This is a genomic window from Nocardia sp. NPDC058058 (genome assembly GCF_042885355.1).
GTDB lineage: Bacteria > Actinomycetota > Actinomycetes > Mycobacteriales > Mycobacteriaceae > Nocardia.
On sequence record NZ_JBHVSA010000003.1, the window covers coordinates 967905 to 1023776 of the forward strand.

At 63.7% G+C, this 55872-nt stretch carries 59 protein-coding genes and 1 pseudogene (2 of these 60 running past the window's edge); 35 read left to right on the plus strand and 25 right to left on the minus strand.

Going from position 1 to position 55872, the window contains the following annotated elements:
• Both ACFVUS_RS28090 and ACFVUS_RS28095 read left to right on the plus strand, forming a co-directional pair.
• Positions 1–158, plus strand: partial view of a siderophore-interacting protein gene (locus tag ACFVUS_RS28090; protein ID WP_387772742.1) — the end only. The gene continues 610 nt to the left of window position 1, outside the view; 158 of the gene's 768 nt are visible here — the last part of the coding sequence; its start codon lies beyond the left edge, outside the window; its stop codon occupies positions 156–158.
• Between the two features lie 113 nt (positions 159–271).
• Positions 272–757 carry a hypothetical protein gene (locus tag ACFVUS_RS28095; protein WP_387772745.1) on the plus strand — a complete coding sequence of 162 codons (486 nt, stop codon included), beginning with the start codon at positions 272–274 and terminating at the stop codon, positions 755–757.
• Between the two features lie 25 nt (positions 758–782).
• Here the strand turns inward: ACFVUS_RS28095 and ACFVUS_RS28100 are convergent, their stop codons facing one another.
• On the minus strand, positions 783–2936 hold the full coding sequence (locus tag ACFVUS_RS28100) for an ATP-binding protein (protein ID WP_387772748.1): 2154 nt from the start codon (positions 2934–2936) through the stop codon (positions 783–785).
• 113 nt (positions 2937–3049) lie between these two features.
• Here ACFVUS_RS28100 and ACFVUS_RS28105 point away from each other — a divergent pair, with 113 nt between their 5' ends.
• The 3 genes from ACFVUS_RS28105 (at position 3050) to ACFVUS_RS28115 (ending at position 5262) form a co-directional block, all read left to right on the plus strand.
• On the plus strand, positions 3050–3823 hold the full coding sequence (locus tag ACFVUS_RS28105) for a MerR family transcriptional regulator (protein WP_387772751.1): 774 nt from the start codon (positions 3050–3052) through the stop codon (positions 3821–3823).
• Between the two features lie 42 nt (positions 3824–3865).
• Entirely contained in the window at positions 3866–4093 is a 228-nt protein-coding gene (locus ACFVUS_RS28110; RefSeq protein ID WP_387772754.1) for a hypothetical protein, read from the plus strand.
• 263 nt (positions 4094–4356) lie between these two features.
• Entirely contained in the window at positions 4357–5262 is a 906-nt protein-coding gene (locus tag ACFVUS_RS28115; RefSeq protein ID WP_387772757.1) for a DUF2971 domain-containing protein, read from the plus strand.
• A 402-nt stretch (positions 5263–5664) separates the two neighbouring features.
• On the opposite strand, the gene ACFVUS_RS28120 is transcribed toward ACFVUS_RS28115, so the two are convergent.
• Both ACFVUS_RS28120 and ACFVUS_RS28125 read right to left on the minus strand, forming a co-directional pair.
• Entirely contained in the window at positions 5665–6288 is a 624-nt protein-coding gene (locus tag ACFVUS_RS28120; RefSeq protein ID WP_387772760.1) for a carbonic anhydrase, read from the minus strand.
• 167 nt (positions 6289–6455) lie between these two features.
• The gene (locus tag ACFVUS_RS28125; RefSeq protein ID WP_387772763.1) at positions 6456–7073 is read right to left on the minus strand and encodes a TetR/AcrR family transcriptional regulator; all 618 of its coding nucleotides are present in this window, start codon (positions 7071–7073) and stop codon (positions 6456–6458) included.
• 80 nt (positions 7074–7153) lie between these two features.
• Between ACFVUS_RS28125 and ACFVUS_RS28130 the strand changes: the two genes are divergently transcribed.
• Positions 7154–8731 (plus strand): FAD-dependent monooxygenase, encoded by a 1578-nt coding sequence (locus ACFVUS_RS28130; RefSeq protein ID WP_387772766.1) that lies wholly within the window; start codon positions 7154–7156, stop codon positions 8729–8731.
• 136 nt (positions 8732–8867) lie between these two features.
• Positions 8868–9563 (plus strand): IMP cyclohydrolase, encoded by a 696-nt coding sequence (locus ACFVUS_RS28135; protein WP_387772769.1) that lies wholly within the window; start codon positions 8868–8870, stop codon positions 9561–9563.
• A 148-nt stretch (positions 9564–9711) separates the two neighbouring features.
• On the opposite strand, the gene ACFVUS_RS28140 is transcribed toward ACFVUS_RS28135, so the two are convergent.
• Positions 9712–10389, minus strand: coding sequence for a GntR family transcriptional regulator (locus tag ACFVUS_RS28140; protein ID WP_387772772.1), 678 nt, complete (start codon positions 10387–10389; stop codon positions 9712–9714).
• An 88-nt stretch (positions 10390–10477) separates the two neighbouring features.
• Here ACFVUS_RS28140 and ACFVUS_RS28145 point away from each other — a divergent pair, with 88 nt between their 5' ends.
• The 9 genes from ACFVUS_RS28145 to ACFVUS_RS28185 all read left to right on the plus strand — a co-directional run bounded on the left by ACFVUS_RS28145 (position 10478) and on the right by ACFVUS_RS28185 (position 17890).
• Entirely contained in the window at positions 10478–11011 is a 534-nt protein-coding gene (locus ACFVUS_RS28145) for a YbhB/YbcL family Raf kinase inhibitor-like protein (protein ID WP_387772775.1), read from the plus strand.
• A gap of 44 nt (positions 11012–11055) precedes the next feature.
• Positions 11056–11265, plus strand: coding sequence for a hypothetical protein (locus ACFVUS_RS28150; protein ID WP_387772778.1), 210 nt, complete (start codon positions 11056–11058; stop codon positions 11263–11265).
• Between the two features lie 17 nt (positions 11266–11282).
• Entirely contained in the window at positions 11283–12128 is an 846-nt protein-coding gene (locus tag ACFVUS_RS28155) for an SDR family NAD(P)-dependent oxidoreductase (RefSeq protein WP_387772781.1), read from the plus strand.
• A 60-nt stretch (positions 12129–12188) separates the two neighbouring features.
• The gene (locus tag ACFVUS_RS28160; RefSeq protein WP_387772784.1) at positions 12189–12623 is read left to right on the plus strand and encodes a hypothetical protein; all 435 of its coding nucleotides are present in this window, start codon (positions 12189–12191) and stop codon (positions 12621–12623) included.
• Between the two features lie 146 nt (positions 12624–12769).
• Complete coding sequence (locus tag ACFVUS_RS28165) at positions 12770–13375, plus strand: dihydrofolate reductase family protein (protein ID WP_387772787.1); 606 nt, start codon at positions 12770–12772, stop codon at positions 13373–13375.
• A gap of 351 nt (positions 13376–13726) precedes the next feature.
• Complete coding sequence (locus tag ACFVUS_RS28170) at positions 13727–15364, plus strand: flavin-containing monooxygenase (RefSeq protein ID WP_387772790.1); 1638 nt, start codon at positions 13727–13729, stop codon at positions 15362–15364.
• 39 nt (positions 15365–15403) lie between these two features.
• Positions 15404–16312: an SDR family NAD(P)-dependent oxidoreductase gene (locus ACFVUS_RS28175; protein WP_387772793.1), complete on the plus strand. Its 909-nt coding sequence runs from the start codon at positions 15404–15406 to the stop codon at positions 16310–16312.
• Between the two features lie 24 nt (positions 16313–16336).
• Positions 16337–17128 (plus strand): hypothetical protein, encoded by a 792-nt coding sequence (locus tag ACFVUS_RS28180; protein ID WP_387772796.1) that lies wholly within the window; start codon positions 16337–16339, stop codon positions 17126–17128.
• 75 nt (positions 17129–17203) lie between these two features.
• Entirely contained in the window at positions 17204–17890 is a 687-nt protein-coding gene (locus tag ACFVUS_RS28185; protein WP_387772799.1) for a hypothetical protein, read from the plus strand.
• Here ACFVUS_RS28185 and ACFVUS_RS28190 read toward each other — a convergent pair.
• Positions 17881–18705 carry an alpha/beta fold hydrolase gene (locus tag ACFVUS_RS28190; RefSeq protein WP_387772802.1) on the minus strand — a complete coding sequence of 275 codons (825 nt, stop codon included), beginning with the start codon at positions 18703–18705 and terminating at the stop codon, positions 17881–17883. The two genes, ACFVUS_RS28185 and ACFVUS_RS28190, sit on opposite strands and share 10 nt — an antisense overlap.
• Positions 18706–18992: 287 nt before the next feature.
• Positions 18993–19625 (minus strand): TetR/AcrR family transcriptional regulator, encoded by a 633-nt coding sequence (locus tag ACFVUS_RS28195; RefSeq protein ID WP_387772805.1) that lies wholly within the window; start codon positions 19623–19625, stop codon positions 18993–18995.
• A gap of 80 nt (positions 19626–19705) precedes the next feature.
• Here ACFVUS_RS28195 and ACFVUS_RS28200 point away from each other — a divergent pair, with 80 nt between their 5' ends.
• Together ACFVUS_RS28200 and ACFVUS_RS28205 are read left to right on the plus strand one after the other, a co-directional pair.
• Positions 19706–20722 (plus strand): GlxA family transcriptional regulator, encoded by a 1017-nt coding sequence (locus ACFVUS_RS28200; protein WP_387772808.1) that lies wholly within the window; start codon positions 19706–19708, stop codon positions 20720–20722.
• Between the two features lie 94 nt (positions 20723–20816).
• Positions 20817–21239 carry a hypothetical protein gene (locus tag ACFVUS_RS28205; protein ID WP_387772811.1) on the plus strand — a complete coding sequence of 141 codons (423 nt, stop codon included), beginning with the start codon at positions 20817–20819 and terminating at the stop codon, positions 21237–21239.
• 52 nt (positions 21240–21291) lie between these two features.
• Here the strand turns inward: ACFVUS_RS28205 and ACFVUS_RS28210 are convergent, their stop codons facing one another.
• The gene (locus ACFVUS_RS28210) at positions 21292–22269 is read right to left on the minus strand and encodes an MEDS domain-containing protein (RefSeq protein WP_387772814.1); all 978 of its coding nucleotides are present in this window, start codon (positions 22267–22269) and stop codon (positions 21292–21294) included.
• A gap of 186 nt (positions 22270–22455) precedes the next feature.
• On the opposite strand from ACFVUS_RS28210, the gene ACFVUS_RS28215 reads away from it, so the two are divergent.
• From ACFVUS_RS28215 to ACFVUS_RS28225, 3 genes are all read left to right on the plus strand, one after another.
• Positions 22456–22920, plus strand: a complete 465-nt coding sequence (locus ACFVUS_RS28215; RefSeq protein WP_387772817.1) for a polyketide cyclase — start codon at positions 22456–22458, stop codon at positions 22918–22920.
• A 103-nt stretch (positions 22921–23023) separates the two neighbouring features.
• Positions 23024–26803: a SpoIIE family protein phosphatase gene (locus ACFVUS_RS28220; RefSeq protein WP_387772820.1), complete on the plus strand. Its 3780-nt coding sequence runs from the start codon at positions 23024–23026 to the stop codon at positions 26801–26803.
• Positions 26804–27020: 217 nt separating this feature from the next.
• Positions 27021–27365, plus strand: coding sequence for an STAS domain-containing protein (locus ACFVUS_RS28225; RefSeq protein ID WP_387772823.1), 345 nt, complete (start codon positions 27021–27023; stop codon positions 27363–27365).
• A 70-nt stretch (positions 27366–27435) separates the two neighbouring features.
• On the opposite strand, the gene ACFVUS_RS28230 is transcribed toward ACFVUS_RS28225, so the two are convergent.
• From ACFVUS_RS28230 to ACFVUS_RS28240, 3 genes are all read right to left on the minus strand, one after another.
• Positions 27436–28359 (minus strand): hypothetical protein, encoded by a 924-nt coding sequence (locus ACFVUS_RS28230; protein WP_387772826.1) that lies wholly within the window; start codon positions 28357–28359, stop codon positions 27436–27438.
• 412 nt (positions 28360–28771) lie between these two features.
• Positions 28772–29695: a hypothetical protein gene (locus ACFVUS_RS28235; protein ID WP_387772828.1), complete on the minus strand. Its 924-nt coding sequence runs from the start codon at positions 29693–29695 to the stop codon at positions 28772–28774.
• Positions 29696–29818: 123 nt separating this feature from the next.
• Complete coding sequence (locus ACFVUS_RS28240; protein ID WP_387772831.1) at positions 29819–30862, minus strand: AraC family transcriptional regulator; 1044 nt, start codon at positions 30860–30862, stop codon at positions 29819–29821.
• A gap of 263 nt (positions 30863–31125) precedes the next feature.
• On the opposite strand from ACFVUS_RS28240, the gene ACFVUS_RS28245 reads away from it, so the two are divergent.
• Positions 31126–32169 carry a hypothetical protein gene (locus ACFVUS_RS28245; RefSeq protein WP_387772834.1) on the plus strand — a complete coding sequence of 348 codons (1044 nt, stop codon included), beginning with the start codon at positions 31126–31128 and terminating at the stop codon, positions 32167–32169.
• On the opposite strand, the gene ACFVUS_RS28250 is transcribed toward ACFVUS_RS28245, so the two are convergent.
• Entirely contained in the window at positions 32164–33678 is a 1515-nt protein-coding gene (locus ACFVUS_RS28250; protein ID WP_387772837.1) for an MFS transporter, read from the minus strand. The genes ACFVUS_RS28245 and ACFVUS_RS28250 overlap by 6 nt on opposite strands.
• A 182-nt stretch (positions 33679–33860) precedes the next feature.
• On the opposite strand from ACFVUS_RS28250, the gene ACFVUS_RS28255 reads away from it, so the two are divergent.
• The 3 genes from ACFVUS_RS28255 (at position 33861) to ACFVUS_RS28265 (ending at position 36417) form a co-directional block, all read left to right on the plus strand.
• On the plus strand, positions 33861–34946 hold the full coding sequence (locus ACFVUS_RS28255; RefSeq protein WP_387772840.1) for an AraC family transcriptional regulator ligand-binding domain-containing protein: 1086 nt from the start codon (positions 33861–33863) through the stop codon (positions 34944–34946).
• 338 nt (positions 34947–35284) lie between these two features.
• Positions 35285–35497 (plus strand): hypothetical protein, encoded by a 213-nt coding sequence (locus tag ACFVUS_RS28260; protein WP_387772843.1) that lies wholly within the window; start codon positions 35285–35287, stop codon positions 35495–35497.
• A gap of 239 nt (positions 35498–35736) precedes the next feature.
• On the plus strand, positions 35737–36417 hold the full coding sequence (locus tag ACFVUS_RS28265) for a hypothetical protein (protein WP_387772846.1): 681 nt from the start codon (positions 35737–35739) through the stop codon (positions 36415–36417).
• A 168-nt stretch (positions 36418–36585) separates the two neighbouring features.
• On the opposite strand, the gene ACFVUS_RS28270 is transcribed toward ACFVUS_RS28265, so the two are convergent.
• Positions 36586–36882: a hypothetical protein gene (locus ACFVUS_RS28270; protein ID WP_387772849.1), complete on the minus strand. Its 297-nt coding sequence runs from the start codon at positions 36880–36882 to the stop codon at positions 36586–36588.
• A 210-nt stretch (positions 36883–37092) separates the two neighbouring features.
• Between ACFVUS_RS28270 and ACFVUS_RS28275 the strand changes: the two are divergent.
• The 3 genes and pseudogenes from ACFVUS_RS28275 (at position 37093) to ACFVUS_RS28285 (ending at position 38785) form a co-directional block, all read left to right on the plus strand.
• Positions 37093–37538: pseudogene (locus ACFVUS_RS28275) on the plus strand (DinB family protein).
• 249 nt (positions 37539–37787) lie between these two features.
• Positions 37788–38114 (plus strand): helix-turn-helix domain-containing protein, encoded by a 327-nt coding sequence (locus tag ACFVUS_RS28280; RefSeq protein WP_387772852.1) that lies wholly within the window; start codon positions 37788–37790, stop codon positions 38112–38114.
• A complete protein-coding gene (locus ACFVUS_RS28285; protein WP_387772855.1) occupies positions 38111–38785 on the plus strand; it encodes an ATP-dependent Clp protease proteolytic subunit in 675 nt (224 codons plus the stop codon). Before ACFVUS_RS28280 ends, ACFVUS_RS28285 begins: the two co-directional genes overlap by 4 nt.
• Positions 38786–38955: 170 nt before the next feature.
• Here ACFVUS_RS28285 and ACFVUS_RS28290 read toward each other — a convergent pair whose 3' ends face one another.
• On the minus strand, positions 38956–39870 hold the full coding sequence (locus ACFVUS_RS28290) for a LysR substrate-binding domain-containing protein (protein ID WP_387772858.1): 915 nt from the start codon (positions 39868–39870) through the stop codon (positions 38956–38958).
• A 129-nt stretch (positions 39871–39999) separates the two neighbouring features.
• On the opposite strand from ACFVUS_RS28290, the gene ACFVUS_RS28295 reads away from it, so the two are divergent.
• Entirely contained in the window at positions 40000–40770 is a 771-nt protein-coding gene (locus ACFVUS_RS28295; protein ID WP_387772861.1) for an SDR family oxidoreductase, read from the plus strand.
• 37 nt (positions 40771–40807) lie between these two features.
• A complete protein-coding gene (locus ACFVUS_RS28300) occupies positions 40808–41995 on the plus strand; it encodes an MFS transporter (RefSeq protein WP_387772864.1) in 1188 nt (395 codons plus the stop codon).
• Between the two features lie 353 nt (positions 41996–42348).
• Here the strand turns inward: ACFVUS_RS28300 and ACFVUS_RS28305 are convergent, their stop codons facing one another.
• Complete coding sequence (locus ACFVUS_RS28305; protein ID WP_387772867.1) at positions 42349–43257, minus strand: hypothetical protein; 909 nt, start codon at positions 43255–43257, stop codon at positions 42349–42351.
• 1379 nt (positions 43258–44636) lie between these two features.
• On the opposite strand from ACFVUS_RS28305, the gene ACFVUS_RS28310 reads away from it, so the two are divergent.
• The gene (locus ACFVUS_RS28310; RefSeq protein ID WP_387772870.1) at positions 44637–45122 is read left to right on the plus strand and encodes a hypothetical protein; all 486 of its coding nucleotides are present in this window, start codon (positions 44637–44639) and stop codon (positions 45120–45122) included.
• A gap of 343 nt (positions 45123–45465) precedes the next feature.
• On the opposite strand, the gene ACFVUS_RS28315 is transcribed toward ACFVUS_RS28310, so the two are convergent.
• The 3 genes from ACFVUS_RS28315 to ACFVUS_RS28325 form a co-directional block, all read right to left on the minus strand.
• A complete protein-coding gene (locus tag ACFVUS_RS28315) occupies positions 45466–45603 on the minus strand; it encodes an SEC-C metal-binding domain-containing protein (protein ID WP_387772873.1) in 138 nt (45 codons plus the stop codon).
• Positions 45604–45973: 370 nt separating this feature from the next.
• Complete coding sequence (locus ACFVUS_RS28320; protein ID WP_387772876.1) at positions 45974–46279, minus strand: immunity 53 family protein; 306 nt, start codon at positions 46277–46279, stop codon at positions 45974–45976.
• Positions 46280–46442: 163 nt separating this feature from the next.
• Complete coding sequence (locus tag ACFVUS_RS28325) at positions 46443–47003, minus strand: TetR family transcriptional regulator (RefSeq protein ID WP_387772879.1); 561 nt, start codon at positions 47001–47003, stop codon at positions 46443–46445.
• Between the two features lie 38 nt (positions 47004–47041).
• Between ACFVUS_RS28325 and ACFVUS_RS28330 the strand changes: the two genes are divergently transcribed.
• Entirely contained in the window at positions 47042–48139 is a 1098-nt protein-coding gene (locus ACFVUS_RS28330; protein ID WP_387772882.1) for an epoxide hydrolase, read from the plus strand.
• Positions 48140–48183: 44 nt separating this feature from the next.
• Here the strand turns inward: ACFVUS_RS28330 and ACFVUS_RS28335 are convergent, their stop codons facing one another.
• Complete coding sequence (locus ACFVUS_RS28335) at positions 48184–49119, minus strand: SDR family NAD(P)-dependent oxidoreductase (protein ID WP_387772885.1); 936 nt, start codon at positions 49117–49119, stop codon at positions 48184–48186.
• Between the two features lie 153 nt (positions 49120–49272).
• Between ACFVUS_RS28335 and ACFVUS_RS28340 the strand changes: the two genes are divergently transcribed.
• Positions 49273–50118 carry a helix-turn-helix transcriptional regulator gene (locus ACFVUS_RS28340; RefSeq protein ID WP_387772888.1) on the plus strand — a complete coding sequence of 282 codons (846 nt, stop codon included), beginning with the start codon at positions 49273–49275 and terminating at the stop codon, positions 50116–50118.
• A gap of 37 nt (positions 50119–50155) precedes the next feature.
• Here ACFVUS_RS28340 and ACFVUS_RS28345 read toward each other — a convergent pair whose 3' ends face one another.
• The 5 genes from ACFVUS_RS28345 to ACFVUS_RS28365 all read right to left on the minus strand — a co-directional run bounded on the left by ACFVUS_RS28345 (position 50156) and on the right by ACFVUS_RS28365 (position 53724).
• Positions 50156–50392, minus strand: a complete 237-nt coding sequence (locus tag ACFVUS_RS28345; protein WP_387772891.1) for a hypothetical protein — start codon at positions 50390–50392, stop codon at positions 50156–50158.
• 264 nt (positions 50393–50656) lie between these two features.
• A complete protein-coding gene (locus tag ACFVUS_RS28350) occupies positions 50657–51361 on the minus strand; it encodes an enoyl-CoA hydratase-related protein (protein ID WP_387772894.1) in 705 nt (234 codons plus the stop codon).
• 288 nt (positions 51362–51649) lie between these two features.
• Complete coding sequence (locus ACFVUS_RS28355) at positions 51650–51904, minus strand: LppP/LprE family lipoprotein (RefSeq protein WP_387772897.1); 255 nt, start codon at positions 51902–51904, stop codon at positions 51650–51652.
• Between the two features lie 221 nt (positions 51905–52125).
• Positions 52126–52893, minus strand: coding sequence for an alpha/beta fold hydrolase (locus tag ACFVUS_RS28360; RefSeq protein WP_387772900.1), 768 nt, complete (start codon positions 52891–52893; stop codon positions 52126–52128).
• Positions 52894–53406: 513 nt separating this feature from the next.
• Entirely contained in the window at positions 53407–53724 is a 318-nt protein-coding gene (locus ACFVUS_RS28365) for a winged helix-turn-helix transcriptional regulator (protein WP_387772903.1), read from the minus strand.
• Positions 53725–53885: 161 nt separating this feature from the next.
• On the opposite strand from ACFVUS_RS28365, the gene ACFVUS_RS28370 reads away from it, so the two are divergent.
• Positions 53886–54281 carry a PPOX class F420-dependent oxidoreductase gene (locus tag ACFVUS_RS28370; RefSeq protein ID WP_387772906.1) on the plus strand — a complete coding sequence of 132 codons (396 nt, stop codon included), beginning with the start codon at positions 53886–53888 and terminating at the stop codon, positions 54279–54281.
• A gap of 284 nt (positions 54282–54565) precedes the next feature.
• On the plus strand, positions 54566–54949 hold the full coding sequence (locus ACFVUS_RS28375) for a hypothetical protein (RefSeq protein WP_387772909.1): 384 nt from the start codon (positions 54566–54568) through the stop codon (positions 54947–54949).
• A 168-nt stretch (positions 54950–55117) separates the two neighbouring features.
• Here the strand turns inward: ACFVUS_RS28375 and ACFVUS_RS28380 are convergent, their stop codons facing one another.
• Positions 55118–55561 carry a hypothetical protein gene (locus ACFVUS_RS28380; RefSeq protein ID WP_387772912.1) on the minus strand — a complete coding sequence of 148 codons (444 nt, stop codon included), beginning with the start codon at positions 55559–55561 and terminating at the stop codon, positions 55118–55120.
• A gap of 238 nt (positions 55562–55799) precedes the next feature.
• Positions 55800–55872, minus strand: partial view of a hypothetical protein gene (locus ACFVUS_RS28385; protein ID WP_387772915.1) — the 3' end only. 164 nt of this gene lie beyond the right edge of the window; the window shows 73 of its 237 coding nt (coding positions 165–237); its start codon lies beyond the right edge, outside the window; the stop codon is at positions 55800–55802.

Genomic DNA, 55872 nt, shown 5'->3' on the forward strand with positions numbered 1-55872 from the left:
ATCTCCCGCTCCCCGACCGACAGGGCATCGCATACCTGGCCGGTGAAGCCCGCACCATCCAAACCCTCAAGCGTGTTCTGATCGATGTTCACGGCTGGGACCGACGCAACATTCGCACCAAGCCCTTCTGGACTCCCGGCCGGACCGGTATGGAATAGCACTCGGGAGTCGGGTGGATCTCCAGCCTGAACGATCGACCTCCTGTTCCAGCCGGCAACCATAGGTCCACCGATCACTGTGAACCGCAAGACATTCGGCAGTTCAGTACGCTGTGACAGGACTTTCCGGAATCAAGGAATTGGGTCTTCTCCTGTCCGGTGAGTTCGCGGGCCGTGACGTCCTCGGTCTGGTGTCGGTAGAGGAGTTGGGCGGTGCCGCTCGCTCGGAGATTTCGCGCCGCGCCGTGGATGTCCACCCTGCTGCCGGCAAAGAGCTCATCCGGGGTGATGCCGGGCGCATACTGGGAGGCATGCCGTTGGGGCGCAGGATGGTTGGAGTGGTTGCCGGGCTCATCGGCGTGGCCATTTTGGTGGGCCTGGGTATTTACCTCGCTCGCATCGGACTGGACGATGCCGACAAAGTCGCGAGCGTGATCGGTGCATTCTGTGGCCTGATCAGTGTGGGTATCGCTCTGGTTGCTTTCTTCCCGCGCCCGTCCACTCCTGCGCCCTCATCGGGAGGCAATACGATCATGGGCACCGTCCACGGTCATGTGGTGCAGGCGGACACCATCGATGGTGACATCGATCTGCGTTAGCGAATTGCCTTCTCTGGCAATGGATTCAGCCTAGCGAAGCGTCCAGCTCGGAGAGTCGGCGCTGGATCCGCTCGGCGTCGTCCGTGCGATGTTGATCGGCATAGAGCCGCTCTGCCTGCTGCCACGCAGTGCGAGCCGAGTCGCGCTGGTCGAGGGCGACGTGGGATTCTCCGACGCGATCGAGAACATCGGCCTCGTAGTAGGTATGGCCGAGGCGACGGTATTGGTCCAAGGTCTGCCGGTAATAGTCCAGTGCGCGGTGGTGGTCGCCGGCCAGCTGTTCGAGGTAGCCGAGATTATGTAGTGCCTCGGTCTCGCCTTGGCCGTCATGATTGCGGCGACACATCAATAACGCGGTGTCGCAGTGGATGCGGGCGTCGGCATGCTGTCCTAGGCGGGCGGCGAACTTTCCCATCGAGGTCAGCGCCTGTGCCTCCCATATCGGGTGGCCCAGCAGTTGGAACAGGCGTCGGGCTTCGGTCGCGTGTTCCAGCGCCCGCTGGTCGCTGCCTTGTTCCTGCCGAGCCTTCATCAAGAAGGTGTGAGTGTGGGCCTGGTTGAGCAGATTACCGGCCTCTCCTGCGACACGTAGCGCGTGCTCGAGGTGTTCGAGGGCCTCGTCGTGGTGGCCGATCTGTATGTATGCGTGGCCGAGCAGTCGATGTGCGATGAAGGTGCCGTTCGGGTCGCCGTCTTGTTGGGCGGCCGCTAATCCCTTGTGCCAGGCGGCGATTCGGTCCAGCAGCAGCCCGCGGCGGTAGCGGAAGGTGTCCAATGCCCATGTCAGCTGCCAGGCCGCGTGGTGCCACCGCGAGGCAGCGAGATGCTCGCTGGCTTCGAGGCACATGAGTTCGGCATCGAACCAGGCCCAGGCCGCCTCTTGATCGTGCAACGGGTGGGTGCGGGTGGTATCGAGCGGTTCGTCGATATCGATCGGTGGTCGGCGCGGATTGATGAGTCGATCGGCGGAGTGGGCTGTGCGGAGGTAGAAGTCGATCAATCGTCGAAGTGCGGCATTCCGGTCTTCTTCGGACTGGTCGAGCTCGGCCTGTTGCACCGCGTAGAGACGGACCAGGTCATGGATCTGCCATCGACCCGGAACTTGCTGCTGGAGTAGGGATGCGCGTTCCAGGGTCCGCAGTACCGCCCGGGTCTGGGTATCGGTCAATCCGATGAGCACGGCGGCAGCCGACAATGAAATGTCCGGTCCCGGTGCGAGTCCCAGCATTTCGAGAGCCTTCGCGGGCCTCGGTGGCAATGCGGCGAAGGACCACGACAACACCCGCGTGATACTAGCGGCCTCGCCATCATCGAGGGCGTCCAATCGAACAGCGGTATCTCGTAATTCCCGAGTCAGTTCTGCCAGTGGGAAACTCGGGTGGGCAGCCGCCCGACTGGCGACGATGCTCAATGCCAAAGGCAATCCCGCGCAATAGCTCAACAATTCGGTGACGGCGTCGGGTTCGGCATCGATCCGTGTCTGTCCGAGTCGTGCGGCGAGGAGCTCGCGGGCTTCGTTCACATCGAGTACGTCCAGGTTCAGTCGGCGTGCGGAATGTGTTGTGAGCAGTCCCGATAATTGATTTCTGCTGGTGACAAGCACCGTACAGGTTGGATTGCCGGGAACCAGCTGAGCGACATGCGTCGTGTCATGCGCATTGTCCAGCACGATCAGCAATCTCTTGTTCGCGACCAGGCTGCGATAGAGCCCCACTCGAGCATCGATGTCCACCGGAATCCGAGCTGGTTCGATCCCGAACGCGTCCAAGAATCCGCGAACCGCTGTGTCGGGCGGCATCGGTTGCCCCGACGGCGCGAAGCCCCGCAGATCGACGAACAGCTGCCCATCGGGGAATTGATCGAGATGCCGATGGGCCCAATGCAGTACGAGCCAAGTCTTCCCGATTCCGCCGGCCCCGGTGACCGCCGAGACCGCGACGGTCGCACCGGGACTGTCCATGACAGCGTCGAGCTGCGAGCATTCGTGCCATCGACCGACGAATGAACCTGGTGCACAGGGTAATTGGCGTGGAATTGGGATGGACCGTGCCGTTCCGTGCAGATGGACATCACCGCGAACCACCCCCGCCTGCACCAGGTGCCCCGCTACCGACGCGTCAGCGGAGTTGCGAATCGGCGATGCCGACGGGAGAGGGATGGGTTCGGATTCCTTGGTCATCGCCCTGTTTTCATGTCACGGTGCCACGCAATAACGGTAACCCTGGGGGCGTCGAATCCCAGCTCGGTTTCGCTGCTTGACCCTGACGTGGCGTGAGGGTGCATGGTGAGGAAGTGAATACTTCCGGAGGCTGGACAGTCGGACCGCTCGCCGAGGCCAGTGGTGTGACGGTGCGGACGTTGCATCATTGGGATGCGATCGGTGTCTTGAGTCCGTCTCGGCGCACGCCCGGTGGATATCGGGAATACACCGATGAGGATCTTGTCCGTCTGTATCAGGTATTGGCGCTGCGCAGTTTGGGTTTGGGCCTGGAGACGATCGTTGTCTGCCTGGATACAGGCGTCGATTCGGCCCGGGTCGTCGGTGATCACCTGCGTGGTGTCGAGGCGGCCCTCGCGGCACTGGATGCGGTGCGGCAGAAACTGATACGGCTCGCTGCCGAATTGGCGACCGACCACGGCGCGACACCCGAGACCCTGCTGGACGCTCTCGGCGCGATCGGCGGTGCGAGCCCGGCGAGCGAGCAGGTACTGAGTCGGCATCTCGATACCGATCAGAGACGACGACTCGACGCTCGGGCGACGGCGCTCGGCCCCGCGAAACACTATCTGTTGGAGATCGAATGGCCGGAGCTCTATCGCAGAGCTGATCGGCTCCGGCGGCAAGGGGTGGATCCCACCGACGACCGAGTTCGGCGTCTGGCGCACCGCATGGACGAGCTGAGCGCGCTGTTCACCGGTGACGATGCCGAGGTGTCGGCGGGAGTTCGCAATGCCTGGCGTGAGAACCCGGCTGCCATGTCGGGCGATCCCGCCGCGCCCGCCGATGAGTGGCGCGCATTGGCGGATTATCTCGACCACGCGCGCCAGGATCCCGCCCACGAATAGCCGCCACGACCGAAATCATTTGCAGTGCAAGGGAGTAACTCCATGAATCATCGAGCACGCCTATCCGTCGCCGTCGCTTCGATGTTGCCGATAGGACTGGGCGTCGTCCTCTGCTGTCTGCTGGTCGCCGCGGGAACGGCACCCGCCGGTGTGGTGTCAGCGCTGGCAATCGCCGTCGCGGTGCAGGGCATCATCACCTATTTTCGATTGCGCCGCGCAACGCCCACCGCTCGACCCCCGCGACCCACCGCCGAGAACAGCAGTCCGTAACCATAGTCAGCTCGGTGAAAGGTCGCGAGGGTGGAGGGACATCAACACGCGCATTCCGCGTGCATCACTGACAGGGCCGTCATGCGGTCCAGGAACGGCTGCTGTCGGCTTGATCTATACATGGCATCTACCTCGCGCGCGTTTTCAGATCGGCTGAAATTCCGAGCGCGCTGAAGGCTGGTTACGACTGTCGAGGTTACTGTCTATTTGCCAACTACGGGCTCGAGCTACGCGTCAGTGCGCGTATGGAAGGGGAATGGACTGTGCGCGATATCGCCCGGCTACCAACAGCGGCACAGTTGCTCTATCCCGATCCGCCCCCGATGCTGTACCACTACACCAGCGCCGCGGCTTTGATCTCGATTATCGACAGTCGGCAACTATGGGCCGGGCTGCCAGTACAGATGAATGATGCCGAGGAGCAGATTCGGGCCTTTCATTGGCTCGAATGGATTGCCCGCGAACATAATTCACCCGATGCCACTCCGGTGTCGGAGATGTTCGCGAAGGTGGTGGCAGAGCAGATCTACGCCGGGCACGCGCATGAGGGCAGTGCACCGTATCTGGTGTCGTTCAGCGCTGATGGTGACTCACTGTCCCAGTGGCGGGCCTACGGGCCGCGCGGTGGGGTGTGCCTCGGGGTGCCCTTCGAGATGATTCGGACCGCTGCCGATCGACAGGGTTGGTATCTCGCGAAGTGCATCTACGACGAGGACGATATGCACGCCCTCGTCAGCGAACTCTTCGAACATCATCTGGGATTGCTCGATACGGGATTGGCGGCGACGGGACCGGTTCAGGCGGAAACGGTCGCCGAGATGGTCGCCGAGCGGGCACAGATGTTGTTCAGCGAGCTGCGGCTGTACGGGCTGTTCATCAAGAATCCGTCGTTCCATGCCGAAATGGAGTGGCGGCTACTGAAATTCGATGCCGAACCCGACGACGGGGAGCTCAGATTCGTGCCCGGCACCGATGGCGTCCGAGCTTTCCTGCCGTTCCGACTGCTCGCGGACGACCATCCTGGATTCCCGGATCATCCCCGCCCCAGTGTTCATATCGGTCCTTCACCTTTGCCCGGAATCGCGGAGTACGCCACGAAGCGCTTGCTGGAGCGTTGGACCGGTCCGGGAAACGCCGACGTATGGCCCACACGAAGCAGCTTCCGCTGAGTGCTGATCCGGTCGATGGACGCAGTCGCAACTCATCCGGGCACGCTCTGGGCATGGCACACGGATGTCCCGGATCGATCATGCAGAGCACCACGAACAGCCCGGCCGAACGTCCCTCCACGCTCAGCGACCTGGACAAAGCCGCCTACCGGCGGGCACTCGAAATGAGGCCCGGCGTGAGTCGAAAGGATCCGACCGCGGGCTGTGCGATCGCAGTTGCGATCTGCTCCGGGGCCATTGCGACCGCTGCCGTCGATCCTGTTCGCGCGCGGGACCTTTGGGCGGGCGAACCGCTTCGACAGCTCACGCTCGGTCCCAATGTTGTTGTGGCCGTGGAGTGTCCGACCGGGTACGGGGTTGCTGTACCTCGGGCCGCCGCATGGGCACTCCACGGCCGGTGAGTTAGACGGTTTCGCCGATGTTGCCGAAGACGCTGTTCAGTTTCGCTTCGCCGTCGGCGAGGTTGTAGGTGACGCACGCGATGGCGCATTCGCCCGCCATGACGCGCTGGGAGATGACGGTCGAGCGCTGCATGAGCTGGCGTGCGGTTTCCTCCACGTGTCGGCCTTCGAGTTCATCGACGGTGGTCAGGCCTTCGCGGCGGCCCAGCAGGATGGATGGGGTGACCCGCTCGACGATGCTGCGGATGAAACCACCCGGCACCGCGCCGTTGTCCAGCGCGTCGATGGTCGCACGCACCGCGCCGCAGCTGTCGTGGCCCAGCACCACGATCAGTGGGACGTTGAGGACCTGAACGCCGTACTCGATCGAACCCAATACTGAGCTGTCCACGACGTGCCCTGCGGTGCGGACTACGAACATATCGCCGAGGCCGCGGTCGAAGATGATCTCCGCGGCGACGCGGGAGTCGCCGCAGCCGAACAAGATCGCTGAAGGCTGTTGTCCGCCAGCGAGTTTCGCGCGGTCTGCGGCGCCCTGGCTGGGATGCAGCAGTTCACCGTTGACGAAGCGCTCGTTTCCTTCGCGGAGCGATTTCCATGCACTGATCGGATTGGAGTGGGACATGGCTTATATCTTGCCGACGAATCCAGCATGAGGCGGAATCGGGGTGGTGTTGTCTGCGAATGCAAACCGTCACTGATGGGCTGGTGCGGTCTGCTCCTCGACGCCCGCTGTTTGGGGCTATCCGCCAAGGGGGATGGCTCTCGAAAAGTATTGCGGTCGAATCGGATTCAGCCCCGCGGATCCTGCCCGCCGGGCCGGACCAGCGGCAGAAATATAGTGTCGACGATGTCCTCGATGTCCGCGTCGGACATCGGTTGCATCGTCATGAAGATGTGGTGGCGCAGGAGATCCACGGGCAGCGTGCGCAGTCGCGGAGTGAGCCTGGCGGGGTCGATCTCACCGCGTTCGGCCGCTGCGGCCAGAATCTCGTCGAGCACGGTCGGCGGCTGCCCGCTCAATGAGATCTCGCGCATGTCGGCGAGGGTGTCGCCGGTCTCCTGATAGTAGCCGCCCAGCTGCACCCCCATGACGGTCGCGAGGTCGAGGCGGGAGTTGTTGAGTGCGCCGAGCAGGGCGATGAGGTCTCCGCGCAGGGTTCCGGTGTGCGGTGTCGGGACCGGTCGCATCCGGCTGGCGTGCGCGATGGTGGCGTGCAGCATCTCGTGCCGACCCGCCCAGCGGCGGGCCAGGACCGGGCGGCTGGTCCCGGCGCGGACGGCGACGGCTTCGAGGGTGAACCCGGCGTAGCCGTGCTCGCGCAGCACGGCCCAGGCAGCGTCGAGCAGCGCTTCTTCCAGGGCCGCGCCGCGGCGGCGTTGGACCGGCTGAACCTCATTAGGATGCACTTGCGCATCTTATCAGAGCGCAGTACGCTCGATTTCATAAGATGCTGATCTGCATCTAAAGGCTGCTCGTGGAGGAAGTCATGAACGCACACAACATGATTCGGACCGAAGTCCTCGTCATCGGCGCCGGCCCCGTGGGTCTCACCCTCGCCTGCGATCTTGTCCGCCGCGGCGTGGCCTGCCACGTCATCGAACGTGTGGACGCACCCAGCCGAGCCTCCAAAGCCAAAGGGATCCAGTCCCGTTCGCTCGAGGTGCTCGATGATCTCGGTGCCGTGGACTACGTTGTGCGGCACGGTATCGCGGAGCTGCCGGTGCGCTTCCATGATCCGTCCGGAGCCACCGTCGATCGCCCGCCGGTCACCATCCCGGCCGCGCCCTACTTCCACACGCCGTACCCCAACATGCTCTGGATCGGGCAGTTCGATGTCGAGCACGCGCTGCGCGAGCGGCTGTATCAGTTGGGCGGCACGATCGAGTACGGTGCGGAAGCGATTGCCCTGAAACAGGATTCGGACCACGTCATGGTGACCGTGCGAACCGCGGCGGGGGAGCGCGCGGTCGAGGCGCGCTATGCCGTGGGCACGGACGGCGGCAAGAGCACCGTCCGCCATCTGATCGATCTCCCACTGAACGGTGAGACCCGCGACACCGAGCGCTGGTATCTCGGCGATGTCACCGTCCCCGGACTGCCCCGCGACCGGATACATGTCTTCACCTCGGACTCCGGCATGCTGGTCCTCACCCCCCTGCCCAGCACCGATATCTGGCAGTTCCAGAACCGGATTCCCGACGATGCGGACCCGGCCGAGCCGTCGCTCGAGCTGTACCAGCGCCTGCTCGACGACCGCAACGCCGGCATCACCCTCGCGAGCGCGACCTGGCTCTCGATCTACCGGGTGAACATCCGCATGGTCGAGGACTACCGCCGCGGCCGAGTGCTGCTGGCCGGCGACGCCGCGCACGTACATTCGCCCGCCGGCGGACAGGGCATGAACACCGGCATCCAGGACGCCTACAACCTCGGCTGGAAGTTGGGCGCGGTGATCGCGGGCGCGGCCCCGGACCTACTGAACAGCTATGCCACCGAACGCATTCCGGTCGCCCGGACCGTACTGGAACTGAGCACGCAGCGGTTGGACCGTGTCACCGATGCCGCGAACGGCGATATCGTGCAGGCGTCCGACGCGCTGTCCGCGCTCGCCGACAGTGAACTGACCACCGGGCTCGGCATCCATTATGGCGAGCGCACCGTCACCCATGATCACACGCACCCGGTCGCCGGTGACCGTGCCCCGAATGTCACCGGGTTGCACGGCAGCGACGGCACACTCGCCCTGTTCGACCTCACCCGCGGCCCGCAGTGGACCCTGCTCGCCTTCGACATCGCCGACAGCGCAAAGGATCTCATCAAGAGCCTCGAATCCAATGAGCTGCACGTGTACCGGATCACCAGTACTCCCGGCGACGGAATCGTCGACAGGGACAGCGAATTCGAGCAGCTCTATACGCCCGAGCCCGGTGAACTGATCCTCATCCGCCCGGATGGCTACCTCGCAGACTGCGTGACCGCCACGGAGTCGAACCTGGAGAAAACGGTAAGCACATTGCAGCAGTTGATGCCCGCATCGTCGGGGGACTGCCCTGAGTTCAGCTGACTCGCGTCAACGCAACCCGTGCGGTTGGGGGGCCAGCTGGCGTGATGCTCCGAAGGTCAACGTGCCGGGAGAGTCGCGGGTTCGGTTGGCTACGTAAGCTTCGTCCCGGAAAATCCACACAGTCGGAGGAAATGCGATGCCGATCGATGTTCGCGAATTCATCGGGCAGAACCCTTACCCCGGTCGAGTGATCGGATTCAGGTCGACCCAGCCCGGACAGCTCGAGAGCGTCATCATGCTGACCGGTCGAAGCCCCGCATCCAAGGCCCGGGTGCTCGATCCCGCCCGGCAGGGCACGACAATGCTGCGAGCGCGCGCCACTACCGCCGACCCGCACGACGAATTGCGCCACTATCCAGCTGTGGTCGCCGACTCCACCGGGATCGTGATCGCCAACGGTGACCACTCGGTGCCCCTGCACGCCTCACTCGGTGACAGGACTCTCGACGACCAGATCGCGGCTACCCGTTACGAACCGGACCCACCCACCAACACCTCACGGCTGGCGGTCACCTTCGACCGACTCGCCGGGCGGATCGTCGCATCAATCAACGCCGCGACCTCTACCGACGATCAGGCAGAACCGATGCTGGTGCGGCTCGAGTCCACGACCGGAAGCATCGGCGACTGGATCATGATGTCCACCTACCAATCCGACGGCGGCACAATCGAACCGAACTACCACTTCACGCGGATCGAATTCGGCACCACCGATCCATTGGCCGAACTGTGGGACGCGACCGACCCCCGGTTCCGGGTAGCCGCCGCCGCAGTTCTCTTCGACAACGGCACTACGACGGTACGAACCGTCGCCCCTGCTGCCGTCGGGTAGATCGCAGCTGTCGGCGAACGCACTCCAAAGGCGGATACCGCGCGGACCGAACCGGCGACGCGGTGAATCGGAAGATGAACTGCCCGTGGCTATCCGGGCTGGCCGAACGCTCGCTACTGACGAATCGAGTCTGTTCGTCAGTAGCGAGTCAGCCTTGGTGCTCTTTCAGCGCGGCCGTTGTCTGGGTGAGGTGCTGAGTGAGGATGTCGACGGCGGTGTCGGTGTCACGGGCCAGCGCGGCCTCCTCCAATCGGCGATGTTCGTCGATGCCGTCGCGCTCGGGGTTGCGGTGTGCGGATAGGCGGCGAGCCAGCTCGCTCGAGACCCACAGGCGGTCGAAGGTCTCCAGTAGCACCGGGTTTCCGCACCCCTCCAGGAGTGTGCGATGGAATACCCGGTGGGCCTCGGCCCATTCTTCGGTGTAGTACTCGCCTTCTTCCAAGGTGAATGCCGGTGTGCGCGCCAAGCGGTGGTGGGCGGCTCGTACGTCGCCTTCCCAGTTGACGTCACCACGTTCGATCGACATGCGCAGCAGGACCGGTTCGATGGTCCGGCGGGCCTCGCCGATCTGTTGCCAGCGGTGAGCGGAAAAGGCTGGGACCGCGAAACCGCGATTGGTCAGCCGTTCGGCCAGGCCCTCGCCGACCAGCCGCACCAGCGCCTCGCGCACCACGGCCAGGCTCACACCGTGTTGCCCGGCTAGATCCTGCGGCTTGAGCGCGTCACCGGGTGCGTACTCGCCGCGCATGATCGCGTTCCGCAGTTGTGCGTAGACCTGCTCGGAAAGCATCTGCTTCGCCGGCGGGGTTGGGGTTGTCCGGGTCATCGCTCGATCATAGATGATTTGGCAAATAATCGATTATTGGTGCTATCGTCGATCTTGCCATCCAGTACGACTCGAAAGGCGCCACACCATGAGCGCAAACGACCCCTTCGCCCGCCTCCCCGAAGCAGCCGCATTCACGGTCACCAGCACCACGGTGAGCGACGGTGCCGCCTGGTCACCCGCGCAGTGGTCCTCCGGCGCTCCCGGCGGCAAAGACGTTTCCCCGCAGCTGAATTGGACTGGTGCCCCAGCGGGTACCAAGAGCTACGCCGTCACCGTGTACGACCCCGATGCCCCCACCGGCTCCGGGTTCTGGCACTGGGCTGTGGCCAACATTCCGGCCACGACCACGACGCTTCCCGAGGGTGCCGGGGACGACGCGGGCAACGGCTTGCCGGTCGGCTCCTTTCAGCTGCCGAACGACGCACGCCTCCCTCGATACATCGGTGCGGCCCCGCCGGCCGGACACGGTAGGCACCGCTATTTCGTCACCGTGCACGCTCTGGATGTGGAGGACATCGGCATCGCGTCTGACTCCACGCCGGCTCTGCTCGGGTTCATGATCGCCGGGCACATCCTGGGCCGAGCCACGCTCGTCGCCACGGCGGAGTCAATGCAGTGACTTCGATTCGAATCGCAGGCTCCGCCGCCAACGTGGATTCGTCGATGACCGAGTCGATCCCCTGTGATGTCAAGGTTGTTCGTCATTCGCGGCACGACGGCGACGTGATCGTCCGCTGGGTCGAGGTCACCGTGAACGGCATGCCGATGCCGGTCACCGGCGAGCCGCGCGTCGCACACACGCCTCTCGGCACGCACGTCGCGCTCGACCTGACCGCCACTTCGGTCAGCATCCGGACCGAGGACGGGAAATGACACTTCAAGGAAACGCTATGAGCGACAACGATATCGATCACATGGTAGATCGCACCGTGCTGATCACCGGTGCCACGGACGGCCTCGGCCGCGAACTCGCGATGCGGCTCGGCGCAGCGGGCACCCGGCTGATCCTGCACGGCCGCAACCCCGATCGGGCCGCAGCGGTCGCCGCCCAGGTAACAGCCGCAGGCGGCCACGCGCCACTGATCATCCTGGCCGACCTGTCGCGGCTCACAGAGGTGGACCGGCTGGCCGACGAGATCATCGCCCGCACTTCACGATTGGATGTGCTGGTGAACAATGCCGGCACCGGCGGCCGATCGGACGGGAAACGCGAACTCAGCGCCGACGGCAACGAATTACTCTGGGCGGTCAACCATCTGGCCTCATATCGGCTGACGCGGCGCCTGCTCCCGCTGTTGCGGGCCTCGGCTCCGGCACGGGTGGTGAACGTAGCCTCCGCCGGGCAGCGCGAGATCAACCTCGATGATCCAACCCCGGAGACCGGCTACGACGCATACACCGCCTACTGCCGCTCCAAGCTGGCAATGATCATGGCGACCATCGAGTACGCCGAGGAACTCGCCGGAACCGGTGTCACCGCGAACGCCCTGCACCCGGCCACCCTCATGCCGACAACCATGGTGCGGGACGCCGGTGTGACACCACTCAGCACTCTCACCGAAGGCGCGGACGCGACCCTCCGCCTGATCTGCGATCCGGGCCTGTCGCACACCACAGGTCGGTACTTCGACGGCACCAGGCCGAGTCACCCACACGCACAGGCCGCCGACCCGAAAGCATGCCGCCGCCTGCTCGAAATCAGCGACACCGCAATCGTTTCGGCGTTGGGCCCGTAAAAGTTCCTTGGCCGCTGTCGATTTGAGCCGAGCGCGGCGTACGTCGATCACGCTGGGTAGATGTACGTCCCCTGCGCGGTGTTCCGGCGCACGCCGTTGGAACGATTCGACCAACACCTTGCCTGGTATCGACACGACCAATGGTTCTTCGCCGCCGGCGCGTGTCACATCCTGGCCTACGTATTCCTCGAGCAGCATCCTGGCCGCTTCAACGTATTCGGGTTGTGGCCGCACCTCGCTGCTGATCCGAGCCACGTCTACGCCAGCGATGGCACCTGGGCTTTCGACCACAGCGGATGGACACCGCTGACCGAATTGCTCGAGGTGAGTAGGGCGGCCGAGCCCGATGCCGACTATCACTCACGGCCGATCGCAATGGATCTGGACGAGCTCTGTGCCCGTCATTGGCACCGCAGCCCTGCAGAATTCATACAGGACCCTCGGCCACGCGCCCGCGCCTACATCGCACAGTTCCGACCACCGGATGCCTCATGATGTCGCATGGCGCGTGGACCGAGCTGGACAGAGTCGATTCGACAAACATCAACTGCCCGTTCGAGGGCGAGTGGCACAGTGATCGCCGATGAGTTTGCGGCTCCCGGTCAGTCAGAGCTTGTGACACCCGAGGAAAGGACATCGCTATGTCGGAGCTTCTCGTTGACTTCATTACCTCGCTCGACGGTTACGCCTCAGGGGAGGGATGGCCCGGATTCTGGGGCCTCGAGGGTCCTGAATACCTCGCGTGGCTTGGTGCGCAGCCCGCGGCCACACATCTGATGGGAGCGAACACCTACCGGCTGATGTCGGGCTTTGCCGCCGGCGAGGTCCCCTCGGGCCAGGATGAGTTCAGGCCCGAAGAAGAGGCGTCCGTCGATGAGCTCACGAAAGCGCCCAAGGTGGTGTTCTCCTCGTCGCTCGAGGGGCCGTTGGCGTGGGCCAACTCCACGCTCGTGCGCGAAGACGCGATCGAAGCGGTGCGCGCGATGAAATCGACCGGCTCCGGGCTCCTGACCACGATCGGCAGTCTGAGCCTGTGCCGGTCCCTGCTTCGAGCCGGACTCGTCGACCGATTCCGGGTGGTGATGTTCCCGGTGATCACCGGTGCCACGGGCTCGGAACGCATCTACGACGGCTATCCCGATGTCGCCCTCGAGATGATCGAGCACCGCACCTTCGATGGCCGTATCCAGTTGGTCGAGTACAAACCTCAGGTGCTCGAGCACCCGCCGCTCGGCGCCCTCGAGTAGATCAACACTGCGGGTGCCGCACTGGTCGACCCCACCGACGTGAAGTAAAGAACCAGCAATCGCGAGCCCCAACCAGTCGAAACTGGTTGGGGCTCGGTGGCATTCGGCCGCTTACCAGTTCGTGTAGCCCGCATCGAGTCGCAACCTCCACGTGGCGCAGTCGGATCAGCTCTTCAAATATTATCGTTATTCAGATTTATTTGCCAGCTGGATTGCCAGCATATCCGAAATCTGCAACTATCTGAGACAGTGACGGCGACGTACCGGCCGCCACGCCACGCCCGGGGGAATCGGCCGGGGAGCACGTCCGATCGCCGACCATCCGGCGATCATCGAGTGAGGAGTCATCCTTTGAGCAAGAACGTTGAAAACCCAACGGCTGCAAGGGTTCAGCCTCAGTTCGAAGTCGTGGTGGTCGGTGCGGGTGTGAGCGGCATCGGGGCGGGCTGCCAACTGCAGCGTGCCGGTATCGACGACTTCGTAATCATTGATCGCAGAAGCGATTTCAGCGGTACGTGGATCGCGAATACCTATCCCGGTGTCGCGCTCGACGTGCCCTCGACCTCGTATGAGTTCACCTTCGCGCCGAACAGTTGGTCTCGAATGTTCGCGACCGGCGGCGAGGTGCGCGAGTACTGCCAGCGGGTGGCGCGTGAACACGGGCTGTACGAGCGTGCCCGGTTCGGCGTCTCGGTCGAACGTGAAGTGTGGGACGACGAAACCGGCTTCTGGACAATGTATTTGGACGATGGCACGACCCTGACGGCGCGCTATGTGCTCAACGCCACCGGATACTTCCTCGAGCCGCGCTCGAACTCGGGCATCCCCGATGTGGAGAAGTTCGCCGGGAAGGTGATGCTCTCGGCCGGATGGGACCACGACTACGACTATCGCGGCAAGCGAGTGGCGGTGATCGGCACGGGAGCCAGCTCGATGCAGATCGTGCCGTCGATCGTTTCCGAGGTGGCCCAGCTGGATGTGTACCAGCGCACCGCCACCTGGTGCGGCCCCAAGCCGGACTTCGCCTTCGGCCGTCTGGGACGCGCGCTGCTGCGGTCGCGGCGCTTCCACACCGTGGCGTACATGGCCAATTGGTATGTGTATCAAGCCGTGGTCGTTGCGGCCGAGCGGCTGCCGAAACGCGTCACACTCGCCGCGATCGAGAAATTCGAGAATGCGTTGCGCGCGGCCTATCGCGCGTACCTGCGCTTCCAGGTCAAGGATCCGGAAGTCCGTGCGGCCCTGGTTCCCCGGCACGGACTGATGGCTAACATGCCGACCTTCGGGCGCGGTTTCCTGCAATCCTTCAACCGCGACAACGGAAATCTGCTCACCACACCGATCGAGCGATTCACCGAGCGCGGAATCCGAACGACCGACGGTGTGGACCACGCCTACGACATGATCGTGCTGGCGACCGGCTTCAGCGTCGCCTCCGAACCCGAATCCTTCCCGGTCGGCACGGTCAGCGGCCGTGACGGGGTGGACCTGGGTGAGTTCTACCGCGCCAACGGCATGCAGGCCTATGCCGGTGTCGCCATCCCCGGCTTGCCGAACCGATGGTCCATCTACGGACCGTACGGCTGGAACGGCGTGACCTTCGTCAGCATGAGCGAGACCGCCGGGCTACACGTCGCGCGAGTCCTCACCGAGGCACGCGCGCAGGGCGCCGAGATCGTGGAGGTGACCCAGGCCGCGCACGACGCCTGGCATCAGATGATGGTCACCAGCCCGTTCACCTTGGTCGCACAGGAGTACCTGGTCGAACGCCAGGTCAAGCGACACAATGTGCGCAGCTACTTCTCCAACGCGCGCGGCGAAGTGCCAATCTTGCGCCCCTCCCGGGGATTCCGGAATTCGCTGTGGAACCACAGCGAACGATTCGATCCGCGGCAGGACTACACCTTCCGCGCGCTGCCCACCACGCGCGCGAACGGCAATGGGCGGTCCGCGAATTCGATAGCGGCCCGTGTGGCCGTGGCGGATTGACCTGTCGGACAAGACAATCGATCGACAAGGGACTCAACGATGAGACTTCCATTTACCGGACCGGTAGCGAACAAACACGGTCGAGTGGTGCTGGTGACCGGCGCGGGCAGCGGCATCGGCCGCGCGATCGCGCTGCGCCAGGCCGCGGCGGGCGACATAGTGATCGCCACCGACATCGACCTACCCGCGGCCAAGGAGACGACCACTCTCGCCGAAGGTGACTGCCACGCATACGAACTCGATGTGCGCGACCCCGCACGGTGGGAGACGCTCACCGATGAAATCATCGACCGCTTCGGTGTCCCCGACATCCTGGTGAACAACGCGGGCATCGCGGTCGGCGGCGCGTTCATGGATCAGACGCCGCAGGACTGGGACCGAGTGATGTCCATCAACGTCTACGGCGTCATTCACGGCAGCAAGATCGTGGGATCGAAGATGCTGGCGAGCGGGCGGCCGGGTCATATCGTGGTCATTGTCTCGGGAGCCGCGTGGACGCCGAACCGTGTCGCGGTCTCGTATTCCACCTCGAAAGCCGCCGCGCTGATGATCACCGAGTCATTGCGAACTGAACTGGGTCCCAAGAACATCGGTGTCAGCGCCATCTGCCCCGGCGCTACCCGGACCCAGTTGGCCACCCACGCGACGCTGGTCACCTCCGACGCGGACACCACCGAATCGGTGCGCGCGGATTTCCAATCGATCCAGGATCGCTTCGGACTGGCCTCCCCGGATCTGGTGGCGCGCGCGGTGCAACTCGCGATCCGCTTCGATCTCGCCATCGTGCCGGTCAACTTCGATGCCACCGCGGCGTGGGTCCTGCATCGGATCTCACCCGGGCTGCTGCGGCGAATCTGCGCGATTCCCACGATGTCACTCGCCGAAGGCACGGCCCGAAAAGCGGTCCAGTATCTGCCGTCATCCCCGGCCCGCCCGCGCACCCGATAGCCCGCCACGGATCAAGGAATGTCGATGTCTCACACCGCTGTTGTCCCGCAACGCTCATCGTCCTCATGGTTCGCCGCTGTGCTGAACCGACTCGCGTCGTGGCTGGCCAAACCCTCGGTCGCACGGCTCGTGTACGTGCTGATCGCCATAACGCTGGTGATCGGCGGTATCGCCGCCGCCCTGATCATCGCCTACGTTTTTCCCGAAAGTTGGGAACAGCAAGGCACTGTGGACCTTTATCGCAAATATCAACTCGTCGGCAAGATCGGGATGATCGTCCTGGGCACCGCGGCGATCCCGTTTCTGGCCATCGTCGGCGCGACCGCCTCGTATTTCTGGAGCATCGACACCAGCAAGAATCATGTGCTCTCGTGGATCGCGATCGTGAGCGACATCGCGTTTGTCACAGCGATTCTCATGTACGTCAGCTTCGCGGCCGCGCCAATTGTGCTCTACGGGCACATTTCCGATGAACTGCTCCACGTCCTGCACGTCCAGGCCTTCGCGGCGGGCGGCATGCTGGGTCCGCTGTGGATTCCCAACATCATCGCCGTCGCCGTAATAGGCCGTCGCGCAGGTGTATTCCCCACATGGCTGAGTTGGCTCGCGGTGCTCGGAGTGCTGACGCAGTTCCCGGCCATTCTCGGCGTCACGACGCTCTACGGACCGTTCAACGCCGCCAACGGCTTCATCTCGTTCTACATTCCGGGAATCGGTCCGGTGACGTGGGCGACCTACTTGATCGCCTGGTGCACGGTGCAGTGGGCCAAGGAACATACGGCCGATGCGGTCCGAGCCGAGACCGCGCAGTTGTAACTCTGTTCATCCCCGCTATTAGCTGAATGGTTGTACCGGGCCCGTGGCGGCCCGGTCCCGACGACAAGGATTGCCATGGCCAGCCCCTTCCGCGACCCCGGCATCACCGATGGCGAAAAGTCCCACTATCGAATTCGGCTCACCGACAGTCCCACGGGTAATCCGGTCACCGCCGTGGTCGAGCACGACGGTGACTGCTACATCTCATCTCTCGAGGTCGGTTCGGACGAGGCCTTCCGTGCCAAGGTCGAACAGCGTATCCGCCGAGTGCACGGCCGCATCGAGGCCGAGAGCTACCAGGCCGCCTCCTACTACCAAGGCCGCATGGTGTCCCGTGAAGAGGGCTATTTCCTTGACACGCAACACATTCAGTTCGGCGGGAAGATCGCCCCGTTCCCACCCGGGGTCATGCCGCTACTGGGCGGATTGACCCTGCTGCGCGGTCTGGACTTCCGGCGCGGCGCGAAATCGAAACACGATCTGTGGCTTGCCTTCTCGATCTCCTGGCCGCTGGAAGCGAAGGTGGACAAGCGCATGACCATCACGGTGCCCGCGGGCTCGATGGACGTCTGGCAGGTGAACCTGCGGCCCAGCTTCAGCCATATCAACGCGCTGCTGGACAAGGTGGTCTCGAGCTTCCTGCCGCCGTTCACCTGCCATTTCGAAGCGGCCGCAACTCACCGCCTGGTGCAATTCACCTTCCCCAGCGGCCCACTGCCCTGGCAGCCGCGAGCGATCATCGAACTCGTTGCTCAGGACTGAATGAAGGCCAGCAGATCGGCGTTGATGGTGGCGGCCTCGGTGGTCGGCATTCCGTGCGGGAAACCGGGATAGGTCTTCAACGTGCTGTTGGGGAGCAGCTCGGCAGAGCGGATGGCGCTGTCCGCGATCGGGACCACCTGATCGTCCTCGCCGTGCAGGACGAGGGTGGGGATGGTGATCTTGGTGAGTTCTTCGGTGAAGTCGGTCTGGGAGAACGCGACAACCCCGTCGTAGTGGGCCTTGGCCCCGCCCGCCATGCCCTGGCGCCACCAGTTGGCGATCACTCCCTCCGACGGTTGTGCGCCGGGCCGGTTGTAGCCGTAGAACGGACCCTCGGCGAACGTGCGGAAGAAATCGGACCGGTTGGTGGCAACCTGTTCCTGGATGCCGTCGAACACCGACTTGTCCAGTCCGCCCGGGTTATCGGCGGTCTTGGCCATGATCGGCGGGACCGCGCTGATCAACACGGCCTTGGCCGCGCGGTCCTGTCCGTGCCGCGAGAGGTAGCGAACGACCTCGCCGCCGCCGGTGGAGTGGCCGATATGCACCGCGTCCCGCAGATCGAGGTGGTTCACGACCGCGGCCAGATCGTCGGCGTAGTGGTCCATATCGTGGCCGTCGGCGACCTGAGCCGAACGTCCATGTCCGCGCCGGTCGTGCGCGATGACCCGGAAACCGTTGGCCAGGAAGAACATCAGCTGCGCGTCCCAGTCGTCCGAGGACAGCGGCCAGCCGTGACTGAAGACGATGGGTTGCCCGGTTCCCCAGTCCTTGTAGTAGATCTCGACGCCGTCCGATGTCGTGATGACAGGCATGTGGGACTCCTTCTGATCGAATACCGGATGCATTGCCCGAGGGCTTGGGGTGACAGCTGGAACCTGTTGGACCACAGAGCTTCTCAACGATGAGCTCCGAACCAGTCTGCGCGTTTCCCGGAGCGTGCGCCCCCCTCTGCGCGCCACGAATCCCGCAATTTCCGCCACGTACTCCGGCCGGAGATCGCGGGGTGTGATGTGGGGCGCACAGTCGAACAGACGCGGCCGCAGCGGAATTCGTGCACGGAGAACAGTCCCGACCCGATCGGGGTGTACCGCGAGAACGGTCAGCGCGAGAGCGCAGCCTCGGTATCGGCCGACTGAACGGCCCGGTCTGCCCACGCCGGAGGCAGTGTGGCCAGTGAGATTTCGGCGATACCGTGCAATTGGTCTACGTCGGCGCCATGACGGCTCGACAGGATCAGGCCCTGCGCCACCAGAATGACGTGGGCGCTGAGCGCCTCGATGGTGGCGTCGTCATGATCGGTGGCGGTTCGGCGAAGTCGCTCCGCGACGCTATGTTCCATGGCCGCAGTGGTTTTGGCGGCCGTATCGGCGACCTCGGGCACGCGTCCGGCCAATGCGGCGACACCGTTGATCATCAAGCACCCACGTCGTCCCGGTTGCGCGGCGCAGTCCGCGATGACCGCGTGCAGCAGTGTCCGCATCGCGGCGCGCGCGGAGCCGGGGGCGGTGAGCACGGTGTCGCGGATGAACGCGGCCCGACGATCGCAGTACCGGTCGAAGGCGGCCAGGAACAGTCCGCGCTTATTGCCGTAGGCGGCGTAGATGCTGCCGTTGCCGATGCCGGCGATGGCGGAGATGTCCTCCACCGAGGTGTTGTCGAAACCCTTGGACCAGAACTGTTCGATCGCGGCGTCGAGCAGTGCCGATTCGTCGAACCGTCGTGGCCGTCCCATGGGCTCACCGTACCAATCGTGGTGTGACGACGCCGGGCCCGCCTTGATTATGGAGGGACGCCTCCATAATAATGGTTGCCATGTCCTCAAATGTCGGAAAGCCGCGCAAGCGCATCGGGTTCCTGGTCTTCGACGGTGTCAAACTGCTCGATTTCGCCGGACCCGCCGAAGTGTTCGTCGAGGCCAATCAGACCGTCCCCGACTATGAAGTCGTGCTGCTCTCCCCGGATGGTCGTCCCGTGCAGACCTCGATCGGCTCGAGGATCGAGGTCAATCACGCGGCCGCGGACTCCGGATACTTCGACACCATCGTGGTACCCGGCAGTGAGCTGCCACCCGCACGATTCGTCACCGATGAGGTTCTGGCAGCGGCGTGTTCGTTGTCCACTCGGACCCGCCGACTGACCTCGATCTGCAGCGGCGCGTTCGTGCTGGCCGAGCTCGGGCTGCTCGACGGCAGACGGGCGAGCACCCATTGGAAGTTCACCCGCGAACTCGCCCACCGGTACCCGAAGGTGAACGTAGAGGCCGACGCCATCTTCGTGCGCGACGGAAACCTGTACAGCTCAGCGGGAGTGGCCGCCGGGGTCGATCTGGCACTGGCACTGGTGGAGGAGGACCACGGAGCCAATGTGGCCCGCCGGGTGGCGCAGTCACTGGTGGTCTATATGCAGCGCGCCGGTGGACAATCGCAGTTCTCGGCCTCGCTCAACGGGCCGATACCCCGCAGTACCCTCGTGCGGCGAGTGGTGGATCTGATCTGTTCGAACCCGGCCCACCCGCACACCGTGCAAACCCTCGCCGCGTACGCGCAGGTGAGCCCGCGGCACCTGACCCGGCTGTTCCGCACCGAACTCGAACACGCCCCCGCCGAATACGTTGCCTTCGTACGCTTCTGCACCGCCCGTGATCTCCTGCACGGCGGACATACGGTGACCGAGGCCGCGATCGCCGCCGGTTATGGCAACAGCGAGGCGCTGCGCCGGGCATTCATTGCCCGAGTGGGCATTTCGCCACGCAAGTACCAGCAACGCTTCCGAACGACCGGCGTAGCGGTGGCCGAACTCGACGATCTGCTCGAGCAGGCCGTGTCCTGAGATGGTCATCGGCGGCGGCCGGGCGCTGAATAGGACGTCCGGCCCGGGGTAATCGACCGATGTTCATCGAATGAACCAAGGTCAGGAGCAGAACATGGGCGCGACTGGACTCACCGGCGACCTCAACCATCCATTCACGATCGAACCCAGCGCGGAGCAGATCACCGTGGTCCCGGGTGGTGAGCCGGTGCGTGCGGGTGTGCGCGTGCTGCCCATCGACGACGCCGGGGTCGGCACGGTGCGTGTGGTTGTCGGGATCGGTCCCGAATCGGGTCTGAGCTTCAGTCGCAGCGAGCTGATGGACAACAACGAGACCAGTTACCCGTCGGGCACCGACTCCCGCGAGGACACCTTGTCTTTCGATGCCGTCACGATTGACTCGGCGTCGAAACCGGAGCTCTACATCGAGGTGAGGGCCAGTGCGAACGCCTCGCCGGAACCGTCAGTCGTCACCTTCGTTGTCGGCTCCGCCACCTGCTCGATACCGGTCAAGTTCGAGACCACCGATTCCGAGTAACTGGGCCGGTGGGCGCGAACGAATCCGAGGCTCGGCTACCAAGGGCGAGAGCTCATTGCTGGACAGGGGTGCAGGCGATTTCGCTCCAGACGCGTTTGCCGTGCGGTACCGGATCGATTCCCCAGCGGCTGCTGATCGCGGCGATGAGTAGTAGTCCCCGGCCACCGGTGGAAGTACGGGCGCGGTGTGGATTGAGTGCCGGCTGGTTGGAGCTCAGGTCTTCGGTGGTGATCGTCACCGAGGTGTCGGATCGAGTGATCGATACTCGAAACATGGTGCCGGCGTGGATGACCGCGTTGGCCACCAGCTCCGAGACGACCAGCGCGGCGTCGTCCACGAATTGCGCGGGGTGGCCCCACGCCTGGAGTTGATCGGTCACCAAACGCCGGGCGGCGGGGACGGCCTCCGGGACCGGCGGGTAGATGGTGTCCAAGTGATGTTCCGAGAGGTTCGCCGATGCGGTGCCGGATAGGTAGCCGCCGGGAGCGATCACGGATGAGTGGTGGACGCACACCTGTTGTGCGAGTGCGAGATCGCCGGTTCGGGCGAGCATTGTCCGCGGGTAGGCGCAACAGAGTGAAAGCGTATGGTCGCCGCTGATTTCGTTCCAGAGGGCTTCGAGTTCGAAAGCGCCGTTCACGTCGCCCGCGGCCCAGAGCAGGTCCACCATTTCCCCGAATATCCGCACGGGCCGGGCGCCTTCACCGGCTTGCGTGATCGCTCCACCGATAACTTCGGCGAAGCGATTCCGATCCAGTGCACCGTCCACCATCAATCGCGACAGGGTCTCAGCGGCATCGAGACATCGAAATCTGCCGGTAGCAGTCGCGGTGCGCAGATCGATGTCGTACTCACCGAGTCGCCGCACCAAGGCATTTCGGTGCGATTCGGTAGCGATAACCAGCACTGCGGCGTCGGCGGCCAATCCGGTTGCCAGTACTGCGCCAACCTTCTCCACGAGATCATGGTCGGCGTCGTAAACGATTGCGATATGGCCGTTCGGTGTGTGACAGGCGGTGGCGACCTCCATCCGAACGACAGTACTCCGGGGCGGCGAATGCGGGCCGCCCAGCTGTGCGCCTCCAACCGAATTGCTCGTATACGCTGAATCGCTTTGCCGCGGTCTGTATCCCAGCTCATCGGCAGCTGGCGGATGAGCTGGGATCGGCCCGAGGCGTGCGGCCGCGTCAGTGCGCGGTGTGCGAGGGTGGGGGACATGACGGTAGAACGGTTCGAAGTTCAGCGGCAGATCAGCGCGTCACCCTCGGAGATTTTCGCGCTACTGTGCTCGCCCGAAGGGCATGTGGCGATCGACAGTTCGGGAATGTTGCAATCGGCGGAGGGAAAGCCGGTCACCGGCGTCGGCGACGAATTCATCGTTCATATGGATCGGGAGTCGCTCAATGACCTTCCGATGGGCAAGTACGACGTGACCGTGATCATCACCGAGTTCGAGCAGGACCGCCGGATCGAATGGACGATCTCGGGCACCATTCAGCCGCCGATCGAGCACCTGTATGGCTACCGCTTGGAGGCGAGCGACGTCGGCACACTGGTGACCTCGTACTACGACTGGAGCAAGATCGCGCCGCGCTATCGGGAAGCGGCCATCTTCCCGATCATCCCCGAGTCTGCACTTCGAGCCACCCTCGGAATCCTCGCCCGCACAGTGCAGAAGTAGCCCGTCGGTCAGAGGTAGAGCTGCCCGACTCGGCGGCCGGGTGTTCACCTCGGCGGCTGGCAGGCCATGGGACGATTGTGCGAATGGTTGAGGAGCGGCGTACATGACCAATGGCCAGTTCGATGGTGCTCGGCCGGCGCAGGCCGATCCGCGCCGCTCACCACCCGCGCGGTTCCCCGCCGAATTGCTGCCGATCGAAGCGGACAGCGATGTGGGTCGATTGATGATCGAAACCGACTGGGAAAAAACAGCTCTCGGCCCGGTAACGCAGTGGCCCGCCGAGTTGCGCACCGCGGTCGGCATCTGCGCGAACTCGCCATTCCCCATGCTGATCATGTGGGGACCGGACTTGGCGATGATCTACAACGACGCGTTCGTGCCCATCCTGGGCGCAAAGCATCCCGCGCTGGGGGAACCCTGCGCCGAGGTCTGGTCCGATGCGTGGACCGTGGTGGGCGACATGATCATCGATGTGCTGGAGCACGGCCGCTCGACTCATCACCAGAACCTGCCCATGACGATTCACCGGTACGGATTCGACGAGACGGTGTATTTCACCTTCGCCTACAGTGCGATCCCGGTCGCTTCGGGTGTGGCCGGAGGGGTATTCACCGTCGTCACCGAGACCACCGACCAGGTGCTGAACGCGCGGCGCATGGCCACACTGCAGACGCTGGGGGAGAGCCGGTCCGCAGAGATCGTCGCCGTAGACGAGGCGTGCCGTACGGCCGCGTCGGTGCTGGCGGATTGCCCGGAGGACCTCGCTTTCGGCGCGATCTACCTCATGGACGACTCGGGAGTCGAGGCCGCGCTGGTGGCTTCCTTCGGAGCGGCCGCACCGGTGCGACTCCGGCTGCCGCCGACCGTGAGCGCGAGTACCGGATACGACTGGATCTGGCAGGCGCTGCTGACGGGAACCGGCAGAACCCTTACAGGACAGCGCCTTTCAGGGTTCGAGCACGATGATCATGAAGCGCGGGCCGGTGCCGTCGCACTGCCGCTCGGTTCAGCTGTGGGTAAGCACGCGTATGGCGTGCTGGTGTGCGGGGTCGTGGACGACCTGGTCTTCGACGCCGCCTACCGGAGTTTTCTGAACCTGGTCGCCGATCATGTGTCCACCGCGATCGGCGATGCGGAGGTGCAGGCTGCCCGACTCCGCCGTACCGAGGAATTGGCGGCGCTGGACCGTGCCAAAACGGACTTCTTCACCGGCATCAGCCACGAGCTGCGTACCCCGCTGACATTGATCGCCGGTCCCCTGGACGATTCGGTCGCAGATGAACGGCAACCACTGGCACCCGATCAGCGCACGCGCATCGATATGGCGCGGCGCAACGTCGGCCGACTGCGCCGGATGGTCGACACCCTGCTGGATTTCAGCCGTATCGAATCGCGGCAGGGTTTGCGGTTCGAACCGGTCGGCGTGGATCTGGGTGCGCTGACCCGGGGTATCGCGGAATCGTTCGCGCCGGCGGTTTCTCGTGCCGGTGTGGACTTCGTCGTGAAGTCCGTGCCGGGCTCGCCGACCGTGCTCGTCGATCCCGTGCATTGGGAGCGCATCGTGCTGAACCTGCTCTCGAACGCGGTGAAGTTCACCGTCGATGGCGAAATCGAGATCGGGGTCCGGGTCGGTGCGACGGTCGAGCTCACCGTCCGCGATACCGGCATAGGCATACCGGCGGACGAACTCCCGCATATCTTCGAACGGTTCCGGCAGGTCCGCAATTCCGGCGGGCGTTCGCACGAAGGCTCGGGGATCGGGCTGGCTCTGGTCAGTGAGCTGGCGGCGCTGCACGGCGGAACAGCCACCGTCACAAGTGAACTCGGGCGTGGCAGCGTGTTCACGGTTGAATTCCCGGCGCACCTCACCCCCGAGCGAGCCTTCGATACTCCGCCCAGCAGTGCCGTACAGGACTATCTCGCCGAGGCATTGCAGTGGAGTGCGGCGGAAGGTCCCGCACCGGCTCTGGCGGCTGAAGGTGGCAGCGTCCTGATCGCCGAGGACAACGCCGATCTGCGAGCCTATCTTTCAGGTCTGCTCGCACCCCGGTACTCCGTCACTCTTGCCACGGACGGCCTCGAGGCGCTCGCGGCGGCCCGGGACATCGGGCCCGATCTGGTGCTCACCGACATCATGATGCCTCGAATGGACGGTTTGGCGCTGCTGCGTGAGCTGCGGGCCGACCCGAGCACAGCCCGCATCCCGGTCATCTTCCTGTCCGCGCGCGCCGGTGAGGATTCGGCCGCGGCAGGGTTGGCAGCGGGTGCGGACGACTATCTCACCAAACCGTTCACGTCCACCGACCTGCTGGCACGGGTGCGCTCCAATCTGAATCTGGCGCGGTTGCGAAACCACGAATCGATTTGGCGCACAACGCTTGTCAATGCGATGCGGGACGGGTTCTTCGTCGCCGGACCGGATCTCACCGTGTTCGAGATCAATGCCGGATTCACCGAACTGCTCGGATACGAGTCGTCGAATCTTCCGTCGGCCACCCCGCACCCGTGGTGGCCGACGGCCGAGAACGATCCGGCGGGCTTGGCAATGGTGCGGGCGGCGGTGACCCGGGTTCGGGCGGAGGGGCGAGGCCGATTCGTTGTCCCGCTGCGCCACCGCGACGGACATCGGCTGTGGGTGGATGCCGTTGTCGATTCGCTGCGCGACGAGTCCGGGCACGACACCCTGTTCGTCGGCACGCTGCGTGATGTCACCGCGCAACAGCTCGCCACCGAGCGTGATGCCGCCGTGGCACGGCTGACTGCCGCGTTTGCCGGAGTCGACGATAGTCGTCAGGTGATCGCGGTGGGTCTGCGCGAGCTGCGACGGTGTTGGCAGGCCGGTCGTGCATCGCTGCTGGCGATGCGGGACGGGAGTGCCGACCCGTTCACGGTCATGGCGACCACCGATCCGGACGCTCTCGGCACCGTGGCGTCGCCGGGGCAAAGTGCAACCGAAATCCTGCGTGCGGGAAGCCTTTTCACCGTTCCCATGTCAGCGACGATGAAGCCGGGCGAACCGATCATGTCGATCGCGGCGCCGCTGTACGACGGCGCCGAGCACGCGGCGGTCTGGCTCGAGTTCGACCGCCCGTACCCGTTCTCCGTCGATGACCGCGCGCTACTGCTTCAGCTCACGGGTCATTTTCAACGAGCCCTGGCGCGGGCGCGGGCCCTCGAGGAGCAACGACAGATCGCGCTCGCGCTGCAACGCGCGATTCTCGGCCCGCTCGACCTTCCGGTGGGATTCGCCGTCCGATACGAGCCGTCCACCGCCACGCTCGAGGTCGGTGGCGACTGGTACGACGTAGTGGAGTTGCCGCACAGTAGATTTGGTCTCGTCGTCGGCGACGTGGTGGGACACGGGCTGGCCGCCGCGACGGCGATGGGTCAATTGCGCAGTGCTGCACGAGCTTTGCTGCTGGAAGGCAACGCCCCCGCGCGTGTGCTCAGCGCCCTGGATCGCTTCGCCGCGACTGTCACCGGTGCCTACTGCGCCACCGTGTTCTGCGCCGTGATCGACGCGGTGACCGGTGAGGTGCGATACGCCAGCGCCGGTCATTTGCCCGCGCTGCTCGCGGCGGCCGACGGTACGGTGCACCGCCTCGACCAGGCGCAGTCGCCACCATTGGCGGTGCGCGCGAAGCTGATTCGGCGGGAGGCCATCACCGCCCTGGCCGCACGCTCGACGCTCTTGCTGTACACCGATGGTCTGGTCGAACGCCGACGGGAACCGGTCGATACCGGTATCGACGAAGCCGGTCGCGCCTTGGCGGAGTCGGCGGAACTGAATCCCGAGGCCGCCGTCGACCATATTTGCGCTCGGCTGAACAGTGTCGGTCCCGGCGAGGACGATATCGCACTGCTGCTCTACCGCGCCCACTGAGCACACGAGGTGAATCGATGCGACAGTGGTCCGAAACGCGGGGCTTTCGCTGTAGCCGGGTAGGCTACGTGAGCGCAAGATCCCACGACGTCGGAGGTAGTGAAATGGGCAGCACGGGTGTCGGGCCGGTAGGTCACACGCCGCTGTGCTCCGAGTGTCACCGCCGCGAATTCATGAACGCCGACCGTGGTGTCGTGCTGTCGGCTGGGGAGGGGCGATGAGCGCATCGGCAACCGCGTTGACGACGTCGCTGCAACGTGTGGGCTCGATTTCGGTGTTGAAAGTTGACGGTGAAATCGACCTGGTGAGTTCGCCGCGGTTCGGTACCGCACTGGCTGAGGCATTGTCCGAGCACCCCGCGGTGCTCGTGGTGGACATGGCCGGAGTCGGATTCTGCGGTTCGGTCGGTATCAGCGCGCTGCTGGGAGAGTCCGAGCCGGTCCCGGACACCGAACTCAGGATCGTGGCGTCCATGCCGGTACGCCGACTGATCGAGGTGGCAGGCATGGACGAGGTGCTCCCACTGTTCGACACTCTCGAGGCCGCCTGCGCCACATCGTAAGTCGTCTTCACCGGAGAAATCGAGGATCTCACCGCCGGCCATCACCCCTGAGCGCTCGGATCGCAGCGAGCTAGACGGCTGTCGGAAGTTTGTAGCGGGCGCACAGTTTGGTCCACGCGTAGTTGCCGTGCACCCACGCCCGCAGGCTGCGGGCGATTTTGCGTTCGGCCGGAGTCAGTTCCGTCAGCGAGAGGAGGGCTCGAATCTGGTCGTCCTGCTGGGCGAGCAGGTGTGTGTACATCGCGACGCTGTCCTCCAGTACGGATTCCAGACTCCGATCAGCACTCATGACCGTCACGAAGTTCAGCGAGTCTTCCTCTTTCGCAACCGAATACAGATCGTTGACGATCGCGCACAACACGGCACTCGTCTGACGTACCTCTCGGAACAGTCGCACATGCGAGTCCTGGATCTCTCCCCACGCGAGCTCGAGCAGGTCGAAGGGAGGGAACAGGCCGATGCTGAGTGTTCTGAGGTACCGGTAGGCGCGAGGGGAGGGTACGAGAGCCGTTTGCCGATAGGGCATTTCGAACAGGCAGCCGTGGAAGAAGAGCGTCATACTCGTCGCGAATCGGTCCATCCAGGCCTCACTGGCGAGTCGGCCGCATTGGTCGCGGAAGTCCTTCAGCGCCATGAGGTATGCGTTCTTGCCCGGCGTGCCGCCATGGCGAAGAATCTGCTCACACCCGTCGAAGATCTCCATGGCCGCGGTCGGATCGGTGCCTTCCCCGTACTCGTCATCGAAGACGAACATCCAGCCGATCAGCTTCGCTGCCAACTCGATAACCACGGCGGGTGCTCCCGGTAGCGCATATGCAGCGCAACTCCAGCAACATGTTTGCTCGAAATGCCCGTCGGCATCGAGACCGTACTGGCGTGCCCATCGAAGCACCTGCTTCCGAACATGATCCATTTGTGGACTCGGGACGACTGACTCATGTGGCAGGCGCTGGACTGCCGCCAAGATTTCACTCATGTGAGCCTGCGAGTTCATTGGCTCTCCTAGCTGGTAAATCTTCCCTCGATACATGCATTGACGAGGGTGGTAGAGGATGTTCTCGCGCGCGGCCGAGCGGCGAATTCAACCCGGAGTACGAGGGGCAATCGAGAACGGTGATGTCGTGATGGCTCCATGATCGGCGGCGCTCGATTCGATGTGGCTCTGTGCCAGCACAACGCCCTTGGTCCTCGGAGGTGTCCTCCTGTGTTGCCCGCCGAGAAATTCATTCTCCCTCAGGCTCGTTGGCGGGAGAGGTCGACTGGGATATCGAAGGGGTAACGACCGAGGGCCCTCCAGCTACACCGTGGAGTGACCCTGGGAATGTGATCGAGAAGCGCCTGATCGGCGGCGGACAGCTACTTGTGGGCGAAGTCGGCGAGGAAACCGCAGTGGAATGGCGCGTTACCTACCGTCGCTGATCAATGCCGACTTGAAAGTTGAAGTAGTAGTAGAGATTCCCTATCGCGAGATTGGCTATATTGTCGGCGGCGACCAGGGAAGTTATCCATTGCGTTTCTGGAACGGGTATGACCGCCAGGTCTTTCGGAAGTGCCTCTCGTGCAAGATATATCTCTCGCATACACACGCCGATGGTCGACCCTAGGCTGGATATGGGATGACTGGGCGGAACTTCGTAGGGGTCGGTGATATCTGAGGAATTCGATTCCGGATAACGCGAGTGATCAAGGAAGCGTCGATGATTCAGCAGTTGTAGATATGTCGCGGCCGATGTGCGAAGCCTTATGAAACTGGGCAACGTGCGTATCTCGGTGAGGACATCGTGGTCGTCATTGACTTCGCAGAGATCGACCAGATTGATCTGATAGACGGGGGAGTGGCTACGGATACAGCGTGCACCTCGAGCGGACCTATTGGCGACAACGGTGGAATAGGCATCCCACAGCCATGTCGTCATACCGGTCGTGAACGTTGATCGCCAATCATTCGAACGCCCCGACGAGAGGTCCTGCCACAGGTTCCCCCACGCGGTGGCCAGCGGGTTCGCCGATGCCCGATCGCAGCGGTTGGCCAGGATGGCCTCGACCGTGGCCCGGCAGGTGGCCGGGTCGCGAGCCGACTCGCCGTGCGTCAACTCTTCATCGAGCGCGAAAGTCCATGCGACATAGCGAGATTGGGTTGCGAGGGAGATTCCGTCTGTGTGCGGATAGCGGATTGCCGCGCACCACGCCGGACAGTCGCGCTCGAGGCGCTCGCGGGTGGCGGCCCTCGTGACGAGTCCACTGTCGAGCAACCAGCTCCACGTCGACCGGTGTGCCTCGGCGATCGCGTCGATGGCATGTACCGGCCGGGGTTGAGGATTCGATTTCATCCGACGCTCTCAGAGTCCGGCTCCGGGTTCACGCACCACGCACGACCACGGTCGCCCTGGCCTTGTCACATCCCTGAAGGAGAGTGTGCCGATCCGAAACTCTCATCGCACCAAAGGATTTCGCTATGGTGCGGCGTTGCCGGCAAGAATAGTTTTGTTCTCCGCGGGTTCGATACGGTCCGAATCATGAAGAACTGACGTTTTGCAATGTTGCTGGTCGCGGAACTGCCCTGGCGTGAGGCCGGTTTCTTCCTTGAAGGCGCGGTAAAAATGCCGATCGGTGGAGAATCCGCAGGCCGCGGCAACGCCGGTCAAGGCGCGTCGCGGATCGGACCGCAACAGCCTCCTCGCATGCTCTATTCGGATGCGCCGAAGGATCGACCCCGGCCCGCCGAAGCCGTCGCACACCCGATACAGGGTGCGCCGCGAGATAAGGCACGCCCGTGCTATCTCGTCGACGGTGAGTTCCGGGTTCATGAAGTGCTTGCGGACGTGGGAAATTACCTGCTGCCGCAGTGTTTGTGTGTCCGAGTAGGACAGTGCCGGTTTTCCGATGGTCAGCAGTACTGCGGAGGCGAGCATCCCCGGAGCATCGCTGGCGAGCACGGCGACGGCGTTGTCGACCTCGCCGGTCGGCAACTCCGCCAGACCGCGGAAGAAGCCGGCGATCACGCCGAGTCCGCCGGTCGCGGGAATCGCTGCGGCAGTGGGCAACTGATCACGGTTGAGTCCGGCATGGTCGAGCACCAGTTGCATGGGAGCGCGCACCATCGCGGAAACGCTGTTGTTGCTGGTGTGGCTTTCGAGCGGGAGTCCGCTGTCGAAGAAGGTGATCGTGCCCGGGGTCGAGACCGCGATCCGGCCGCCCTGCTCGGTCCAGTTGGTTCCCTCCAGCATGATATTGACCAGCAGGAACTCTTCGTTCGAGCGGGCGACATGCCGTCCGGTGCGTAGTGCGCGCTGTGCACTGGCCTGCATCCGTGAGACTGCGAAGCTGTCGAATTGTGCGCTGCTCAAATGGCCGCGCCAGGGGCCTTCGGCGAGCGGTTCGATTACCGACGGAGCCACCGCGTCGGCCATTACCGCCTCCCACTGCTCGAAGGCTCGCTGGGGTGCGAGGGTTGGTGAAGACGAGACCTCGATGGCTCCGACGACGGGTTGCTCCACGGTGGCATTCTCCCACCGCGCACCGGCTAGCAACAATGTTTCGCGGACTTGAGCGAACATATCGTTCCGACTTGAAGGTATGTTCCGATCGCTTGATCGACTTCGGGGCTTCGCAACCGAGCAAATTCGCGGAATTTGTCCTGAATGTCGTTATCATTGAGAGCGGGCCGCAACGACGGGGTTGCGTGCGGTTCGTCCCACAACGAGGACCCGACCACCTGAGGGGGCGGCGGCCTCGCTTAGAGTGAATCTGGGTCCTGAACATGAACGAACGCGAACTTCAGCAGATGGAGATCATTCTTCCTTTTCGGCCCCGCAGGCATCCGGGTGGAACCAGGGCGCAATGCTATGCGCGGACCTGGGCGACTCGATTCGAGCTTCTCCCCGATGATGACTCGCAATCGCGATTCGACACCCTCGGGTACGGTCGGTTCGCCTCGTACTGGTGCCCGACTGCGGCTTTTGTCGATCTTGTACTGCTCGTCGAATGGATCACACTCTTCTTCACCTTCGATGACTTACAAGATCTTGCGATGATGACGGACAACGTCGGTGAATACGATGCGCTCCGGTACGCGGCCCTCGATGTCGTCCATCGGCGCCCACGGCGCAATGGTGACAATCCGCCGGTCATCGCGGCACTGGAGAACCTGTGCGGTCGGACTTTTCCGCGGCAGAATTCGGACGCGGCTCGTCGATTCGCATTGAATCTCGAGATATGGCTGGTGGGACATGCGAGGGAAAACGTGTTCCGCTATAGCGCAACGACGCCCTCACTCGCGGAGTATGCGCGGTTGCGCCGGGATGCGTCCACGGTTCTGCCCACCGTCGATCTCACGGAAATTGCCGAACGAGCTGTCATTCCCGACGCCTTGTACTTCGGCCCGTCTTATCAGGAAATAATCGCGACCACGGCGGATATCATGTGCTGGATAAATGATCTCCATTCCCTTTCCGTCGAAACGGTCTCGGAAGATCCTATTAATCTGGTCACCGTGCTTCGGCGTCACTCGGGCCTGAATTTGGAGGATGCTGTTGCCGAAGTCAGGAAGTTGATCGAATCTCGCGTTGAAGACAACAGGGCGGCAGTACTCGGAATTCGATCGGAGATGGATACGCTTAACCTGGATGCGCAGGTGCGACATGCGGTCGAGCGTTGTATTCGTAACTGTCACTCCGCGACCGCTGGCATGGAGCTCTGGGATAGAACGGATACGGTGCGTTTTACGGGCAACGCGCCAAGGTTTTCCCATATCGCGCCGCAGTCGAGAAGCGCGGTCTCGCCGAATCCTCGGGACATCTCATGATTCGCCGCCTGCGCTGGGCCGGAGTAGCAGCCAGCCAGCGATAGCGGCTACTGCCGCAACACCTCCGGCGGCAAGGGCTGCGGTGTGAAAGCCTTGGAGGAAGGCATCTTTGACGACATCGCCGAGTTGGGCGCCGGCGGGACCCGGAACGGATCGAGCGGCCTGAACCCCCGCCAGCATGGAGTTCGCCGCCGCATCGCGTGCGGTCTGCGGCAACGGGATATCGGCTGAATCGGTGGCTATCTTCCCGGAGTAGACCGAGGCGAGAATCGAGCCGAGTACGGCGACTCCCAAAGTCCCGCCGAGTTCGCGACTCGTATCGTTCACCGCGGACCCCGCACCGACCTGCCCGGTTGAGAGCTCGTTGAGCACCATCAAGGTCGCTGGTCCCGCGACCAGCGACACCCCTGCGGCCAGCGTGACCATGACGGGCACGATCACGCCCCAGTACGAGGTGATGGCGTCGTACCGCAGGGTCAGCCAGAAGGCCGAGCCCATGACCAGCGATCCGAGCACGGCGGTACGACCCGCTCCGAGCTTCGATCCCAACCACATACTCGGTCCGGCGAATACCGTCATCGCGATGGCGAAGGGCAGTGTTCGGAGGCCGGTTTCCCAAGGCGAAAACTCTTTGATGCCTTGGAAATATTGAGTCATCAGAAATACGAATCCCATGAGCGCGAACATGCCGAATGTCAGCAGCAGTGCCGCCGCGGCGAAGTTTCGGTCGCGGAAGAGGCGGATGTCGAACAGTGGCGATGGAAATCGACTCTCCCAGACCACGTAGGCCGCGATAACCGCTGCGCCGAACACGATTCCGCCGATGGTGCGGGTGGTCAGCCAGCCGTGGTTCGGGGCCTCGATCACGCTGTAGACGACGATCGAGATGCCGGCCATCGACAGCGCCATGCCGCCGAGATCGAAGCGTCCGGCGTCGGGATTTCTACTGGGCGGAATAAGCGCCGCGACCGCGACCAGGGCGATGGCACCGGCGGGAACATTGATCCAGAAGATCGAACTCCACGAGTAGTGGTCGAGCAGCCAACCGCCGACTACCGGGCCGATCGCCGCGGCGACTCCGGCCACCGCGGCCCACGTCGCTACCGCGATCGCGCGTTCGCGGAGGTCGTCGAACAGGATCACCACGATGGCGAGGGTGGCTGGAAATACAAGTGCGGCAAACAGTCCCAAGCCCGCTCGTGCGGCGATCAATTGCCCCAGGTCCTGCGATATCGCCGCGAGCGCGGACACCACCGCGAAACCCGTGATTCCGATCAGGAGCACGCTCTTGCGGCCGAAGCGATCACCCAGGTACCCGCCGGTCAGAAGTAGGCCGGCGAATACGAGTGTGTACATGTCCACCACCAGCTGCAAACCGGAGGTGCCGGCATTCAAATCCAATGAAATCTTCGGCAGCGCGACATTGACGATGGTGTTGTCCAGGAACACGAGCAACTCGGCAAAGCACAGGGCTGCCAGCCCTAGCCATCGAATCATCTTGGAACGCATCGGTTGTGGACCTTCTTGTCTGTGGCGGACGGTATCGCGCCGGAACCGGGATCGAATCGCCCTATGTGTGCCCGGCATATGTGCCGCGTTCTGGACGGCCTCAGGTCACCGTATGAGCGGCAAGGAAAAGCCGGAATGACCCGATGGGGCGGAAGCGTGATACTTTCGGCACGGTGGAGGGAATGTCGTGGGATTTTCGACGCGGCGTCGTCGGAATCCGGCATATGGTCCAGGTGGGAATCGATCACGGGATCTCGGAGCGTCGCCTACTCGCCTCGACGGGACTTCTTCTCGCCGATCTGGACGCCGCCGACCTGGAAGTCGAAGCCGTGCAAGAGCTTTCGGCCGCGCGTAATCTGGTGCAAGCGCTCGCAGACCCACCCGGGCTCGGCGCCGAGGTCGCGATGCGCTTCTCGCTGGCGAACTTCGGCCTACTGGGCTTCGCGATGCTCAGCAGCCCCACCGCCGGTGACGCTCTCCGAATCGCACTGCGCACCTTGCGGATCGGCAACCGATTCATCGATATCACCGCCGGCCTCACCCAAACGACAGGGCGGATCACGTTCCAGCACAAGGACCTTCCCGCCGACGTCCGAGCCTTCCTACTCGAACGCGACCTCGTCCTCATCTTCGGCGTGATCGTGTTGCGTTGCCTCAGCCCACAACTCGTCCACCGCCTCGGCGACACGCGCTTGGAGCTCGCACTTCCCGACGACCGCACGGCGAAGGTGATCGATGGCATGACCACGATGCTCGCCGACCTCGCACACGACCCGATGCGACGGTTCCGGATCGTCGCCAACCGCCCCACCACAGAACTGACGTTCCCCCTCGACCTTCTAGCCGAACCAATGTCGATGCCGGATCCGGCGACCGCCGCCCTGTGCGAACAGCACTGCCTCGACCTATTGCGGAACCGACTCGACCGAGGCCCACTCGCCGCCAGAATCCGCGCCATACTCCTACACGAAATCCACACCGCGCCAACCGCAATCGAAATCGCAGCCCGACTGAACATGGACCGCCGCACCCTGCACCGACGACTCACCGAGGAAGGAACCAACTTCCGGAACCTCCAAGAGCAGACCCGCCACGCACTGGCCATCGACATGCTCGAAACCCTCGACCTCACAGTCAAAGAGACCGCAACCCGCCTCGGCTACACCAGCGCCGCAGCATTCAGCAGATCCTTCACTCGATGGACCGGCACCCCACCCAGCGCCCACCGCCACCGTGAACTCACTCCACCCATCACCGATCCTTCCTAAGCCTCGGCCCGGGCACGACTGCCAGGCGAATAGGGCAACCGAGCATCGGAGAGCATCTCGCGAACAGCCCCACCACCCTGACGACATCGACTGTGTCCGAACACTATTCGTGACGATCGCCGCCACCGTTGGGCAATCATCGGCATAGAAGCAAATTCATACCCGGCATCGTCTTCGGAAGTGTGCACAGGTCGGTTCCCCAACCGGGCCCGAGTCGGAGCTCGAACTCTGCCGCAACGGTTTAGCAGCCGCTGGCTCACAAGGGAAAGCTGTTGCCGAGGCTCGGGAGGTCCGTGTATGCATGAACGGCAGATACTTTCAATCGTTGGGGGACATTGATGATCGAGAATTTGCAGGCGCCCTATAACTCCTCGACCGCGCCGCAACAGCGCTGGGAGTACCAGGTGGGTAGCCTGATCCGCCCCAGCGACAAGCACATCCTCGGGCACCTCGATGAGATGTCCCAGGACGGCTGGGAGTTGGTCACCTCGACGGTTGACGGGTGGTGGCGACGCCACTACTTCTATTGGCGCAAGCCGGTCAACGCTTGACCGCCTAGCGAGCTCCGGAGTCACAGGGCTTCCAGCTCTGCCGTATTCCGTGCTGGTAGTAGAAGACGCCCGCGATGACCAGCCGCTTTCTGCGCTTCTAGCTGGTTGACCGCAGCTGTCGGGCTGAACGTATTCCCGTAGTTCGTTGCGCAACCAGAACTTTCGGAATACAGTCGATCGTAACTACTACGCTAGGTAGTAGTCGAGGGTGTCTCGCGAGGTTCGACGGGGGGTCGGCAGTGATCGCAACGGTCCATTTTGCGGACGTTGGCACGCGTAAGACGTTGTCCGCTTTGCGAATTCGTCCAGATGGCAGGGTGGATGGACTGCGCTTCGGCACTACGGCCTTCGCGGCCGATATCGGCGGAGCGTTCATTCCGAAACTCACGGTGAGCCGGTTGGCGTTTGTAGGCTTCTGGGACGACGATTCGGCCCTCGAGACCTTCCAAAATACCCATCCGCTCGCCGAGATACTGGCCGACGGCTGGCAGGTTCGACTCGAGCCGATTCGAGCCACCGGCACTTGGCCGGGACTGCCCGACATTGTCGCGAGCGATGGCCCTGACACACAGTCGCCCGCAGCCGTTCTGACCCTGGGCCGCTTACGAAACAGCCAAGCCCTTCGCTTTCGGCGCTTCAGCATGATCGCCGAACGGCACGCGAAATCGGCCACCGGCCTGATCTGGGCTACCGCCATCGCCCGTCCGCCGCTGGTGGCAACCTTCTCGCTGTGGGAATCGGCCGCCGATTTGCGTGAATACGCCTACGCCGCGGGCGGCCACACACAGGTTCTCGAGGCCGACCGGGCACAGCCATTCCATCATCATTCGGCGTTCGTCCGATTCCGGCCGACCAAGTCGATCGGTCACTTGACCGGCCCCAATCCGCTGGCGGAGGACTGGGTCAACGGCTCACGGTAGGTAGTCAACGGTGCACCGGGCAACTCGACAATGACGGTCCGGGTCCGACCAAGAGCCAGCGGCGACCACGGCAAGAGTCCGCTCATTTCGCGTCCCACGTAATTGGAAGTGGCCAGCCGGACCTGGCTGAAGATCAACGGCCCTCGGCATCTCGGCTCACCTGGATGGCTACCCCGCTGGCTTGTTCTCCCTACGCATGAGCACGGCCGATCCCGTGGTGATGACAAGTCCGCCGACGATCAGGAACCCATCCGTCGAATTACGAAGAGACCGTTGCTGATCGAAGGTTCTAGTGACGGTGTGGCCCTTCTCGGTGTCGGTGCAGACATGATCGGACTCCATGTGATGTCCTGCGCATTCCACCGGTACCAGTAGTAGCCGCGCCGTTCCGGCAATGAGCAACAACAGGCCCACGCCGATGCCGATGAGATGCGCGATTCTCAGGGAGCGTCGAGATGTTCCCATGTGCGTCCTAGCCGTGAAAGAGATTGGGGGATAGGGGTTCAAGAGGGAGCATAAGTACCGCCATCGTCGGGACTGAACGCGCACTACCGGCGAGTCTCGTGCGGACGATCAGCGGCCCTCGGATAAACCCGGCACGATGGACGAGTGGAATCGACCCAGCAGAACGAGACATACGAGCAGGCCGGCGGGCGCGAAACCCTTACCGGCGTCTTGGAATTCCATCGAGAGACACTGGCTCGCAAGTGTTCCGGACTCACCGCCGACCAGCTTCGCCTGCGAGCTGTGGAGCTATCACGATTGTCGCTGATCGGACTGGTCCGCCATCTGACCGATGTCGAACTGGGCTGGTTCACCCGCATCCTTCCGGCGCGGATACCCCGTTCGTGTATTGGCAGAACGACACTCCGGACGGCACCGACTTCCACGTCGACAACGCCGACGTGGAGGAATCACTTCGGTTGTGGCACAGCGCATATGCTCGATCGCGTGCGATAGCCGATGCCTGCGCGTCGCTGGACACCTTCGGAGTGCACCAGCCAACCGGCGACCGATACAGCCTGCGCTGGATCCTCACTCACATGATCCAGGAATACGCCCGTCACAACGGGCACGCCGACCTTCTCCGTGAACGAATTGACGGCCAGACCGGCGATTAGAGTCGTTCGCCCGGAAGCGAACCTTCTCACCCGCACAAGCCGCGTACCGCGCTGACCTGCCAGCGCATCGGCCGAAGATCAACCGGCAGAGTCGCTTTGGGGTCAACGAGTATGTCCGCTATAGCCGATGAGCGTGCGTAGGGCCGCAGCGGCTGATCAGGTGGATTTCGCGGCTTCCTCCAGGTCATTTTGCCCAACCGCGTCGTGCAAGACCTAGCGATATACCTAATATGAGATATCGTTGTAGGTATGAAGGACGAGGCAACCCAATCGCCGGAGGAGGACAACCTCCCAGCGCTGCCCGGGTTTCGGGAAATGGCGTTACGCAAGATGTCGCAGGATCAGGCCCGGTTGATTGCGGAACTGGCAGCGCGGCGGCGGGCGGCTGGGTTGTCTCAAACCGAGGTTGCCGCTCGTATGGGTACCTCGCAGTCGGCGGTCGCGCGGCTCGAGACCGAGAACGTCGATGTACGAACCTCGACCTTGCATCGGTACGCCGCCGCGGTCGGTAGCCGGATCACCTCGCACGTGACCAGTGCGACAGCTGAATCGAATCGGATCGGAGATCAGTCTTGAGGATCGAGACGAGCACGCCCACCTCCCACTGGCAGCCGTGGCCCTCGGAGTATCCCACTTTCTATCCGGCCAAACGTGAAGAGCCGCAGTCTATTCCGGCCGCGCAGCCCCCGACGCATGTGTGGATCGACCCTCATTCGGACAATCCGGTGGAACCATTGGCGACCCCGCGCACGGTCTTCGCGCACGGTCGCCTGGATTCCGCCACTGCCACCGAATTGTGCGCTCGGTTGCTGACGTTGGACGCGGAGAGCGACCAACCGATCCGTCTCGAAATGTATGGGCTGGAAGCGGATCTGCTCGACGCCAGCGCGGTCACCGATGTGCTGGACGTTCTCCGGGCACCGGTAAGCGCGTACGTGAGCGGCACACTCGCCGGGGCGGCGCTGGGAATGCTCGCGGCGTGCAAGCACCGCTACGGCTACAGAACTGCGCAGTTCGTGTTGCGGGAACCGTCGGTGCATCTGGAAGGTGGATTCAGTCGTGTCGAACCGCGACTCGAACACGCGCGAGCCATGTTCGGCGAACTCGTTGCTCGACTGGCCGAACTCACCGGCCGCGACATAGACCAGATCCGTCATGACCTCGAGCAGCAACGCGCCCTCACCACTTCCGCCGCAGTGGATTACGGGTTGATCGAGGGCCCCGCGACCCGCGAACAGTCGCGCTGAACGCAGAGCCAGCCAACTGCCCTGATGCGAAGGAAGCACCCATCGCAAAAGCGGGTGCTCCTTCGTCATCGGAAGCACCACGCCTTGGTGATCGCCGAACGGACTCAACTGCCGCGTGCCGCGCTGACCGGTCGCACGGCGGAAGCTCCACCGGCCGTGTCGATCCGGGATCAGACGAGGGCGGCTTCGGTGCTTCCGATGATGGTGCGGACCTCGGCGATCATGCGGGCGATGAGATGCTGTGGGGCGCTGTCGGTCCAGACGATGGCGAGGTCGGACGCGGGTGCGTCGACCACCGGGCGCCACACCACGGCGGTACCGGGGATCCAGCGGGTCAACGGTTCGGGGGCGAGCCAGACGCCTTTGCCTCGCGCCACCATCATCAGGGCGTCCTCGACCTTGTCGACGACCGAGCCGCGCAGGGCAGCGGTGCCGTCCGGGCGCGGGTCGGCGAGCCAGTGGCAGAGGTTCTGTTCGGACAGGTAGATGTCCGGGCGCAGGACGGGCTCGTCGGCCAGTTCGGCGAGTGACACCGATTCCTGCTGAGCCAGTGGGTGTTTCGGTGACAAGGCCACCATGCGCGGGTCGCTGCGGACGGTCGCGTGCTGGAATCGGTCGTCGCCGAGCGGGAGCCACATGAATGCGGCGTCGACCTCGCCGGACAGGAGCAGCGCGCGTTCCTCGGGTGGGGTGTGCACAGTGGTCAAGTCGACCTCGAGCCCGGGGACCGCGGCCTCCATGGCATCGGCGACCTCGGTGGCGAAAAGCGCTGTGGCATACGGGCAGCAGGCCAGGCGCAATCGGCCGAGGCGGCCGCGGTCGGCGGCGCGGACTCGGTCTTGGAGATCGCCGAGGTCCGCCACGACGGCATTGCCGCCGCGCGCGAGTTCCTCGCCGGCGGGCGTGAGCAGGACTCCTCGCGAGGTTCGGACCAGCAGTGTCACGCCAATCGCTCGTTCGAGCTGCTGAATCTGGGTGGAGACGGTCTGCTGGCTCAGGTGCAGGCGCGCGGACGCACGCGTGATGTTGAGTTCGGCCGCGACGGCCAGAAATGACTGCAGCTGACGGATATCCAGGTCGATCACAGCAGCCACCCTATCGTTCGCTCGGCTACCGGCTTCCCCGGTGGCGGGCACCGAGTTCTTTTGTTTCCGCTTTCCGCGCGGACCCAGCAGGCTTGTGGCAACACACCGACCGCTACGAAAGGAACTCCGGTGCGACCCATCACGACAGCCCTCGTGCAGCAGCAAAGGCACACCGGCACAATGGATCTCGTCGGCAAGGTCGCGCTGGTGGTGGGCGGCAGTCACGATCAGGGGGCCGCCTGCGCCGAGGCGCTCGCCGCTCGCGGTGCAACCACCGTGATCAGCTACGCCCACGGCGAGCACGCCGCCGCACGAACCCTGTCCACGCTGGAAGGCTACGGGGTGCGGGCGGAGGCGATCCGGTCCGACGCCATCCAATCCTGTGATGTCACACGCCTTTTCCAAGGTGTGACCGCCCGCCACGGCCAACTCGACATCGTGGTCCACGCGGTCGGGGCGGTGGTGCACAAGTCGCTGGCCGAGCACACCGACGCGGACTTCGATCTGCTGATCGACCACAACACGCGCAGCGCATTCAACACCTTGCGGGCCGCGACGCGGCATCTCGCGGACAACGGCCGCTATGTCGTCATCACCGGTGCGCTCGTCGACACCGGGACACACGCGTCGGGAATGTCGGCAGCGGCCAAATCCGCGGTGGAGCACCTCGTGTCGGCGACCGCGCGAGAACTTTCATGCCGCGATATCACGGTCAATTCCGTTGCCCCCGGGCCTGTTTCGGACTCCATCTACTCTGCGGCGGACGTCCCGTTCCCATCCTCGGCGCGCAGCCGTCTCGGCCAACCGGAGGATGTCGCCTCGGTCGTCTCATGGCTGACGAGCGAGGCCGCCACCTGGATCTCGGGGCAGGTCATTCGCGTCGACGGCGGAATCGCCTGAGCGCGACAGCAATATCTCACCATCAAGGAGCACAACCATGACCACCACCACTGCCCCCTCGGGCACCGATGAGCGGGTATCGCTCACCCGCTGGCTCGGTGTCGGAGCCGTAGCCGTCGGCACCTTCGCCGTCGTCACCTCCGAACAACTCCCCGTCGGGCTGCTCACCTCGGTGAGCAGCGCCCTCGATATCTCCGAAGGCACTGCGGCCCTGATGGTTACGGTGCCCGGACTGGTCGCCTCCGCCACCGCGCCGATACTGCCGGTCGCCATCGGTCGTCTCGACCGCCGACATGTCCTGCTTGGCCTTATCTCCCTCATGGTCGGCGCGAACCTGCTGTCGGCTTTCGCCCCGAACTTCGCGGTCCTGCTGATCTCCCGCCTGCTGATCGGCATTGCCATCGGCGGATTCTGGTCGCTGGCAGCCGGTATCGCCGTCCGCATGGTGCCCGGCGAATACGTTCCCAAGGCCACCGCGATCGCCTTCGGCGGCGCCACCGCGGCCAATGTCCTGGGTATCCCCGCGGGCACTCTGATCGGCGAACTCACCGACTGGCGCATAGCTTTCGGCCTGCTCGGGGGTCTCGGCCTGCTGGTGGTCGCCGCACTGCTCTGGCTCCTGCCGCCGCTGCCCGCCGACACCGCCATCCATCTGCACACCCTCGCCGATCAGTTCCGCAACCCCGTGGTCCGCACCGGCGTCCTCATCACGTTCCTTCTGGTGAGCGGCCACTTCGCCGCCTTCACCTTCGCGGCCCCGATCGTCGAGCAGCACATGGGAATTGACAAGGCTCTCCTCGGCCCGGTTCTGCTGGCCTTCGGCGTAGCGGGCATCATCGGCAACTTCGCCACCGGCGCGGCTATCGGGCGCAACGTCCGCGCCACCATCATCGCGATCAGCGTCGCCCTCGCCACCGTCCTGGTCCTGATCGCTCTCGCGGGTACCGGCCCCGTCGCCGGCACTCTCCTGATGCTCTTGTGGGGCTTGTCTTTCGGCGGCATCCCCGTCGGTGTCCAAACCTGGATTCTGCGGGCGGCCCCCGACTCGGCCGAACCCGCCACCGCCCTCAACACGGCCGTCTTCAACCTCGCCATCGCCCTGGGCGCCCTCTTCGGCGGCCTCCTCACCAACACCTTCCCCCTCACCACCGTCCTGTGGTTCGCCGCAGCGCTGAGCCTGCTGGCCACCGCCGCAGTCCTAGCCACTCGCCCCACTGCCAACTAGGCATCCGAAGGAGTAAGCCAGTGCCCGCCGACACCCGCCCCACCACGCCACCTCCGCCGCCGTTCCAGCGCCGCCCCAGCTGGCGAACCAGCCCCTGCGCCGCCCCGCAATGCCCGCCCTCGCCCCGCCGCTCCTGACCGGAAACGAGCCAAGAAGACCGCGTATCCTCCTCAGCGAGTTAGGGATTCGGGCCCTGGTGGCTCACGACGTCAATCCCCCTGACCGGACACTCCGGTCAGGGGATCGTTTTGTTGCAGAACATCAACGGCCCCGAGGCAACTCGGGGCCGTTCCGATATCCGCATATGCCGAATACCGGGCGAGGTGGATGGCAATCCCTTTGATCGCGAATGGTTATCGGCCGAACGGTAGCGTCTGTACTCGTCGGCCGACCTGGGCAGTGAGCGCACTGAGTCGATCCACGTGGTCGAGGGGAATGAAGGTCACTGCGTAGGCGTCGCCTTCTGTCTCGATTGAGATTAGAGCGACCCCGAGAGGGTCGCAGTGCTTGCCAACGCGGTCGAGCAAGGCTTCGGTGATGTCACCGGCATCCCAGTCCGCGGTGGAGACGAGAAATTCGGCGTACCAGTCCCACGCCAACGTCGTCGGATGCGATGGCAAGCGCTGCAACATGTCACGCACTTGGTCTGGCGCCTGCTTCCAGTCGCATTGCGCGAGTATTCCCAGGCCACCGAAGTATGGCTCTCCCAGGACACTGAGCAATCCCGGCCAGAGGGCGAAGTCGTGGCTATGGTCGGAATCGGTCAATCTGTAGCGAACAGTGGCAACGAGCCAGGGGTAGTCGGCCAGCAGAAGTTCGGCGACGGGCAGCAGCGCGCTTACCTCGTCATCGACCGGAGTTGGACTGCTCGCTCGCAGCTGGCCCAGGGGCACTTGCGCGTCGGTGTGCGCATCGACCCACGCCTCGACCTGTAGGTCGCTTGGCAAGCCGACCTCGAATACCAACTGCAGTACCCGGGTTGCGGCACTCGCGATATCGCGGCAGGCCATGAATCCGGTTTCCCGGATCCGATACCACCACAGGCCATCGGAGTCCGGTCCGGCCCAGCCGGTATCGCGCAAGTACTGCCGCCCGGATGCGCTCACATTGTCACTCAGGCTGAGACTGAGGTCGTCATTCTTGGTGATGCCCAGCGAACTCGAAGCCGTGTTGAGATTCATTACGGTGTAGGTCGGACTCCCAGTCAACACTCCCGCAAGATTCATCGCGAAACTGTCCCACTCTTGACTACTCATCCACATCCCGTCCCACGCCAACTCGATTGCTGGTCAACATGATTACATCCGCTGGCCAACGAGGCTCGAACCAGGTAATCCGACTGAAATCCTCGTGCGGGATTAGCGAGTTCCAGGTTGTTGCAGTCTTTTCCAGCTGCAAGGAAGACGCCGACATTTGGAAGATCCCACCCCGGAATAGGATCAGTGTCTTCGTTGGTCATAACGTCTCCTTTCGCAACCGCGCCGCCAACCGGCGGCTACACGCCGGTCGCATACCGTGAAGGCTTTCCAGCTCGCACAGTTCAGCAGAACCCATCGTGGTTCGGGTATCACCTAATCCTTCTTCTCCACCTGATCTGCTCTCGCCCAGCGAATAGTTATGGGGATCCACAAAATGTAGATGCAGATGGCGGCCGGTAAGGTCCGAGCCAGGAAGCCTGTCATCGATCCCCGTGTGTGCCACGTGAGCGCGAACACCACAAAAATCAGAAAGACTAACGAAGCGATAGTGGCCGTTGCTCGCCACACCGTTTTATATGAGGCCACGCGACCAGCCTTATACAACTCCAAGACTTTCATTGGCAGTTGCCTCCACTGTACGTGTCGGGCCACCACGAGGCGGCCGGTGTAATGCGCGTGTATTTGATCTTCAGGCAGTTACCGTGAGCTATTGCCCACAATCACCCACCCAGTCCTTGGACTTTCCATCGTTGACCGTGAATCTCAACCATGGCCAATAGACCTGTTGCGGCGGCCCGACCTCGAGGGGCGGCGGTGTGGCCTGGTCGGTCGGCGACGTGGGACCGTCACCGCTTCGACTTGGCAATTACAGCTGGAACCCTTCTGGAAACGGAACCCCGATCGCCGTCACGCCACGATGTAAACCCGCTGTCATATCGAGGTTTACACAGGTAAGAACACGATTTTCGTGTCGGAATCGCCCTGGATGATCCACGCCACAGTGACACCGCAGGCCCTAGCATTCGTTTTCGTGAACCACCGCGATCAAGGCCGGGAAGCTCCCCACCGCTGATCAGGCCACGCAACCAGGCCGGTTCGCGAGCATCGACTACTAGCGATGAACGAAGACAACCGTTCACGCACGATCGTTGGCTAGTCAGTGTGAGTGCGCAGGGCGGCCACCATCGACGCACGATAATGCCGCTTGCCGCGTTGCCTGAATCGGCCAGCCCAGCACCTGAAAGATCAACGGGCTGAACCGTGCTGGGCCTTCGGCTATGCGCGGTACTGCCGATGAGCGTGAGGACTGTTGTGATCATCACTGGGTTATTGACTGCCAACCAACCGCGGACAGGGTTGGGGGCCCGGAAACGTGTAGTCCTGGTCCCGTTTCGATTCATCCGGCCGTCCGACCAAGCTGGGCAGCTGTATAGGATCCCCGGATGGAGCTGGTAAACCCGAGTTCGGGTGATGATTTCGGACGGAAGGACACCAGATACTTCGAGAACGAGTTGGGTTACACGGTACTGACTGGCCTGGGCGGTGTGGCGCTCTTTGGTGTCGCGCTACTCGGTGGCATGTTCGGGCAGATAGTAGGCGGCCTGTTGATCGCCTTTGTGTTGGCGATGATCGCGGGGCCCGCGTGGCGGCTGATCCGCCACAAGCCCCTGCTCGTAGTCACTGACCAGGGCATCAGTCATCGGGAATTCGGACTTGTCCCGTGGACTGCAGTAGATCATGTGTGGGTACGGCTCGGACGAGATGATCAGCCCCTGACGCCGATCCGTGTGCAGCTCAATGACACCGGCCCGGATTTTGCATCCGCTCCCACACTCGACATCGCTGTAGACCAACTGCCTGCCTCGCCCGAAGCCGTCCTCGATGCGATGCGCAAACATAATCCGCACCTGGTCACCTTCATATACTGAGCGGTGCGCCACCTGCACTGGAGGTGGCGTCGCCGAACCCAGCGGGCGGTAGAACCCCGCTTCTGATGCAGTGTCAAACATTCTGCGCAACAACGGATCTGCCCGAGCCTACGACCACGGAACTGCACTACTGGCGGTCGACACCCAATCGGACTGCTACGCAGTGACATTCATGCCGACCAGCCTTGCCGAACAGATCGTCGGCGCCTCCTACGAATAGGCAAGGACCGTGCGTTCAGCTGAGCCTGACCCTCGGCCCCGGCGCTCCACGGAGGCATCTGTCGAATGCCCCGATCGGCGGCGAGCCGCCGTTGGCAGGACCGAAGATCAACGCGCCAGTCAGTCACGGACGTAGTAGTGGCCCATTGTGTCGTCGTAACGACCCGCGGGACGGCAGCACCGGCGGAAACCGGCGGCCGGAGCCACAGGGGCAGGGGTCCTTGCCTCCGAGCTTTTCGATGAGCTCGGTGTCGTCGCCCACTATGCGGGCGCCTCGCTTGACGTTGGACTCGCTAGAGGGAACCCCTTGCGGCGCTTGCTGGTTCGTTCAAAACGAAGTCTGGAACTCGTCGTGGTACATGATGACCTCCTCGGTCGATCGGGTGAACCGGGCGACGGTAACACCCAGCTCATCTCATCGGCACCCGAATTTCGCGCCGAGCCGAAATGCGGAGGCGTACGCGCGATACTGGCTGCGGGCTCAGGCGGTTATCGCAACACCTGCCGATTGCCGAGCACTCGATGTGCTCGATCGAATCTGTCGCGGGCGCCGCAGGGAGATGCACTCTTCTGCCGATTCCGGATGTGCTCCGCCTACTCGCCCGCCGACGGCGCATGTATGGCCGGGCTGTTCAGTCTCGCGCCGATACCCAGACGCGAAACAGAGTGAGCGCCTCGGTCAGATTGCGCGGACCACAGGCCAGATGGAAGGTCTGCCCAGCAGTCCACGCATGAACCCAATCGTGCTCGTTCCGGTCGATCTGCTGTCGAGGATTTTTCCGTTCTGCCAGGTCCGTTTGCTCAAGATTGATCTCGACGAGCCAGCCGGGATTGTCGAGCGTCTCGATCCGCAAACCCCATCGGTGTTCCCGATCGCCGTCACACTGCGCGGAGTACCAACTCTGTAGCCAGTCGAGGGCATGTTCATGCTCGGACATGAACGCCGATGCTAACTGGAGCGGGACCGGGGATGACTTCGCCCCAGCGCGCTGACCGCAGCGGTCGGCGAATGGCATCGGGAGACCACCCGCAGCTCGGTGGGTGAGCGTGGCGAATTCGAGGTCACGAGTATCCGGTAACCGGGAGTCGGAACCTCTCGGATCACCCGTCGGTGAGGCGTTGGATGGTGGCGCTCAGCCACGCCTGGAGTTCGGCACGGTCGCCGAGTTCTGAACGCAGAACCCGTCGACGAGTCGAAACGCCCAGTACGAAGGCGTCGATCGCCGCGGCTCGCGCGCGGGCGTCGATGTTGTCCAGGCCGCTGTCGCGCAGGTAGCGGTACAGCGGCTGCAGCGAGTTGGTGTCGAGGAACACCGCTAGCGCCTCCGCCGCTTCCGGGCGTTCGCCGGATGCGCGTTGCAGCACGAGCAGCGGATCCTCTTCGGGCGCACCGAACCAGCGCTCGACGATGCTCGCCGCGAGGCGCGAACCTAGCTCGGAGCGGTTGCCGTCGAAGGAATCCGAGACCGGGATCTCCACCCGCGTTGCCGCCAAGAAGACGCCTTCCTTGCCTCCGAAGTAGCGGGTGATGAGGTTGGGTGACACACCGGCCGCATCGGCAACTCCCTTGACCGTGGTCGCCGCATACCCGTTCTGCGCGAACTGGCGTTGCGCATGCTCCAGGATGCGCTGTTTGGTGGCGGCCGCGTTGCGCAAAGTCATGTATACGAGCATACACATCGATGTGTACGCTGATACACATGATCGATGACCTACGGGAACGACTCCGGCGGACGCGACGTGTCACGACACCGTGGAATGCCGATCATATGCGGGGCATCACCGGAACTCGCCTCGATGAGCTCCTCGAACGCTGGGTGAACGGATACGACTGGAGCGTGCACGAGCGCCGCATCGCCGAGTTCCCTTGGGTGACAGTGCGAGCGGGCGATGTCGAACTGCGGGTGATCCACCAGCGGTCCGCGTCTCCCGGCGCCCCGGTCGTCGTGCTCCTGCACGGCTGGCCCGACTCGGTGCTGCGATTCGAGCGAGTCCTGCCGTTGCTCGCGGACATGAACGTGGTGGTCCCCGCGCTGCCGGGCTTCCCGTTCGCGATCCCTCTCGAAGGTTCGGCCATGTCGGTCAACAAGATCGCCGAGATCATCGCGGACGCGCTGGCCGAGCTCGGCTACGCCCGCTACACGGTGTCAGGTGGCGACGTAGGTGGCACCGTCGCGGAAATCCTTGCGGCACAACACCCTGACCGGGTTACCGCCCTGCATCTGACCAACATCGCCCCACTGCGTGCACTCACGGCGGACCGCGCGACGCTCGCCCCCGACGCGGTGGCCTACCTCGACCGGGCGGCGCACTGGTTCCGAACCGAGGGCGGATACATTGCCGAACAGTCGACGCGGCCAAATACTCTCGCCATCGCGCTCGGCGACTCACCTGCGGGCCTCGCGGCCTGGATCGTCGAGAAGCTGGAATCTTGGTCCGACGATTCAGCTTTCACGCCGGACGAACTGCTCACCTGGGTCACCGCCTACTGGGCCACCGGCACGATCGGCACTTCGTTCGCCACCTACGCCGAACCGGCCAGACTCCCTGACCGAATCGCCACGCCGACAGTGCTTTCCGTCTTCGCACGTGACATCAAACCGGAGCCTCGAAGCTACGCCGAGGCGTTCCTGAACATCCGCGATTACGTGGAACACTCTGCGGGCGGCCACTTCGCAGCGTGGGAACAGCCCGAGGCGTACGCGGCCGATCTACGCCGAGCAGTCCAGCTCGGCGACGACTCTCTTCCGAAACCCATTGCTGCCGAACCGAATCGATCGTTCGCGGCTGATGCGTGACCGGATGCCAAGGACACCGCCGCCCGCCTTCCTATCGCGACCGCTCAGCTTGCGGAGTCGAGCAGTTGGGTGGTCGCCGTCCAGAGTCGCGCCTCGCGGTCGGCGTCGTTGGCGAACGGCTGCACGGGGCGCTGCTTGTCCTTCACCACGAACGCACCGTTGTCCAGGTGTGCCCAGCGGTCGTCGAGAACGATGGACGCGAGCGCCGGCCCGGATGTCTCGGGTGTGGAGATGCCAGGAAGGTGCGCCATGGCTCGGCCGATCGTCTCGGCCGCTTTGCCGTGGTCGCGCGCCAAACCGGTTCCGGGCATGAAACCTGGTTCGAAGACCACGACATTGACTCCATCCGGTGCGTGGCGCTGCAATTCGTGGGCGTAGTAGATGATCGCGAGCTTGGAATTGGAATAGGCTGTCCCACTGAGCTTCACACTCGTCGGCACGTCCGCGGCGGTGGGGCGGGCCAGCTCGATCGGATCGCGCCAATCGGCGGGCGCTACAGCCATCATGCGCCGAACCGTGTTCTGGTAGTACGTATTCGAGCCCAGCAGCACGATTCGAGCCGGGGCGGCAAAGGATTTCAGGAGATCGTCGATGAGCTGAGCATGGGCCAGATAGTTGACCGCGAAACTCAGCTCGAAGCCGTCCGCCGAAGCCTTGTGGGTGTCGGCGACCGATACACCCGCGTTGGCCACCAGCGCCCGCAACGGGCGCACTGCGCCCGCGGCCAGCAGGTCGATCACCTGCCGTGCCGCCGCGCGGACATCGGCCAGCCGAGCCAGATCGCAGCCGATCTCGACGACTGTGGCTCCGGCCGCCCGAGCTTCCGCGGCCACGGCGGTCAGTCCCGCGCCGGCCCGGCCGACCAGCAGCAGATCCGGGCGCTGCGCGGCGGGACGGTTGGCCATCGCCAGCATCGCCGCGCGACCGAGGCTGCCGGTCGGGCCGGTGATCAGCACGGTGCCGGAAGAGATCGAGTTCATGGTTGTCTCCGTTCGTCGTCTGCTGGACTGCACGTCAGGTTCGGACCTGCATTGCTCGAGTCTCGGCCGGCCGCGCTCGGCTAGGCAGTCGCCCGGTTGTCGTAGGACTGGGAGGGCCAGGACAACGGGTAGGGCTTGCGTCACCATGGAGAAATGGACTCGTGGGAGTTCGGTACGACAGTACGTAAATGGCGCGACCGGGTCAGCCCCGACACGGCGGGCGTTCGGGTAGGTGCCCGGCGGCGTGCGAGTGGACTGCGTCGTGAGGAACTCGCCGATCTGGCCGGGATCTCGGTCGACTATCTGACCCGCCTCGAGCAAGGCCGCTCCACCTCGCCGTCGGTGCAGGTCGTCGAGGCGCTGGCGCGAGCGCTGCGGCTCTCCGACAGCGAACGCGACCTGCTATTTCGACTGGCCGGGCAGACCGCGCCCGGTTCCGGCGTTGTTTCCATGCGCATTCCGGCCAGCGTGCAACGCCTGCTCGACCGACTGGCAGGCAACCCGGTCGCCGTCTACGACGCGACGTGGACGCTGATCGTCGCCAATGCGCCCTACGACGCGCTGATGGGCCCGACCACGAGTTGGCAGGGAATCGAACGAAACAGCGTGTGGCGCAACCTCATCGGGCCGGGAACCCGAGCGGTCCACACGCGCGAGGAGCAGGCCGAATTCGAAGCCGCCCTGGTCGGCGACCTACGCCTGACGACGGCTCGATATCCCGCCGATCAGCGGCTACAACGCCTCGTGGACGATCTGCGCGCACAAAGTCCTCGGTTCGTCGAGCTCTGGAACTCCGACCGCGTCGCCGACCATCAGGACCACGGGCGACGCAAGGTAATCGACCACCCCGGCGTCGGTCGCGTCACGGTGGATTGCGACACGCTCATCGTCGCCGGCGACGACCTGCGCATCATGATCTACACCGCCGCTCCGGAAACGATCGACGCCGAACGTCTAGCGCTGGCGATCGTCCTCGGAACCCAAACCTTGGTTGACTGATTCATTTCGACGCACAGTCCGAAGGGATGTCGATGTGTCAGTCGACAGGCCCTCGGGCCGTCAGAACGGTCCTGAGCACATGCTCAACCGCAGACTCGAACATTGCTCCCCGTAGCTCGTTTCGTGCCGCGAGGGTGCGAGTGGCGAGGTCGAGTATCTGGTCGGGGCCTAGGCGGCGAACTACCAGGGCGGCAACGTCTTCCAGATCGAGGTCGCTGTTCGCGTTGTCCAGTCTGGTCAGGGCGAACGAAACGATGATCTCCTCGTCGGTCACTGCTTCACCTCCACCCTCCGATCGTTCGGCCAGGCCGTGATGGCCAGGGCCAATAATACGGCCGTTGGTCGACCGGTTCACCCTTCCGAGGGCGTGACTGGGAGCACCGCACCCTGTGATGACGTGACGACCGAACGCGCTCATCTACCGCGACCCGCGTGTTTCGGGCCGACCAGTGGGTGCGCCGGAAGGTCAACGCGGCAAGGTCATCTCGGTCCGTCCAACGCACTGATCTGCCGATTTCGGTGCGATATGCGCGACCCCTCAGCCCGCAGCGGAATCGTGGTTGTATTCCGCGACAGACCCGAGCAGGGCGGCGGTGGCAGTGCGATAGAGCGACGACTTGACGTGGCCGAGGGCGGGCCCGCTGGTCGAGGCCAGGCGCTGCGCGTACTCCACAGCGGATTTCAGGAGATCGTGCTCATCAGCGACCGAGTCGACCAAGCCCGTCGTCATCGCTTCCGTCCCGCCGAAGCGGTGACCTGTGACCAGAGCACGACGTGCCACAGGCAGCGGCAACTGCGACTGCGCCATCTCCACCATCCCGGGAGCGTAGTTGACGCCGAGCGTGACGCCGGGAAAACACACATAGCCACGATCGCGGCGCATTATCCGGTGATCATGTGCGACAGCGAGAAAGGCCCCGGCACCATAGGCATGACCGTTGATCGCGGCGACAGTCGGTATCGGCAGTGTGAGAATTCTGGCGAACAACCGCAGCAGGCCGGCAACATTCTCGTTGATCCGCTCCGGGTTTCGCGCAGCCCACTCCACATCGAAGCCGGTGGAGTAGAACTTCCCGTCACCGATCGTGACGAGCCCGCAGGGGCCGGAGATCGCAGCGACCTCATCCAGCAGAGCGTCCATCTCGCCAACCCAATCCGGATGAAACCGGTTCTCGGTATCGCGGTCCCCCCGGTTGCCCAACTGGAGGATGAAAACCTGTCCCTCACGCTGCAAGTACGGCATCGCGTCAACATATCCCACCGACAGGGCGGGCTTTCACACCATGGCAAGGGGCACCCCATCTGCAGCGAGGTTGTCGAGTGCCGCGTTACCGCATGCCGGCGCTGACCGAAGCGGCAGACACAGGTTGCACGTATGGGCACAGCGCCTTCCGATCACGGAGATTGCGCGCTCGTGCCGAATTGAGGGTGTTTGGCTGACTCGTAGAGGGGCCAGCCAGCCGAGGCCGGTCGGGTATCGATGGCGCGGTTAGTTATTCAGTGGGGGAATCGCTGGAACTTCCGGGCGGGCTCAATTGTCCGGCGGGAATTGGCCGTTCGCGATCACCCGGCAGTTGGCGAGGGCGAAGGTGACCGTGCTCGGACCGCCCTGCGGGCAGCACAGTGGATCGTCGGCGTCGGCCCAGCGGTACTGCACCGCGATGGTGTCGCGGGTCCGCCCGAGCACCTCGGTGTAGGCGTAGGGCTTGGCAGTCGAGGTGCCGAGGTAGCGGCCCTCGGTGAAGTGCAGGATGTGGGTGCCGGGGTGAATTCCGTTCCACTCCACCGTGATTCAGGACAGCACCCGCCCCGCGCAGCCCGCCGAAATCGGTTCGGTGCCGCTGCCCATGATGTTCCACGAGGCCCCGTCCGGCGCCGACGCCGAGGAGCGGCGGCCGGGGACGGCGTGGCCATGCCGACAGACTTCGCTGTGGCGACGATTTTCTCCAGAGCGGCGCGATGGTCGACGAAGCCATCGTGGCCCGCTCGATCACACCTTTGGATCGGTTATCGCTGCAGGAATTCGCGGACGGCCGCGGCGAATCCGGCCGGGTCGCCCTTGTGCGCGAAGTGGTCGGTGTCCAGAACGACCAACTCCGCGTCGGCCCTCTTGTCGATCATTTCCCGGGCGAGTACGGGATCCACGCACGGCGCCTTGTTGCCGGTAATGAGCAGAGCGGGGCACTGGCTGCCCAGCCAATCGGCCCAATAGTCCCCGCTGACAAGTGCTTCGGAGTCGACCATGTCCTGCGGTACGAACGGCAGTCGCCAGCTCCCGTCCGGGTTCTGGCGCAGTACGTCGGCGAACATCGGTGCCGCGAACCCGAGCGCGTCGAGCAACTCTTGACGTGTCGCGGTGTGCGAGGGCCAGCTGAGCACGAAATTCAGTGAACCCGTGCTCTGGTGGACCGCGCCGATCTCTTCCACGATCAGTGCCGAAACCAGATCGGGGCGCTGGGCGGCCAAGCGCATCGCGGTGATGCCGCGACCGGAGTGCCCCAGCACCGCGACGGGCCCCAGGCCCAGCGCCTCGATCACCGCGACGGCGTCGGCGACGTAGCCGTCGGTGGAGTAGTCGGGGGCGCGATCGGAATCGCCGTGCCCGCGCTGATCGGGTGCGATCACCCGCCACCGCGGTGCGAGATCGGTGGCCAGCTGCTCGAAGCTCAGTCCCTCTTCGAGGTGTCCGTGCAGGGCCAATAGCGGTGCGCCGTCTGTGCCGGCGTCGAGGTAGGAGATGCGGCGGCCGTTGAGGGTGAGGTCGTTTCTGTTCATGCCCGGAACATTACAAGTATTGAGACATTTGTGCAAGACATACGTGCAAGACGAATGTTCTAGTCAGGGGAGGGGGTTGAGGCGACTCCGTTCTTCATGCCCCTGCGGGGTGCTACCCGCGGTGCCATATCGATGTGGGCAGGTCCGGCTCACCTGTGGGGCAACCGATGTCGGTGGTTCCCGAACAGGTGACAGTCGGCACCATGGTTGCGGGTTGGTGGGTGCGTGCCCGAATTGGCGCGGATCGCCTGATGATTGGCCAACGTGATATAGGCGCGGTCGAGTTCACGGGTCCAGCTGGTGAGGTGCTCGATCATCTTGCACATTGCTTCGTCACCTGCTGAGAGAAGAGGCCACTCGCGCTGGTAGGCGAGAGCTGTTGCGGGTCAGGACGTCCGCATCTGCCGCATATTGATCAATCGATGTACTTCGAGCGGGAACAACTCCGCGACAACCGATCTCGCGATCTCCGCACTGCTCACCGTCGCGATGTTTGTTTGCGAGCCGACTGCCCTATGAGCGGTGTTGTGGGACGGAGTTGTCGTGGGCTTCGCGGGCGCGGGCGATCGTAGGACGGTGGCGTTCTGCCCAGTCGGTGAGGCCGAGCAGGTGGTCGTACAGCTCGCGCGCCATATCGGTGGCGACGTATTCGACCTTGGGCGGAACAGTGGGATAGACGGTGCGAACCAGCAGCCCGTCTCGCTCCAGGTTACGCAGGGTCAACGTCAGCATCCGGCGGCTGATGCCATTGATCGCGCGCTCGAGCTCGGTGAAACGCACCGGCCCGCGGGTCGCTTCCATCAGGATGCCGATGCTCCATTTGCCACTCACACGGCCGAGGACATCCAGAACTGTGCACGCTTCCCCGCCGTTGACCTGGTCGGGAACACAGCTGTTACGCGGTGACATGAATGTGCCTTCTTCCGCCGGGGATCGCAATCGCCAATCATGATCACGGTAACAACTCATGCACCAATGGAGGTCAGCAGCTTATGCCGATTACGTTCGATGATGCGACGCGAGAGTTGCTCGACGGCAAGAACTTTGCCACGGTGGCGACTTTGAACTCTGTCGGCGATCCGCAGACGTCGGTGGTGTGGATCCTGCGTGAGCACGACACGGTGATGTTTTCCAGCACCACCGAACGGCAGAAGGTCCGCAACCTCACCCGCGATCCTCGGATCAGCCTGACCGTCCTGGACGCCACCAATCCGTATCGCACGGTAGAGATCCGCGGCACCGCAGAGCTCGTCGAGGACCGCGATCGCGCTGTCCAGCGCGAGGTCTCGCACAAATACCTGGGACAGGACCCGCCGGCGGACACCGAAGGCACCGTACGGGTAATCGTTCGCATCATCCCGCACAAGATCCACGGCTTCTCGAACTGAGAACCCGCACAAGGGAAGAGGGAATTCTCCGACCCCGCAGGCTAGGTTTCGGTTCGCATCACACGAACCCACAGCCGGAAGATCAACGCCCCGAGATCATCTCGGGTCGTTCCCGCATCCGGAGCGTCCGAAACTGCCGAGTGCAGTGCACTTCTTCGATGTCTGCTGTGGCTCGGTTGAGGCAAGGCCGAACGATGGCCGTACGGACCCTGGACAGGATGAACACGGATCGACCATGCGACGCGCCGAGCGGCTCAACGTCGAGAGCTAGGTAGGTTGGGCAGATGAACGAAGGGTGGCGCGATGGTCGTCTTGCTGAGTTCGTCGGTGTCATCCGACGCGGGATAGAACCTGAGGGCTGTGCTGTCTATAGCTTCCGCGGTCTAGGTAGGTTCACCGCGAGTTATGAGGACCGCGAATACGAGGTCACGATAACTCCGGTCCCTACCGACGGATCGCGTGAGCCCTTCGATCAGGCCGCCTTCGACCGCCAGGTTGCCGAGTACGGACGCCAGTTCCCCACGGATGTCGAGACCATTGCCGCTGCAGCCAATCTCATCCGCCGATACGGCCATAAGATCATTCCTGAAGGAGTCGCAGAGGACAAGGCACTCGCCGACCAGGTTCAGGAGTTTGCCGAGTGGCTCGGTCGTGGCATTGCACGATGACCGCCTGAGCCCGCACCGCATATCGCGCTGATCCGATCGTCCATCGTGATGCTGCGAAAGATCAACCAGCAGCGCCGATCCGGGCGCTCAGGTCGTCCGCTCCCGCCTGACTCTGCCACGGGCCTTCAGCGAATCACATCTGATGTCGTTGCGGCGGTCCCGCTTCGATTAATCCTCGAGGGCGTAATTCGACAACTGGCCGGTGTCGTCGGGGAACGTGAACTCCCAGATTTCGAATCCGGTGAAGTTGAAAACCTCCAGTCCGCGGTCATGGTCGAACATGAACCTCAGGTCCGCGGTGGTTTGGTCAATCTCCGCTGTCAGCAACTGCCCGCCGACAAGCTCACCACGCAGAACGCTCAACGCGTCGATCGGCGCGGGCAGACCATACTGACGACGATGATCAAAGATACTGACTTCCGGTCGGCCCTTCTTCGTCAACCGCCAGAACTGGGCCGACAGCCTCGTCCCGTCGCTGAACTCGATGACGGTCCCCACAGCGAAGATCAACTCGATCGAGGGCGCCTCGTACTCGACGCCAAGCACCCGTTCACACCGCACCCCTCGCCACTGGGCAAGACGATCTGAAAACCGCGTCATCGAAATCCCCACCCCTCCGACGAAATGCCCTGAGTCCTGGTGTCCTGCATACCAGCCAGTATGCGACAGCTACCGAACCAACCGACCCACCAACGACCTGCATGCGACGGCTCGATCTTGTGCACGCTCCTGCCGCTTCCCGCGTTGACCGAACCGGCCAGTGCGAGGCGTCAGAAGATCAACTGGCAGTGGCCATCCAGCCCGGCTGGACGCACGTCCGCACATTCTGATGAGCAGCGGGTGAACGGGGTCATTTATCGTCCAGCCGATATCGAGGAGACCAGTCGTCGTTGTCGACCTGTTCGATATGGATCTCAGCGGCT

Bases quoted from the DNA above. Each gene is read 5' to 3' on its own strand.
- ACFVUS_RS28100 (WP_387772748.1), bottom strand. From the start codon at position 2,936: ATGACCAAGGAATCCGAACCCATCCCTCTCCCGTCGGCATCGCCGATT.
- ACFVUS_RS28110 (WP_387772754.1), top strand. From the start codon at position 3,866: ATGAATCATCGAGCACGCCTATCCGTCGCCGTCGCTTCGATGTTGCCG.
- ACFVUS_RS28120 (WP_387772760.1), bottom strand. From the start codon at position 6,288: ATGTCCCACTCCAATCCGATCAGTGCATGGAAATCGCTCCGCGAAGGA.
- ACFVUS_RS28130 (WP_387772766.1), top strand. From the start codon at position 7,154: ATGAACGCACACAACATGATTCGGACCGAAGTCCTCGTCATCGGCGCC.
- ACFVUS_RS28135 (WP_387772769.1), top strand. From the start codon at position 8,868: ATGCCGATCGATGTTCGCGAATTCATCGGGCAGAACCCTTACCCCGGT.
- ACFVUS_RS28140 (WP_387772772.1), bottom strand. From the start codon at position 10,389: ATGACCCGGACAACCCCAACCCCGCCGGCGAAGCAGATGCTTTCCGAG.
- ACFVUS_RS28145 (WP_387772775.1), top strand. From the start codon at position 10,478: ATGAGCGCAAACGACCCCTTCGCCCGCCTCCCCGAAGCAGCCGCATTC.
- ACFVUS_RS28150 (WP_387772778.1), top strand. From the start codon at position 11,056: ATGACCGAGTCGATCCCCTGTGATGTCAAGGTTGTTCGTCATTCGCGG.
- ACFVUS_RS28155 (WP_387772781.1), top strand. From the start codon at position 11,283: ATGAGCGACAACGATATCGATCACATGGTAGATCGCACCGTGCTGATC.
- ACFVUS_RS28160 (WP_387772784.1), top strand. From the start codon at position 12,189: ATGTACGTCCCCTGCGCGGTGTTCCGGCGCACGCCGTTGGAACGATTC.
- ACFVUS_RS28165 (WP_387772787.1), top strand. From the start codon at position 12,770: ATGTCGGAGCTTCTCGTTGACTTCATTACCTCGCTCGACGGTTACGCC.
- ACFVUS_RS28175 (WP_387772793.1), top strand. From the start codon at position 15,404: ATGAGACTTCCATTTACCGGACCGGTAGCGAACAAACACGGTCGAGTG.
- ACFVUS_RS28180 (WP_387772796.1), top strand. From the start codon at position 16,337: ATGTCTCACACCGCTGTTGTCCCGCAACGCTCATCGTCCTCATGGTTC.
- ACFVUS_RS28185 (WP_387772799.1), top strand. From the start codon at position 17,204: ATGGCCAGCCCCTTCCGCGACCCCGGCATCACCGATGGCGAAAAGTCC.
- ACFVUS_RS28190 (WP_387772802.1), bottom strand. From the start codon at position 18,705: ATGCCTGTCATCACGACATCGGACGGCGTCGAGATCTACTACAAGGAC.
- ACFVUS_RS28195 (WP_387772805.1), bottom strand. From the start codon at position 19,625: ATGGGACGGCCACGACGGTTCGACGAATCGGCACTGCTCGACGCCGCG.
- ACFVUS_RS28200 (WP_387772808.1), top strand. From the start codon at position 19,706: ATGTCCTCAAATGTCGGAAAGCCGCGCAAGCGCATCGGGTTCCTGGTC.
- ACFVUS_RS28205 (WP_387772811.1), top strand. From the start codon at position 20,817: ATGGGCGCGACTGGACTCACCGGCGACCTCAACCATCCATTCACGATC.
- ACFVUS_RS28210 (WP_387772814.1), bottom strand. From the start codon at position 22,269: ATGGAGGTCGCCACCGCCTGTCACACACCGAACGGCCATATCGCAATC.
- ACFVUS_RS28215 (WP_387772817.1), top strand. From the start codon at position 22,456: ATGACGGTAGAACGGTTCGAAGTTCAGCGGCAGATCAGCGCGTCACCC.
- ACFVUS_RS28220 (WP_387772820.1), top strand. From the start codon at position 23,024: ATGACCAATGGCCAGTTCGATGGTGCTCGGCCGGCGCAGGCCGATCCG.
- ACFVUS_RS28225 (WP_387772823.1), top strand. From the start codon at position 27,021: ATGAGCGCATCGGCAACCGCGTTGACGACGTCGCTGCAACGTGTGGGC.
- ACFVUS_RS28230 (WP_387772826.1), bottom strand. From the start codon at position 28,359: ATGAACTCGCAGGCTCACATGAGTGAAATCTTGGCGGCAGTCCAGCGC.
- ACFVUS_RS28235 (WP_387772828.1), bottom strand. From the start codon at position 29,695: ATGAAATCGAATCCTCAACCCCGGCCGGTACATGCCATCGACGCGATC.
- ACFVUS_RS28245 (WP_387772834.1), top strand. From the start codon at position 31,126: ATGAACGAACGCGAACTTCAGCAGATGGAGATCATTCTTCCTTTTCGG.
- ACFVUS_RS28250 (WP_387772837.1), bottom strand. From the start codon at position 33,678: ATGCGTTCCAAGATGATTCGATGGCTAGGGCTGGCAGCCCTGTGCTTT.
- ACFVUS_RS28255 (WP_387772840.1), top strand. From the start codon at position 33,861: ATGTCGTGGGATTTTCGACGCGGCGTCGTCGGAATCCGGCATATGGTC.
- ACFVUS_RS28260 (WP_387772843.1), top strand. From the start codon at position 35,285: ATGATCGAGAATTTGCAGGCGCCCTATAACTCCTCGACCGCGCCGCAA.
- ACFVUS_RS28270 (WP_387772849.1), bottom strand. From the start codon at position 36,882: ATGGGAACATCTCGACGCTCCCTGAGAATCGCGCATCTCATCGGCATC.
- ACFVUS_RS28280 (WP_387772852.1), top strand. From the start codon at position 37,788: ATGAAGGACGAGGCAACCCAATCGCCGGAGGAGGACAACCTCCCAGCG.
- ACFVUS_RS28300 (WP_387772864.1), top strand. From the start codon at position 40,808: ATGACCACCACCACTGCCCCCTCGGGCACCGATGAGCGGGTATCGCTC.
- ACFVUS_RS28305 (WP_387772867.1), bottom strand. From the start codon at position 43,257: ATGTGGATGAGTAGTCAAGAGTGGGACAGTTTCGCGATGAATCTTGCG.
- ACFVUS_RS28310 (WP_387772870.1), top strand. From the start codon at position 44,637: ATGGAGCTGGTAAACCCGAGTTCGGGTGATGATTTCGGACGGAAGGAC.
- ACFVUS_RS28320 (WP_387772876.1), bottom strand. From the start codon at position 46,279: ATGTCCGAGCATGAACATGCCCTCGACTGGCTACAGAGTTGGTACTCC.
- ACFVUS_RS28325 (WP_387772879.1), bottom strand. From the start codon at position 47,003: ATGACTTTGCGCAACGCGGCCGCCACCAAACAGCGCATCCTGGAGCAT.
- ACFVUS_RS28330 (WP_387772882.1), top strand. From the start codon at position 47,042: ATGATCGATGACCTACGGGAACGACTCCGGCGGACGCGACGTGTCACG.
- ACFVUS_RS28335 (WP_387772885.1), bottom strand. From the start codon at position 49,119: ATGAACTCGATCTCTTCCGGCACCGTGCTGATCACCGGCCCGACCGGC.
- ACFVUS_RS28340 (WP_387772888.1), top strand. From the start codon at position 49,273: ATGGACTCGTGGGAGTTCGGTACGACAGTACGTAAATGGCGCGACCGG.
- ACFVUS_RS28350 (WP_387772894.1), bottom strand. From the start codon at position 51,361: ATGCCGTACTTGCAGCGTGAGGGACAGGTTTTCATCCTCCAGTTGGGC.
- ACFVUS_RS28360 (WP_387772900.1), bottom strand. From the start codon at position 52,893: ATGAACAGAAACGACCTCACCCTCAACGGCCGCCGCATCTCCTACCTC.
- ACFVUS_RS28370 (WP_387772906.1), top strand. From the start codon at position 53,886: ATGCCGATTACGTTCGATGATGCGACGCGAGAGTTGCTCGACGGCAAG.
- ACFVUS_RS28375 (WP_387772909.1), top strand. From the start codon at position 54,566: ATGAACGAAGGGTGGCGCGATGGTCGTCTTGCTGAGTTCGTCGGTGTC.